The sequence below is a fragment of the Sungkyunkwania multivorans genome, assembly GCF_042675645.1.
Taxonomy (GTDB): Bacteria; Bacteroidota; Bacteroidia; order Flavobacteriales; family Flavobacteriaceae; genus Sungkyunkwania; species Sungkyunkwania multivorans.
Genome location: NZ_JBHTJH010000017.1, coordinates 628153 through 685823, shown reverse-complemented (window position 1 = coordinate 685823; position 57671 = coordinate 628153). Strand labels below are relative to the sequence as shown.

General features: G+C 42.0%; 51 protein-coding genes (1 of these 51 running past the window's edge). 30 read left to right on the top strand and 21 right to left on the bottom strand.

The genetic code is table 11. The features are described 5' to 3' along the window. The 6 genes from ACFQ1M_RS14505 to ACFQ1M_RS14480 form a co-directional block, all read left to right on the top strand. Positions 1-513: the 3' portion of a YheT family hydrolase gene (locus ACFQ1M_RS14505; protein ID WP_386409452.1), read on the top strand. It extends 465 nt beyond the left edge of the window; the window shows 513 of its 978 coding nt (coding positions 466-978); the start codon falls outside the window, past its left edge; its stop codon occupies positions 511-513. An 89-nt stretch (positions 514-602) separates the two neighbouring features. Next, complete coding sequence (locus ACFQ1M_RS14500) at positions 603-1088, top strand: c-type cytochrome (RefSeq protein WP_386409450.1); 486 nt, start codon at positions 603-605, stop codon at positions 1086-1088. A 113-nt stretch (positions 1089-1201) separates the two neighbouring features. Next, positions 1202-1438: a putative signal transducing protein gene (locus tag ACFQ1M_RS14495; protein ID WP_386409448.1), complete on the top strand. Its 237-nt coding sequence runs from the start codon at positions 1202-1204 to the stop codon at positions 1436-1438. A 12-nt stretch (positions 1439-1450) separates the two neighbouring features. Continuing rightward, positions 1451-2029 carry a hypothetical protein gene (locus ACFQ1M_RS14490; RefSeq protein WP_386409446.1) on the top strand — a complete coding sequence of 193 codons (579 nt, stop codon included), beginning with the start codon at positions 1451-1453 and terminating at the stop codon, positions 2027-2029. A 97-nt stretch (positions 2030-2126) separates the two neighbouring features. Continuing rightward, positions 2127-5558 carry a hypothetical protein gene (locus tag ACFQ1M_RS14485; protein ID WP_386409444.1) on the top strand — a complete coding sequence of 1144 codons (3432 nt, stop codon included), beginning with the start codon at positions 2127-2129 and terminating at the stop codon, positions 5556-5558. 221 nt (positions 5559-5779) lie between these two features. Next, positions 5780-6289 (top strand): DUF3575 domain-containing protein, encoded by a 510-nt coding sequence (locus ACFQ1M_RS14480; RefSeq protein ID WP_386409442.1) that lies wholly within the window; start codon positions 5780-5782, stop codon positions 6287-6289. A gap of 44 nt (positions 6290-6333) precedes the next feature. On the opposite strand, the gene ACFQ1M_RS14475 is transcribed toward ACFQ1M_RS14480, so the two are convergent. Continuing rightward, positions 6334-7878, bottom strand: a complete 1545-nt coding sequence (locus tag ACFQ1M_RS14475) for a glycine--tRNA ligase (RefSeq protein ID WP_386409440.1) — start codon at positions 7876-7878, stop codon at positions 6334-6336. A 41-nt stretch (positions 7879-7919) separates the two neighbouring features. Then, positions 7920-8768, bottom strand: a complete 849-nt coding sequence (locus tag ACFQ1M_RS14470) for a hypothetical protein (protein ID WP_386409438.1) — start codon at positions 8766-8768, stop codon at positions 7920-7922. 53 nt (positions 8769-8821) lie between these two features. Between ACFQ1M_RS14470 and ACFQ1M_RS14465 the strand changes: the two genes are divergently transcribed. Together ACFQ1M_RS14465 and ACFQ1M_RS14460 are read left to right on the top strand one after the other, a co-directional pair. After that, positions 8822-9511, top strand: a complete 690-nt coding sequence (locus ACFQ1M_RS14465; RefSeq protein WP_386409436.1) for a ComF family protein — start codon at positions 8822-8824, stop codon at positions 9509-9511. A gap of 47 nt (positions 9512-9558) precedes the next feature. Further along, positions 9559-11181, top strand: a complete 1623-nt coding sequence (locus ACFQ1M_RS14460) for an Ig-like domain-containing protein (protein ID WP_386409434.1) — start codon at positions 9559-9561, stop codon at positions 11179-11181. On the opposite strand, the gene ACFQ1M_RS14455 is transcribed toward ACFQ1M_RS14460, so the two are convergent. Next, the gene (locus ACFQ1M_RS14455) at positions 11162-11980 is read right to left on the bottom strand and encodes an amidohydrolase (RefSeq protein WP_386409432.1); all 819 of its coding nucleotides are present in this window, start codon (positions 11978-11980) and stop codon (positions 11162-11164) included. The two genes, ACFQ1M_RS14460 and ACFQ1M_RS14455, sit on opposite strands and share 20 nt — an antisense overlap. Positions 11981-12003: 23 nt before the next feature. Between ACFQ1M_RS14455 and ACFQ1M_RS14450 the strand changes: the two genes are divergently transcribed. Next, positions 12004-12519, top strand: coding sequence for a GNAT family N-acetyltransferase (locus tag ACFQ1M_RS14450; protein WP_386409430.1), 516 nt, complete (start codon positions 12004-12006; stop codon positions 12517-12519). Here ACFQ1M_RS14450 and ACFQ1M_RS14445 read toward each other — a convergent pair whose 3' ends face one another. The 10 genes from ACFQ1M_RS14445 to ACFQ1M_RS14400 form a co-directional block, all read right to left on the bottom strand. Further along, a complete protein-coding gene (locus tag ACFQ1M_RS14445; protein ID WP_386409428.1) occupies positions 12520-13011 on the bottom strand; it encodes a hypothetical protein in 492 nt (163 codons plus the stop codon). 230 nt (positions 13012-13241) lie between these two features. After that, on the bottom strand, positions 13242-15491 hold the full coding sequence (gene katG, locus ACFQ1M_RS14440; RefSeq protein ID WP_386409426.1) for a catalase/peroxidase HPI: 2250 nt from the start codon (positions 15489-15491) through the stop codon (positions 13242-13244). A gap of 142 nt (positions 15492-15633) precedes the next feature. Further along, positions 15634-16779: a methionine aminotransferase gene (locus tag ACFQ1M_RS14435; protein ID WP_386410887.1), complete on the bottom strand. Its 1146-nt coding sequence runs from the start codon at positions 16777-16779 to the stop codon at positions 15634-15636. An 87-nt stretch (positions 16780-16866) separates the two neighbouring features. Beyond that, positions 16867-17613 carry a succinate dehydrogenase/fumarate reductase iron-sulfur subunit gene (locus ACFQ1M_RS14430; protein WP_386409424.1) on the bottom strand — a complete coding sequence of 249 codons (747 nt, stop codon included), beginning with the start codon at positions 17611-17613 and terminating at the stop codon, positions 16867-16869. Positions 17614-17690: 77 nt separating this feature from the next. Beyond that, on the bottom strand, positions 17691-19691 hold the full coding sequence (locus ACFQ1M_RS14425) for a fumarate reductase/succinate dehydrogenase flavoprotein subunit (RefSeq protein ID WP_386409422.1): 2001 nt from the start codon (positions 19689-19691) through the stop codon (positions 17691-17693). Positions 19692-19707: 16 nt separating this feature from the next. Beyond that, on the bottom strand, positions 19708-20394 hold the full coding sequence (locus ACFQ1M_RS14420) for a succinate dehydrogenase cytochrome b subunit (RefSeq protein WP_386409420.1): 687 nt from the start codon (positions 20392-20394) through the stop codon (positions 19708-19710). A 264-nt stretch (positions 20395-20658) separates the two neighbouring features. Next, positions 20659-22191, bottom strand: a complete 1533-nt coding sequence (locus ACFQ1M_RS14415; RefSeq protein WP_386409418.1) for a hypothetical protein — start codon at positions 22189-22191, stop codon at positions 20659-20661. Positions 22192-22218: 27 nt separating this feature from the next. Further along, a complete protein-coding gene (locus tag ACFQ1M_RS14410) occupies positions 22219-24180 on the bottom strand; it encodes a serine hydrolase (RefSeq protein WP_386409416.1) in 1962 nt (653 codons plus the stop codon). Between the two features lie 75 nt (positions 24181-24255). Further along, positions 24256-25950, bottom strand: a complete 1695-nt coding sequence (locus ACFQ1M_RS14405) for a helix-turn-helix domain-containing protein (RefSeq protein WP_386409414.1) — start codon at positions 25948-25950, stop codon at positions 24256-24258. A 97-nt stretch (positions 25951-26047) separates the two neighbouring features. Beyond that, a complete protein-coding gene (locus ACFQ1M_RS14400; RefSeq protein WP_386409412.1) occupies positions 26048-28900 on the bottom strand; it encodes a WD40/YVTN/BNR-like repeat-containing protein in 2853 nt (950 codons plus the stop codon). Between the two features lie 133 nt (positions 28901-29033). Between ACFQ1M_RS14400 and ACFQ1M_RS14395 the strand changes: the two genes are divergently transcribed. Continuing rightward, complete coding sequence (locus ACFQ1M_RS14395) at positions 29034-30323, top strand: aminopeptidase P family protein (RefSeq protein ID WP_386409410.1); 1290 nt, start codon at positions 29034-29036, stop codon at positions 30321-30323. Positions 30324-30454: 131 nt separating this feature from the next. On the opposite strand, the gene ACFQ1M_RS14390 is transcribed toward ACFQ1M_RS14395, so the two are convergent. Further along, positions 30455-31237, bottom strand: a complete 783-nt coding sequence (locus tag ACFQ1M_RS14390; protein WP_386409408.1) for a hypothetical protein — start codon at positions 31235-31237, stop codon at positions 30455-30457. 210 nt (positions 31238-31447) lie between these two features. Next, positions 31448-32746 carry a branched-chain amino acid transport system II carrier protein gene (gene brnQ / locus ACFQ1M_RS14385; RefSeq protein ID WP_386409406.1) on the bottom strand — a complete coding sequence of 433 codons (1299 nt, stop codon included), beginning with the start codon at positions 32744-32746 and terminating at the stop codon, positions 31448-31450. Positions 32747-32782: 36 nt separating this feature from the next. On the opposite strand from brnQ, the gene ACFQ1M_RS14380 reads away from it, so the two are divergent. Together ACFQ1M_RS14380 and ACFQ1M_RS14375 are read left to right on the top strand one after the other, a co-directional pair. Further along, a complete protein-coding gene (locus ACFQ1M_RS14380; RefSeq protein WP_386409404.1) occupies positions 32783-33550 on the top strand; it encodes an alpha/beta fold hydrolase in 768 nt (255 codons plus the stop codon). Positions 33551-33641: 91 nt separating this feature from the next. After that, positions 33642-33881, top strand: coding sequence for a hypothetical protein (locus ACFQ1M_RS14375; protein WP_386409402.1), 240 nt, complete (start codon positions 33642-33644; stop codon positions 33879-33881). Here the strand turns inward: ACFQ1M_RS14375 and thiL are convergent. After that, a complete protein-coding gene (gene thiL, locus ACFQ1M_RS14370; protein ID WP_386409400.1) occupies positions 33878-34927 on the bottom strand; it encodes a thiamine-phosphate kinase in 1050 nt (349 codons plus the stop codon). The genes ACFQ1M_RS14375 and thiL overlap by 4 nt on opposite strands. A gap of 114 nt (positions 34928-35041) precedes the next feature. Between thiL and ACFQ1M_RS14365 the strand changes: the two genes are divergently transcribed. The 10 genes from ACFQ1M_RS14365 (at position 35042) to sufD (ending at position 45312) form a co-directional block, all read left to right on the top strand. After that, positions 35042-36517, top strand: a complete 1476-nt coding sequence (locus ACFQ1M_RS14365) for a choice-of-anchor B family protein (RefSeq protein ID WP_386409398.1) — start codon at positions 35042-35044, stop codon at positions 36515-36517. A 50-nt stretch (positions 36518-36567) separates the two neighbouring features. Further along, on the top strand, positions 36568-37917 hold the full coding sequence (locus ACFQ1M_RS14360; protein WP_386409396.1) for a hypothetical protein: 1350 nt from the start codon (positions 36568-36570) through the stop codon (positions 37915-37917). Between the two features lie 8 nt (positions 37918-37925). After that, complete coding sequence (locus ACFQ1M_RS14355; protein ID WP_386409394.1) at positions 37926-38699, top strand: MbnP family protein; 774 nt, start codon at positions 37926-37928, stop codon at positions 38697-38699. A gap of 2 nt (positions 38700-38701) precedes the next feature. Then, positions 38702-39778, top strand: a complete 1077-nt coding sequence (locus tag ACFQ1M_RS14350; RefSeq protein ID WP_386409392.1) for a cytochrome-c peroxidase — start codon at positions 38702-38704, stop codon at positions 39776-39778. Between the two features lie 215 nt (positions 39779-39993). After that, positions 39994-40323, top strand: coding sequence for a HesB/IscA family protein (locus ACFQ1M_RS14345; RefSeq protein WP_386409390.1), 330 nt, complete (start codon positions 39994-39996; stop codon positions 40321-40323). A gap of 58 nt (positions 40324-40381) precedes the next feature. Then, on the top strand, positions 40382-41830 hold the full coding sequence (sufB, locus tag ACFQ1M_RS14340; protein ID WP_386409388.1) for a Fe-S cluster assembly protein SufB: 1449 nt from the start codon (positions 40382-40384) through the stop codon (positions 41828-41830). 15 nt (positions 41831-41845) lie between these two features. After that, complete coding sequence (locus tag ACFQ1M_RS14335) at positions 41846-42721, top strand: N-acyl homoserine lactonase family protein (protein WP_386409386.1); 876 nt, start codon at positions 41846-41848, stop codon at positions 42719-42721. 18 nt (positions 42722-42739) lie between these two features. Continuing rightward, positions 42740-43126 (top strand): hypothetical protein, encoded by a 387-nt coding sequence (locus tag ACFQ1M_RS14330; protein ID WP_386409384.1) that lies wholly within the window; start codon positions 42740-42742, stop codon positions 43124-43126. Between the two features lie 37 nt (positions 43127-43163). Next, entirely contained in the window at positions 43164-43916 is a 753-nt protein-coding gene (gene sufC / locus ACFQ1M_RS14325; protein WP_386409382.1) for a Fe-S cluster assembly ATPase SufC, read from the top strand. A gap of 79 nt (positions 43917-43995) precedes the next feature. Continuing rightward, complete coding sequence (sufD, locus tag ACFQ1M_RS14320; protein WP_386410884.1) at positions 43996-45312, top strand: Fe-S cluster assembly protein SufD; 1317 nt, start codon at positions 43996-43998, stop codon at positions 45310-45312. Positions 45313-45380: 68 nt separating this feature from the next. Here sufD and ACFQ1M_RS14315 read toward each other — a convergent pair whose 3' ends face one another. After that, the gene (locus ACFQ1M_RS14315; protein WP_386409380.1) at positions 45381-46721 is read right to left on the bottom strand and encodes a serine hydrolase domain-containing protein; all 1341 of its coding nucleotides are present in this window, start codon (positions 46719-46721) and stop codon (positions 45381-45383) included. 130 nt (positions 46722-46851) lie between these two features. Between ACFQ1M_RS14315 and ACFQ1M_RS14310 the strand changes: the two genes are divergently transcribed. From ACFQ1M_RS14310 to ACFQ1M_RS14280, 7 genes are all read left to right on the top strand, one after another. After that, positions 46852-48066: an aminotransferase class V-fold PLP-dependent enzyme gene (locus tag ACFQ1M_RS14310; protein WP_386410881.1), complete on the top strand. Its 1215-nt coding sequence runs from the start codon at positions 46852-46854 to the stop codon at positions 48064-48066. Between the two features lie 137 nt (positions 48067-48203). Continuing rightward, the gene (locus ACFQ1M_RS14305) at positions 48204-49289 is read left to right on the top strand and encodes a zinc metalloprotease (RefSeq protein WP_386409378.1); all 1086 of its coding nucleotides are present in this window, start codon (positions 48204-48206) and stop codon (positions 49287-49289) included. 80 nt (positions 49290-49369) lie between these two features. Beyond that, on the top strand, positions 49370-49831 hold the full coding sequence (locus ACFQ1M_RS14300) for a hypothetical protein (RefSeq protein ID WP_386409376.1): 462 nt from the start codon (positions 49370-49372) through the stop codon (positions 49829-49831). Between the two features lie 34 nt (positions 49832-49865). Continuing rightward, entirely contained in the window at positions 49866-50291 is a 426-nt protein-coding gene (locus ACFQ1M_RS14295) for a SufE family protein (RefSeq protein WP_386409374.1), read from the top strand. An 87-nt stretch (positions 50292-50378) separates the two neighbouring features. Then, positions 50379-50705 (top strand): DUF59 domain-containing protein, encoded by a 327-nt coding sequence (locus ACFQ1M_RS14290; RefSeq protein ID WP_386409372.1) that lies wholly within the window; start codon positions 50379-50381, stop codon positions 50703-50705. 52 nt (positions 50706-50757) lie between these two features. Beyond that, entirely contained in the window at positions 50758-51264 is a 507-nt protein-coding gene (locus ACFQ1M_RS14285; RefSeq protein ID WP_386409370.1) for a DUF2480 family protein, read from the top strand. Between the two features lie 120 nt (positions 51265-51384). Continuing rightward, positions 51385-52305, top strand: coding sequence for a DUF3078 domain-containing protein (locus tag ACFQ1M_RS14280; protein ID WP_386409368.1), 921 nt, complete (start codon positions 51385-51387; stop codon positions 52303-52305). A 69-nt stretch (positions 52306-52374) separates the two neighbouring features. Here ACFQ1M_RS14280 and ACFQ1M_RS14275 read toward each other — a convergent pair whose 3' ends face one another. Both ACFQ1M_RS14275 and hflX read right to left on the bottom strand, forming a co-directional pair. Further along, the gene (locus tag ACFQ1M_RS14275; RefSeq protein ID WP_386409366.1) at positions 52375-53832 is read right to left on the bottom strand and encodes a putative metal-binding motif-containing protein; all 1458 of its coding nucleotides are present in this window, start codon (positions 53830-53832) and stop codon (positions 52375-52377) included. 105 nt (positions 53833-53937) lie between these two features. Beyond that, a complete protein-coding gene (hflX, locus tag ACFQ1M_RS14270) occupies positions 53938-55146 on the bottom strand; it encodes a GTPase HflX (RefSeq protein WP_386409364.1) in 1209 nt (402 codons plus the stop codon). Positions 55147-55592: 446 nt separating this feature from the next. Here hflX and ACFQ1M_RS14265 point away from each other — a divergent pair, with 446 nt between their 5' ends. Then, positions 55593-56561, top strand: coding sequence for an endonuclease/exonuclease/phosphatase family protein (locus tag ACFQ1M_RS14265; protein WP_386409363.1), 969 nt, complete (start codon positions 55593-55595; stop codon positions 56559-56561). 215 nt (positions 56562-56776) lie between these two features. Here ACFQ1M_RS14265 and ACFQ1M_RS14260 read toward each other — a convergent pair whose 3' ends face one another. Together ACFQ1M_RS14260 and ACFQ1M_RS14255 are read right to left on the bottom strand one after the other, a co-directional pair. Further along, the gene (locus ACFQ1M_RS14260; protein ID WP_386409361.1) at positions 56777-57352 is read right to left on the bottom strand and encodes a DUF4348 domain-containing protein; all 576 of its coding nucleotides are present in this window, start codon (positions 57350-57352) and stop codon (positions 56777-56779) included. Positions 57353-57435: 83 nt separating this feature from the next. After that, positions 57436-57671, bottom strand: a 236-nt coding sequence (locus ACFQ1M_RS14255) for a hypothetical protein (RefSeq protein WP_386409359.1), incomplete at its 5' end; no start/stop codon positions are given.

Genomic DNA, 57671 nt, shown 5'->3' with positions numbered 1-57671 from the left:
AATATTCCAAAGGAGATCAAAGCTGCCATTGCCGTCTCGGTTCCATGCTATCTCTATGGTTCGATGCTTGAAATTCACAAGCAAAAGAACTTCCTTTATTCGCGACGTTTCAAAAGGCATTTGCTGGAAAAGTTACGCTGGAAACAAGCACAATTTCCCGACAAGGTTTCCGATGCCGACTTCGATAAGATCAGAACCCTAAAGGACTTTGACGATCTTTATACTGCCAAAGCCCATGGTTACAAAGATGCATTGGACTATTACGAAAAGGCCAGTTGCCTTCAATATATAAGGAACATCGATATCCCTACTTTGATCATCAATGCCAAGAATGATTCTTTTCTATCTGAAGAATGTTTTCCCATTGAAGAAGCTGAAGAGAGCTCCAGTCTTTATTTGGAAATACCGAAATATGGCGGACATGTTGGATTCTACGACAAGGATAATGTCTATTATAATGAGAAACGCGCCTTAGATTTCGTAAAGGGACTCGATGCCTCAAAAAATAATTAACAAAAACGGTTTCGATTTGTTCAGGCCTTATTAAAATTATCCTGCCAGAAGCTTTATTAGTATATTTAAAGTTCCAAAACCAAAATCAGATGAGAACGCTAAAGACCATACTCACTTCTATCATTGTAGTCACCTTTATCGCCTGCGGCGGAAAGGAGGAGAAAAAGGGAAAGTTTGAATATCAGAGCAAGAAAGAAACCAAGAAGGTACCTCCGAAGGTAACAAGCACCACACCCGTCGATATGGATAACCAAGGTATTGGGCCGATCAAAGACTTTTCATTTGAAGAGCAGATCGACAAGGACTTGGCCACTAAAGGAGAAGGCATCTTCAAAGTGAAATGTATCGCCTGCCATAAGGCAGCCGAGCGGTTCATCGGACCGCCGATGAAAGATATCTACGAACGCCGGAATCCTACTTGGGTGATGAACATTATGCTCAATCCAGACGAAATGCTGGAAAAAGATCCCATTGCGGTCGCACTCTTAAAAGAGTACAATGGCGTAAAGATGATCAACCAGCAGCTTACAGAGGAAGAAGCAAGGGCGTTGGCAGAATATTTTAGAGAATTGTAGTTAGACATCCAATAATAGTATCACGCTGTAAATCCCGCTAATTTTAGTATCTTAGATAAGAGATGGTGGATGCTAGATGAAAGAAGCCGCTGTATAATCAAAACCTAATCATTATGAGTGACAGCACAGAATTTATAGATATTTATTCGGGATCTGAAGTACGCGTGATCATGTTAAAGGGATTGTTGGAAGAAGTTGGCGTTACCGCCGTTGTTCAGAATGAATTTCAATCGGGAATTTCTGCTGGGTTTGCAGGAGGTACCATTAACACAATTCGTTTAAAGGTCCATGAATCAGAATTGGAGAAAGTACGCCCAATCGTGGACAACTTTATAAAGAATCAAAAGTAGGTCAAAACTTCATTGAAAGACAGCCAAACGTATCTCAAGGGGAAGTCCATCTTCACCGTTTCATTGCTGGTGATTGGGATTACGATCCTCACAGTTTATCTAACAGGTGAAAATTATAACCGGACGGTCACATCGAACCTATATCTTTCACTGTCGATCATCGGTATGGCCCTTTTTCTGTTTATGACCTATGGGCTATACAGGGGCGTTGGACTAACAGATGATTTTCCAACATTCAAAAAATTTCAAACCAGCGATATCCTTGCCCAATCTACCGATATTCCTAATATACCGAATGTAGAGGTCGGTGACGGAATCGGTGGGTTTATCATGTCTGTGTTGCTGTGGATAGCTATGACGGTATTGATATTCGTACTTCTGATAGTGTTAGAGACCGTATTCTGGCTTTCGATATTTGTCATTTTAACGATGTTGTATTGGGTCTTCTTTAGAGCATTGAAACTGGTGTTTGCCACATCATATAAAACAAAAGGGGACATTGGAATCTCAGCAATATACTCCTTCGCTTACACCGCCTTGTATTTGGGATGGATTTTTGGGATCGTATATCTTAATGAAATATGGGGTTAGAAAGTCGAGAATGATCATTGCCACGGGTTTTCCCCCAATAAATTTATTATCTCCAACAAATAAAATAATTTAGTGCTGTTATAGTTTACAGTACTACATGAAGCAACTCGCGCCTATATTTCTCTTTCTTTTTTCCTTTGTGGGGTGGGCGCAAGACATCACTTCCAATGATCGCTCTAAAAATGTTGCAGTCAGCGATACGATCGTCATAGACAGTGTAAGTATCAATCCAGCGAGGTTCGAACTCAGATCCAATGAGATCTTGATCGACAGCATTAAATATGAGGTCGATTTTGCCAAAAGTATCTTGATGCTGAAGGACTCTACACTCTTGCGACAGGATTCACTGACCATCAATTATCTTCGATACCCAACCTTTTTGACCAAAAAGTACTTTGCCTTGGATGAGAATCTGATTCTCGACAGCAATGGCAACAGTACCAACTTATATTCGCTCCAACAAGATAAGCGCAGTCCGTTCTCGCCTTTCGCAGGGCTCGCTACCTCTGGAAGTATTTCGCGAGGGGTCACCATTGGTAACAACCAAAATGCAGTGCTCAACTCACAATTGGACCTCCAAATAGCAGGAAAGCTTTCCGACAAGATCACATTAAGAGCGTCTATCAAAGATGCGAATATCCCATTGCAAGAAAGTGGCTATTCGCAACGACTGGATGAATTTGACCAAGTATTTATCGAGCTCGAAAGTCAAAACTGGAAGGTCAGAGCTGGCGATGTCAACCTGGAGAATAGCGATTCGTACTTTATGCGCTTTACCAAAAAGGTTCAAGGTATTGCCATCACCGCCAATTTGAATCATGAGAATTCAAGGACAGAGCTTTATGGCTCCGGAGCATTGGTGCGGGGACGCTATACTCAAAGTCAGTTTCAAGGACAGGAAGGCAACCAAGGCCCTTATAAACTATTAGGTCCTAACAACGAATTGTTCATACTTATCATTTCGGGTAGCGAGCGCGTATATGTCAACGGGATTCTGTTGGAACGCGGAGAGAACAACGACTACGTGATCGATTACAATGCCGGAGAGCTTCGTTTTAACGCCACCTATCCCATCACTTCAGATATGCGCATTACTGTCGAATATCAATTCACCGACAACAATTATACGCGCTTTATCGCCTACGGTGGTACACAACATACAAATGAAAACTTTAAGATCGCCGGGTATGTCTATTCAGAAAATGATGCCAAGAACCAACCAATACAACAGAATCTATCGACAGAACAGGTGCAAATTTTAAGTGACGCCGGTGACGACCGCACCTTGATGCAAGCACCTTCGGCGGTAGAAGCAGCTTTTGATGAGAATCGTATCCAATACCGTAAAGAAATGGTCGGTGGGGAAGAGGTGTTCGTTTTTTCCAACAACCCTAACGACGAACTTTTTAATGTACGCTTTAGTCTTGTAGGTCCCAATCTTGGAAATTACATTATTGCCAATGATGTCGCCGTTGGCAATATCTTTGAATACGTTGCCCCTATTCTTGGCGTGCCGCAGGGAAACTATGAACCGATCATTCAATTGGCAGCACCGACCAAATTACAGATGGCGGTCGTCAATGGTTCCTATATGCCTTCAGAAAAGACCAACATGAACTTTGAATTGGCATTGAGCAACAATGACCTCAACTTATTTTCGACTATCGACGATGATGACAATCAAGGGCTTGCTGCCAAATTAAATGTCAGACAGCGCCTCTCCGACAAGAAATGGAAGATCGATGGTTTTGCCGATATCGACTTTGTACAGCGAGAATTTAGAAATATCGAAGGCTTATATTCCATCGAATTCAACCGGGATTGGAACTTGTCTAACGCGGCCAATTTTCTAAAACAGAATATCAATGGGACCCTTGGAGATCAACAATTGCTGAAGACCGGGCTGCATTTGCTTCATCCTAAAAAAGGAAACGCCGCCTATACGTTCGAATATTTGGACTTCAAGGACAATGTGACAGGGAATAGGCATGTGGTCACAGCAAATCTTGCTCTGGATAGCTTACGATTACGAACAAATACCAGCCTCTTAAACAACGAAACAACCGAGACCACCTCTAACTTTTTACGCTCTAGGAATAGAGCCGTACTTAAGATCAAGAAAAAATGGGTTGGTGCTGAATTCAATATCGAAGACAACCAGCAACGAGCCATCGTCAATGATTCTTTGACCCCTTTGAGTCAGCGTTTTAGCGAATACCTGGTATTTACTGGTGTTGGCGATAGTACAAAGGTATTTGTCGAGGTGGGCTACAAATACCGTCAAAATGATAGTATACAAAATAATAGGCTTCAACGTTTTAATACTTCCAACACCTATTATCTGAACAGTAGATTGCTCAACAATGAAAATTCGCAACTTTCATTATTCGCAAGTTATCGCGACTTTGATTATGAAGCTGAGAACATTGAAGATGAACGGTCCTTGAATTCGAGGATCTTGTACAATCAGATCCTCTTTAAGCAGTTGATGAAATTTAACATGGCCTACGAGACCAATGCCGGAAGCCTGCCTCGACAAGAGTTTACCTTTGTTCAGGTAGAGCCCGGACAAGGTGCTTATGTATGGATTGATTATAACAACAATGGCATCCAAGAACTCAATGAATTTGAGCTGGCACAATTCCAAGATCAGGCCGAATACATTCGGGTGTTACTGCCCAACCAAGTCTTTGTACGTACTTTCGAAAATAAGTTCAGCACAAATATCACATGGAGTCCAGCAAGGTGGAGTGGCGATAAAGGATTCAAAAAAATTATCTCGCATTTCTACAATCAAACCTCCTATCTCATCGACCGAAAGGTAGACCGCGAGGGAAATGATTTCAACCTCAACCCCTTCTCCTCCAGTGGCAATGTCTTAGGCTTGACTCAGAGTGTTAGAAACGCCATCTTCTTTAACCGAGGTAAGCAACATTACACCACCCAATATACCTTTTTAAGCACCCGAGCCAAAAATCAGCTTTCAACGGGAGCACAAGAGAACAACTTGCGCTCGCATCAGATGAGATTTACCCATAAGTTAAATGACTATTGGCTTACAAATTTGGAAACAGAGACCAATGTAAATGAAAGCATCGCGGAGAATTTTCCAACTCGGAATTTTGAGATCGATACTTATAGTATCAATCCGAAGATCTCCTATCTCTTTAATAAGAATGCTCGATTTGATGTATTCTATGAGTTTACCGACCGTAAAAATCAAATCGGAAATCTTGAAAGTTTGAAACAGCAACGTGTGGGTACTTCTTTTAGCTATGCCAATGCACAAAAGATCTCTATTATCGGAGAATTCAACTATTTCGACAATCAGTTTGAAGGGAATGCCTTTTCGCCTGTGGGCTATCAGATGCTAGAAGGATTGCAAGCAGGAACCAACTTTACATGGAGCTTATTGGCACAAAAACAATTGACCAAGTTTTTAGATCTAAATCTTAACTATCAAGGACGAAAATCCGAGACCTCGAAGATGATCCATACCGGGACAGTGCAGTTGAAGGCGTATTTCTAAAGACCTCACAGGTTTTGAAGACCTGTGAGGTCTATACATTTGATGTTAAAATAATTATAAGAAAAATCTGATTTCTTAAGGTCGTCACAAAAACGCAGATAAATACGTTTTTTCTGTTAAATACTTAAGAATTTTACTTCAAAGTTTATCTTTTCATTGAGATTCTGAGTCTCTTGTTGTGGTTAGTTTTAATTATTACTAATCAAAAACATCTCAATTAAATGAAACACTATTTTACAATTCTCGCATTCGTTTTGTCATTTTCAGCTTTTGCTCAACAGACAGAAAATTCCTCTGATCTTTTCAAACGACACGAACTAAGATTGAATACACTCTACGCACCTTTTGGGGCTGTAAATGTCGATTATGAATATCTTTTAGCCGAAAAATCAGGCTTAGGCGTTAGAGGGAACTTTTCTTTTAGGAAGGACGATGAATTCAATTGGTCGCTCTCTGCATATTATCGGCGATACTTTTTTAGTAAAAAGCCAGGAAGCGGTTTTTATATTGAAGGATTCGCCCAAGGAACAGAATACGGCTTTCAGAATTTTCGTTCTCCTACTACTACCACAGCTTATAATTTGGGTTTTGGTGTGGGGTTGGGCTACAAAGTGCTGATCGATGACAAATGGACCATTGAAGCTGGAATCGGTCTTGGCAAAAACCTTTTTGACACTGGCGATAATAAGGAAATAGCCAGAGCTGTGATCGGTATTGGCTACCGATTCTAAAAACAAAGACCTCGCAGGTTTTAAAACCTGCGAGGTTTGAGTCTTTATTTCATCTTCATCAACCAGGTGCGCATATCCACTTCCTTCTTGATGATCTCTCTAACTTCAGAGATCTTTACGCGTTGTTGTTCCATCGTATCGCGATGACGGATAGTGACGGTCTCATCCTCTAAGGTCTGGTGGTCCACAGTGATACAAAAGGGTGTTCCTGCTGCATCTTGACGGCGATATCTCCTACCAACGGCATCCTTCTCGTCATAGGCGACGTTGAAATCCCATTTCAGCTCTTCCACAAGCTTCTTGGCCACTTCTGGCAATCCGTCCCTTTTGATCAATGGAAGCACGGCTGCCTTGGTCGGTGCCAGCACCGCAGGCAATGCCAATACCGTTCGTTCTGAACCGTCTTCGAGCGTCTCTTCTTTTAACGATTTAGAGAACACCGCTAAGAACATGCGGTCCAGACCGATAGAGGTCTCTAAGACGTATGGCACATAGCTCTCATTCGTCTCTGGATCGAAATAGCGAAGTTTCTTTCCCGAGTATTCTTCGTGTTGCGAAAGATCAAAATCTGTCCGCGAGTGGATGCCTTCGAGTTCTTTGAACCCGAATGGAAATCTAAATTCTATATCGGCAGCGGCATCTGCGTAATGCGCCAGCTTTTCATGATCATGAAAACGGTAATTGTCCTCGCCCATACCAAGTGACAAATGCCACTTTAGGCGGGTCTCTTTCCAGGTCTCGTACCATTCCTTTTGGGTGCCTGGTTTAATAAAGTATTGCATCTCCATCTGCTCGAACTCTCGCATGCGGAAGATAAATTGGCGAGCGACGATCTCGTTTCGGAATGCCTTTCCTGTTTGGGCTATTCCGAAAGGGATCTTCATCCGTCCTGTCTTCTGAACATTCAAGAAATTCACGAAGATGCCTTGCGCGGTCTCTGGTCGCAAATAAAGGTCCATCGCAGAATCGGCAGAAGCCCCCAACTTGGTACCAAACATCAAATTGAATTGCTTCACATCGGTCCAGTTTCTACTTCCTGATTCTGGACAAGCAATTTCCAGTTCCTCGATCAGTGCCTTTACATCGGCCAGGTCTTCCTTTTCTAAGGATTGCCCAAGACGTTTCAGGATCGCTTCCCCTTTTTCTTTGTATCCCACAACTCGAGGGTTGGTATTTACAAATTGCTCCTTATCAAAGGCATCACCAAAGCGTTTTGCTGCTTTGGCAACTTCTTTTTCAATTTTGGCGTCTAATTTTCCTACATAATCTTCTACCAATACATCTGCGCGATATCGCTTCTTGGAATCTTTATTGTCGATTAGCGGGTCATTAAAGGCATCTACGTGGCCAGAAGCTTTCCAAGTGGTCGGATGCATAAAGATGGCAGCATCGATGCCCACAATATTATCGTGCATCTGCACCATGGCCTTCCACCAATATTCTCTGATATTATTCTTTAGCTCTACACCATTTTGGGCATAGTCATATACCGCACTTAGCCCATCATAGATCTCACTGGATTGAAATACGTACCCGTACTCCTTTGCGTGAGAAATTACCTTTTTAAATTGATCTTCGTTTTTTGCCATGGCGCAAAAATAGTGCTTTGTTTTAATTTAAAGAAGAAGAATCAGCGAAGCTCAAACCTAGTACTGCCGATAAGTTTAAAGTCGTGGAAGATATTTACGAAGTATTGTCCTTTTTCAAGGTCCTTTATGGCAAGATTGATCGCTTTTGCGCTAGACGGGTCATCCCAAACGATCTCGGAATTTTTTGTATAGAAAAGACGTTCATCCCCTCGTACAATGGCCTGCCGCTCGCCTATGACCTTATTCTTAGGGTCTAACACCTGTACGTACAAGTTGTTCAGATGTTCTTGGTCAGAGAATCCATTGGCCTTCAAATTAAAGGAGATCAGAAGCCTATTTGCCTTATCTGCCATGTCATTGGCCAGTAATTTTCCGTCTCTCAATCTCAACGTTCTCACCTGCAATTGATCGATAACAACGGAGATATCGGCTGCCTTAGGTTCCTCTTTCACGATTTTGGTCCTACCATTTAGCACCTCGTTCTGTTCTTGGATCTTACGGGTAAGTCCTTTGTTCACCACCGATAACGAATCGGCTAGTTGCAACAATCGCTTATTTTCATTTCGAAGACCTCTTAACTTCCTGCGATATTCTATGAGTAGCGAGTAGTTGGACTCACTGGTCTTCACAGAATCCAGCAGGCGATCGATACGAATCTTATTTTCGGAAAGCTGTTCGGAAAATCCAGAAGCATTTATTTTTAAACTATCATAGGCGTCGGCCATTTTTTTCAGGTCCTGTTCTAAAATTCGCCTCTCGCTTTCTAGAAAAGACTCTTTGTCATTGCTCACCCTATGATTCAAATAAGAGACAACCACCAATGATATTACCGAAATGGCAAGAATACCAATTAATATGCGCTGATTTCTATCTCGGCTGTTTGTTCTCATTCAAAACTTGTAAATTTAAGGGAGCCGTGTGGGCCTTTTCAATCATATACAACGTGATAAATATATTAAATAATATACTATCGGTCTTTTTTCCTGAGGTTTGCTTGGCTTGTAAGCATGCTTTGATTTCTAATGAAAAACATATTTGTACCACCTGTCGGCACGAGCTTCCGCAAACCGAGTATCATGCAATTAAAAACAATTCCACCGCAAAGGTATTGTATGGTAGAGTGCGTGTAGAAAATGCTACTTCATTATTTTTCTTTCAGAAAGATAGCAGGGTACAGCAACTGATGCATCTTCTTAAGTATAAAGGACATGAGGAGATCTCTTTTCTACTAGGTAAATGGCTTGGGGCACAACTAAAGGAAGTGCCATACTTCGATGAAATCGATATTGTAATTCCTGTGCCGCTACATCCAAGAAGGCAAAGAAAGCGAGGATACAATCAGGTTACCGGCTTTGGCAAGGAACTTTCGTCCATGCTGAATTCGACATTTGATGACAGTATCTTATACAGAACGCGATTTACTAAAAAGATGGTTTTCAAAAAACGTCTCGATCGTTGGCAAAGTCTAGAAAACAGCTTTCAGCTTACGGATGAATCTTCATTGGTAGGCAAGCACATACTATTGGTCGATGATGTTATTACCACTGGAGCTACGTTAGAATCTTGTGCCAATGCCTTACTCAAGGTTCCAGGTGTAAAAATTAGTGTCGCTACCATGGCAATTACTGTTTGATTGCCTCGTTATTATATCGTTACTTTGCACAAATTCTTATGCTATTGATGAAACGTCTTTCTTCGTACATTTTAGTTGTTGTCATTTTCTTTAGTATTCTCAATTGTGCAAAGCGTGGCACACCCACTGGCGGTGAAAAGGACACAACTCCCCCACAAATGGTCAAGGCAGACCCACCCATGTTTACAACGAACTATGACAACCAACGTATCAGGATCTATTTTGACGAATATATAAAACTGAGTGAGCTTCAAAAGCAACTCATTGTTTCGCCCCCCATCGATCAAGGAGGATATGTGATACGCCCTCAAGGTACGGCCAGCAAATATGTGGAAATCAATATCAAAGACACACTACAGGAAAACACCACCTATACCTTTAATTTTGGCCGAAGTATACAAGATAATAACGAAGGAAACCCGTACGAATATTTCACCTATGTATTCTCTACCGGAAACTATATCGATTCTTTAGAGGTGACTGGCGTGGTAAAGGATGCCATAAAAAAATTCCCAGACCAGTTTGTATCGGTCATGTTATACGAAAAAAACGAGCAATACGGTGATAGTACGATCTATAAGGAAAAACCGACCTATATCACCAATACCTTAGACAGCGCTGTCAGTTTCAGACTGGCCAACCTTCGTGCAGGAAAATATAAAATGATCGCTCTGAAAGATGTAGGCAACAATTATACTTTTGACCCTGCGACCGATAAGATCGCTTTTGTGAAAGAAGACATTGTCGTGCCTACAGATTCGATCTATGAATTAACGCTCTTTAAGGAGATAGAAAACTTCTCGATAGGGAGGCCCGGGATGATCTCTAGAAATCGTATTGCTTTTGCATATACAGGCTTGCCGGATAGTATGGAAATAAAGTTACTATCTTCAAAACCAGAAGGGTTCAAAGAAAAGATCACTAAGGAAAAAGATAAGGATTCATTGAATTATTGGTTCACTCCTATCGACTTAGATTCTTTGCAGTTTGAGGTCTCAAAAGGTACAGAGAAGGAAACTTTCACAGTTAGGAAACGAAAGTTGCCAAAGGATTCCTTGACGCTCAAACCCAATATTAGAGGCAGCATTGTGCCTGGAAAACGTTTTGCGATACTCAGCAATATTCCTCTTGAAGCCAAAGATGAGAGCCTGATGAGTCTCATAGACAAAGACTCGATGCCAGTCCCTTTCACTACCATGATCAAGGAAGAGGACGGGGAATTGCAATTGGAATTCGATTTTGAAACCGCCCCAAGCCAACGTTATCGATTGGCATTGTTGCCAAACGCCATCAAAGATTTTTATGGTGACACCAATGACTCTTTAGACTTTACATTAAGCACCAAGAGCTTGGCTGATTATGGCAATATTCGTGTAACCTTACAAAACGTGAAGCAATATCCCATTATTCTGCAGGTGACCGTAGAAAAGGGAGAAGTTGTAAAAGAGATCTACGCCACAGCTTCGCAACCAGAGTACAGCTTCGAGTCATTGGAGCCTGGCAAGTATTATATTCGATTGATCTATGATGAAAATAAAAACGGGCAATGGGATACTGGAAATTTTCTTGAGAAACGCCAGCCAGAAAAAGTTTACTACCTACCAGGTGACCTAAAACCCCTTAGAGCCAATTGGGATATTAACGAGACCTTCATTCTTCCTGAAGAGTAAAAAGATCTCTGTCCTTCAAGAATCCTAGTTTCTTACGATTCGTCTCGATGTGATGCTTGTTGAGTATTATTGTTTCGAGTCCTTCATTTCCGTGCTTCATATTCACCAACTCAGCTCCAAGCACATCATAGACAGATGAATGTCCAGGATACCGATGTCCATTGGGGTCTTCGCCTATGCGGTTCACACCAATACAATAACACATATTCTCGATGGCTCTGGCCTTTAGTAGGGCATCCCAAGCATTGATTCTGGGCTGTGGCCAGTTGGCAACATAGATCAGGGCATCAAAATCTTGGGTATTGCGCGACCAGACTGGAAAGCGAAGGTCATAGCATATCATAGGACACCATTTCCATCCCAAATAATCGATGACCACACGCTCTTTCCCTGCGGCGTAGGTCTTATCTTCACCTGCCAATGTAAAGGAATGCCGCTTGTCGTAGGTTACGATTTCTCCAGAAGGCATAACGAATATGAAGCGATTTCGATAAAGGTCATTCTCAACAATAATGACACTGCCCATGATCGCAACCTGCTTTTGGCGAGCCATTTCCTTCATCCATACGACCGTTTCTCCGTCCATGGTCTCTGCCACGGTGTTTGGGTTCATCGTAAAGCCAGTAGAAAACATTTCTGGAAGAACGACAACATCTGAATCAGCTTCCACACGCGCGATCATTTCTGTAAAATGAACTCGATTTGCTTCGGGCTGTTGCCAAATAAGATCGGCTTGGACAAGTGTTATTTTGAGTGCCTCTTTCATCTTATAAAAATAATCTTTTTGAACGTCATCCACTCAGTATCTATTATTTTTACATTATGGATATTCAGTATTCAAAATGCACACTTAAAGACGCTGACAAACTGGCTGCTTTAGCCAAGCAGACATTTGTCGATGCCTTTGAAAAAGATAACGATCCTGAAGATTTTTGGAGCTATACCAATACCGCCTTTTCTACAGAAACCATAGAAAGACAATTGAAAGAACCAAAGAGTCATTTTTATTTTGTGCATCACGGTAGTGCCCTTATAGGTTATTTCAAACTCAACGAGCCAGCCGCCCAGTCTGACCTAAAAGAACCTGGAACAATAGAGTTAGAGCGTATCTATATTTCGAAAGATTTTCAGGGAAAAGGCCTTGGGGCCAAAGTACTTCGTAAAGCGATAGCGATCGCTCAGAAATTCAATCCAGAGTATCTCTGGTTAGGTGTCTGGGAACATAACGGCAGTGCTATTCGGTTTTACGAAAAGCATGGTTTTGTGAAATTTGGCGAGCATCCTTATTGGTTAGGCAGCGATAAGCAAACCGATTGGTTGATGCGATTACCTTGCTGATCAATTCATGTTCTTTAGGGAGTCCAACTCAGAGAACAATTCATGTGGAAACTCGTCACTGGCTTCCATCGTTTCTTTATAGGAGACGGCGATATCCTTCAATAAGCGTACGTGCGGTAACTTATCATCGTTCTTCAATTTTATGAGTGTGTTGTTGAAACAATCGAATAGTTTCATCACTATTTCGTGATTTACCCGTTCTTTCTTAAGTCGAAACGCAAATTTTTTGCAATATGCAAGAAAGGTCTGAGGATGATTTGCCAATTGGATAAGAGTACTCTCAAATTTTCTGAGGCAGGTCGATTCCGAATTAAAAGTACTAAAGGAAAATTGCTCTTTTTCCTTGGTTGCCAATAAAAGAAAGCTATCTCTGATGAGGTCGCTGCAATCGCAGGGAGCCAAATAATAGACGTCGAGTGCAACATTGGAGTTGATCACCAAGACATTGTTTTTACATGATTCTTTCAGAAATTCTTGAAGGGATTTGGCCATTGAACCCCTGACCAACAATCTTCGCTGATTTTTGGTTCTGATCTGAAGCAATCTCAATGTCCTATCCGACTCCATGCGCTAGTGGCCCTTATATTTCCTACAACACTTAAAAATGAGCGTTCAGCGTTGTTTTTCTGCCATATTGTATAATGTGAGCAGTTGCAAGATAACAAACAAATAATTGATATCTATCTAACTCACATTATACAACATCAGCTATTATGTTGAAATTATTTTAGATCGAAGCGATCAAGATTCATCACTTTTACCCAAGCTGAAACAAAATCTTTGACAAATTTTTCTTCAGAATCATTAAACGCATACACCTCTGCAAGTGCGCGTAATTCTGAATTTGACCCAAAGATAAGGTCGACACGTGTTCCTGTCCATCTTAGATCGTTGGTCTTGCGATCGCGTCCTTCAAATACGTCCTCTTTGTCCGAAATCGCTTTCCAGACAGTTCTCATATCTAGAAGATTGATAAAGAAGTCGTTGGTCAATGCTTCGGGACGTTTTGTGAATACCCCGTGTTTTGAATGGTCAAAATTGGTGTTCAACACTCGCATTCCGCCAACTAAGACGGTCATTTCTGGGGCCGTCAACGTCAATAGCTGCGATCGATCGATCAGCATTTCCTCGGCCGTTGCATTATGCTTTGGGTTATAATAATTGCGGAATCCATCTGCACCCGGTTCTAGCGCTTCAAAGGATTCTGCATCGGTCTGTGCTTCGGTGGCATCCATACGTCCTGGGGTGAAAGGGACTTCAATAGCGTGCCCCGCATTTTTTGCCGCTTGTTCCAAGCCCGCACAACCTCCTAAGACGATCAAGTCTGCCAAAGAAACTTTTTTGTTGCCCGATTGGGTGTTGTTGAATTCACTTTGAATACTATCTAGGGTATCCAATACTTTTGATAATTGCTTTGGATCGTTTACCTCCCAAGAATTTTGTGGGTTTAGCCGAATTCGTGCACCATTGGCTCCACCGCGCTTGTCCGAGTCGCGATAGGTCGAGGCAGAGGCCCATGCGGTTGATACCAGTTGAGATACAGAGAGTCCTGCATCTAATATCTTGGCTTTAAGCTTAGCGATGTCGTTCTCGTCGATCAAGTCATGGTCCACTGCAGGAATCGGGTCTTGCCAAATCAATTCCTCGCTAGGCACCTCTGGCCCAAGATAACGTGATATAGGACCCATATCGCGATGCGTTAATTTATACCACGCCTTTTGATACGCCTCCTTGAACTCTTCAGGGTTTTCGAGGAAATGTCTTGCGATCTTCTCATAAGCTGGATCCATTCGCAATGAAAGGTCTGTAACAAGCATAAAAGGTGCGTGTTTCTTTGTTGGATCATGCGCGTCAGGAATTGTCCCAGCTCCGGCATCTCCCTTCGGTTTAAATTGATGCGCTCCTGCGGGACTTTTGGTCAATTCCCACTCATAGCCGAAGAGGTTCTCCAAATATTTGTGGCTCCACTTGGTTGGGCTGTCTGTCCAGGCGCCTTCCAGACCACTGGTAATGGTATCTGAACCAAATCCGGTTCCAAATTTATTTTTCCAACCCATACTCTGCTGCTCTATGGGAGCGCCTTCTGGTTCTACATCAACATATTCGGCGTCACTTGCTGCACCATGCGTTTTACCAAAGGTGTGTCCGCCAGCGATCAACGCTACAGTCTCGTAGTCATTCATGGCCATTCGACCAAAGGTTTCGCGAATATCATGCGCAGCTGCAACAGGATCCGGATTGGCATTCGGTCCTTCAGGATTTACATAGATCAATCCCATGTGAGCAGCTCCCAATGGATTTTCCAATTTTCCCTCCTTAGCATATCGCTCTTTATTACCAAGCCATTCGCCTTCGGAGCCCCAATAAATATCCTCTTCTGGTTGCCAAATATCTTCACGTCCACCACCAAAGCCATACATTGGCAATCCCATTGACTCATGAGCCACATTACCCGTTAATATGAGAAGGTCGGACCATGATAATTTCTTTCCGTACTTCTGTTTTATTGGCCACAATAACAAACGTGCCTTATCTAGGTTTGCGTTATCCGGCCAACTGTTGAGTGGTGCAAAACGCTGTGCGCCCGTTCCACCGCCACCACGTCCGTCTGCGATACGATAGGTCCCTGCGGCATGCCATGCCATTCGAATGAAGAAGGGTCCATAATGTCCATAATCTGCCGGCCACCAATCTTGGCTATCGGTCATTAGGTCGGTAAGGTCTTTTTTAACGGCATCCAAGTCCAGTTTTTTGAACTCTTCTGCATAATTGAAGTCTTTGTCCATTGGGTCGGCCAATTCTGAATGCTGACGAAGTATGCTCAGATTCAATGAATTTGGCCACCAGTCTCTGTTGGTAGTTCCGCCACCAGCACTTTTTGTTACAGCACCACCAGAAAAAGGGCATTTGCTTTCACTGTTTACATTATAACTACTTGTGCGATTTGGTGAGGGATGGCTATCGTTACTCATAATTTAGTGTGTTTTGGTTATTGAATTTTTTGTATTCTATAAAGTTACTTCATTATTAGTTGAAAAACAGCGATCTAAATCATTTGAGTTGATTTTACCATCGAAAATAATTATATCATTAAGAATTTATGATTGGTTTTGCTTATTGTGTAGTGTTTAAAATACGCGCTGCCTTTTGTAGGGTTTCTTCTTTTTTAGCAAAACAAAAACGCAACAAACGATTGTCTTCATTATTTACATTAAAAACCGAGATTGGAATAGAGGCTAAACCATATTCGGTGCACAATCGTTTAGCAAAATCAACATCACTTTCGTCTGTAATTGCCGAGTAATCCAATAACTGAAAATAGGTCCCCTTAGAAGGTGTAAAAGAAAACTTCGACCCGGAGATCATTTCTAAGAATGCATCCCGTTTCCTCTCATAGAAGGCAGGTAATTCTAAATAGCTGGAGGCATCCTCCAAATAGGTGGCAAAGGCTCGTTGCATAGGGTGGTTGGCACAAAACACATTGAATTGGTGTGTCTTTCTAAATTCTTCCATCAATTGTTTCGGAGCTACACAATATCCCGTCTTCCAGCCAGTGTTGTGAAACGTTTTTCCAAAGGAAGCACAAATGAAAGTTCTTTCGGCCAATCCGGGAAATCTAGAAGCGCTCTGATGCGCTTTTCCATCAAAGACAATATGCTCGTATACCTCATCGCTGAGCAAGATGATATCGGTATCCGCCAGTACCGCCTCTAGTCGAAGCATATCCTCTTTAGAAAGCACCGTTCCACTTGGATTGTGTGGTGTATTGATGATGACCATTTTGGTCTTCGAGCTGATCTTATTCTTCACCTCGCTCCAATCCACCTTGAATTCCTTTCCTTGCAATTGCACGAACACCGGAATTCCGCCGTTGACCACGATGGCAGGCTCATAACAATCGTAGGCAGGCTTAAATAGGAGCACTTCATCTCCTGGGCGTATAAAGGTTGAAATAATGGTGAAAATCGCCTGTGTGGCACCTGCAGTGATGGTGATCTCGTGTTCTGGATCATAGGTCTTTTTATGAAGACTCTCAATTTTTTCAGCGATCACCTCTCTTAGCGAATATATTCCTGGCATAGGTGCGTACTGATTATATCCAGCTTTCATCGCTTTGGTCACCAATTCGATCAGTTTTGGGTCCGTGGGAAAATCGGGGAAGCCTTGCGATAAGTTGATGGCTTTATGCTGGTGAGCAAGGCGACTCATTACGGTAAAGATGGTGGTCTCTACTTTTGGAAGTTTGGACAGATGGTTGATCATTTAATAAAGCTAACAAAAAATCCCAAACCTATTCGGAATGGGATTTGGATTCCTGCTTCCACAGGAATGACAATGAATATATGATTAACCTTTCAGGCTAGCTTTGAGATATTCGCGATTCATACGGGCGATGTTCTCTAGTGAAATGCCTTTAGGGCATTCTACCTCGCAAGCGCCAGTATTGGTACAGTTACCAAAACCTTCTTCGTCCATTTGCTTGACCATGTTCAAAACACGATCGGTAGCTTCGACCTGTCCTTGTGGAAGTAAAGCGAATTGCGATACTTTAGCCGACACGAACAACATGGCCGACGAATTCTTACAACTCGCTACACAAGCCCCGCAACCGATACATGTAGCTGCGTCAAAAGCTTTGTCTGCATGCTCCTTTTCAATTGGAATGGCATTCGCATCTTGGGTATTTCCAGAAGTATTTACCGAAATGAATCCACCAGCTTGCTGGATGCGGTCAAAGGACGATCGATCCACGATGAGATCCTTTACTACTGGAAACGCTTTTGCTCTCCAAGGTTCGATATAAATGGTGTCTCCATCATTAAAACTACGCATGTGCAATTGGCATGCGGTTATTTGGGTTTGAGGTCCGTGCGCCCTTCCGTTGATGAATAGCGAACACGTACCACAAATTCCTTCTCTACAATCATGATCAAAGGCTATCGGAGATTCCCCTTTATCTATTAAATCTTGATTAAGAACATCCAACATCTCCAAAAATGACATGTCTGGTGATACATTATCGAGTTGATAATCTACCATTTTTCCTTTATCCTGAGCGTTTTTCTGACGCCAAATTTTTAGTGTTAATTTCATCTTTTATTAGATTTTAGTATTGAGTATTGAGTATTGAGCAGTTATACGTCTAACATCTCATATCTCAACACTGACATCTATTTATAGCTTCTTTCTTTTACTTCAATATTCTCGTACTCAAGTGCTTCCTTGTGATGCACTGCCTCACTTGGTTGTCCTTTATATTCCCAAGCTGAGACATATTGATATTCTGGTCTTCGTAACGCTTCGCCATTATCGGTTTGGTACTCTTCTCTGAAATGGCCACCAGCAGATTCTTCACGCTCCAAGGCGTCTTTTGCAAATAATTCACCAAGCTCTAAGAAATCGGCAACTCGACCCGCCTTTGCCAATTCTTCATTGTATTCGTTATCTGTACCTGGAACCAAAACATCCTTGTGGAATTCCTCGCGAAGTGCTGCGATCTCGGTGATCGCTTCCTTAAGATCTTTCGCGTTACGGGCCATGCCACATTTATTCCACATAATTTTACCCAAACGCTTATGGAAATGATCCACAGATTTTGTTCCTTGGTTGTTGATGAGCTTCTCAATATTGGATCGAACATTCTTTTCGGCCTCATCAAACTCAGGTAACTCAGTCGAAATCGGACCAGTTCGAATATCATCAGCGAGATAGTCTCCAATGGTGTAAGGCAATACAAAGTAACCATCTGCCAATCCTTGCATCAATGCAGAGGCTCCCAATCTGTTGGCTCCGTGATCCGAGAAATTGGCCTCCCCGATCGCATATAGACCAGGAACGGTGGTCATTAGGTTATAGTCTACCCAAAGTCCGCCCATGGTATAATGCACAGCAGGATAGATCATCATTGGGGTTTCGTATGGATTTTGGTCTACGATCTTCTCATACATCTGGAACAAGTTTCCGTACTTATTCTCTATGACCTCTTTTCCAAGTTTTTGAACTAATGCGGTGTCATCTTCATTTAAACCTTTGACGTGCGCTTGTTCTTTACCATAGCGCTCAATAGCAGCCGAAAAGTCGAGATAAACAGCTTCGCCCGTTTGGTTAACGCCGTAACCTGCATCGCATCGTTCTTTTGCCGCTCTCGAGGCAACATCCCTTGGCACTAGATTACCAAAGGCCGGGTAGCGACGTTCCAAATAGTAATCTCTATTTTCTTCGGCAATCTCAGTAGGTTTCAGTTTACCTTCTCTGATAGCCTTTACATCTTCTAAATTTTTAGGCACCCAAATACGGCCATCATTTCTGAGGGATTCGGACATCAGTGTCAATTTGGACTGATGGTCTCCCGAAACTGGTATACATGTCGGATGAATCTGCGTGTAGCATGGATTGGCAAAGAATGCACCTCGCTTATGGGCTTTCCATGCCGCGGTCACATTACTTCCCATGGCGTAGGTGGAAAGATAGAAGGCATTGCCATAACCGCCAGAACCAATCACAACGGCATGTGCCGAATGGCGCTCAATTTCACCGGTGACTAAGTTACGTGCTATGATCCCTCTGGCTTTGCCATCGACAACCACAACATCTAACATCTCATGTCGGGTGTACATTTTTATCTTACCTCGACCTATTTGACGGTTCATGGCCGCATAAGCGCCCAATAACAATTGTTGTCCCGTTTGTCCTTTCGCATAGAAGGTTCTGGACACCAAAACCCCGCCAAAAGAGCGGTTGTCCAACAGGCCTCCGTACTCTCGCGCAAAAGGAACGCCTTGGGCTACACACTGGTCGATGATATTGGTAGACACTTCGGCCAAACGATATACGTTTGCTTCACGAGAGCGATAATCACCCCCTTTTACGGTATCGTAGAAAAGTCGATAGGTAGAATCCCCATCTCCTTGGTAATTCTTCGCTGCGTTGATCCCTCCTTGTGCGGCGATCGAGTGTGCTCGTCTTGGAGAATCTTGAAAACAGAATGCCTTCACATTATATCCAAGCTCGGCCAGAGTGGCTGCGGCAGAACCTCCTGCTAGACCAGTACCGACAACAATGATATCGATAAGTCGTTTGTTAGCCGGGTTTACAAGGTTGATATTATTTTTATGATTTGTCCACTTGTCTGCTAATGGACCTGCTGGTATTTTTGAATCTAATATTGCCATATCTCAGAAAGTGCTTTTAGTGTGTTAAATGATGAAAGAGCGCGATGAATATAAAGAGCGCAGGTACTCCGATCGAGTAAACTTTTCCAAATCCCTTTAAACTACGTGTATATTTATTGTTGGCGCCCATCGATTGAAAGGCCGAATTGAAACCGTGTAATAAATGCAGCGCTAGCAGCACAAATGCTACCGAATAAATTGCAACTCTGATAGGACTTACGAACTTCTCTCTTAGCTCTTCGTAGTATCGAAATCCAGAATCGGCATTGTTTGGGTCTATTAGTCCTGACATATCACCTTCAATATACTTTACGGTCATCTCATGTACCCAGAAATCATAGAAGTGCAACCCAAGAAAAGCAAGGATCACCACTCCAGAAAGTAGCATGTTTCGGGACATCCAGCTAGAATTTTCAGCTCCTTTATTTTTTGCATAGCTCACATTTCGCGAAGCTCGATTTCTTGCCTCCAAGACAAAGCCCATCACAAAGTGGAAAATAACTCCGAATATTAAAATTGGTTGCATCAATCCTTGAATTACAGGATTGGTTCCCATGAAATGTGAGAGCTCGTTGAAAAGTTCGGGGCTAAACACAGAAGTAAAATTGATTGAAACATGCATTATCAGAAAAATCATTAGGAAGAGAGCTGATAACGCCATGGCTATTTTTCTTCCAATCGAAGATTTTAAAAATCCACTCATTCTTGTAGAAGTTAGTTTAAAATTGCTAACAAAATTACTGCACAGCCATGGTTTTAACAAACTTTGCGCATCGTTTTAAAGACTATTTAGAACAGATTTAATTAAATAGTAAGAATTGTTGAAGCCTCCATGCGAAAACGATTGAAAAATGATACCATATCTTAAACAAGATGACCTGATCTTTAACTGTTTTTAACGTAAAAAAAAAACGTCAGCTTTTACAGCTGACGCTTGATTTCATCATCCTAAAGAACCTCATCAACGTTAATTGCTCTGGTCTTTGCCATCTTTCTTCTCTGGACATTCTTTTGGGTTTTCTTTACACACCGCTTTTATCCATTTTTCCAGACTCCCCAAAAGTGTTTTCTCATAATATTTCAGCAGTTTTTCTGCACTTGTTGGTTTAAACAATTTAAGTGCACTCAGCGGTTTCCCCTGAACGATCTTATAGTTTAAGAATTTTACTTCAGAGTCACTATTCAATTCGATGATCAACTTAAGTGGTTGCGGAAACGAAGTGGACTGCTTCATAAAGGGTTGTTCAAATACCCAATCCTTCGCTGAAGTTGCACATTTCCCCATAGGGCCTGTAAAGTTGATGCCATATCTATAAAAATACTCTCCTTCTCCAGAATCCGAATATTCTTTTAAAATTGAAGAACTTTCGGGAATATAATTAAAAGGGAATTTCTTATAAACGCCGTCGTTCTGCGTATGCCACATAAACCGCTGGGCTTTTATGATGTTGAGCCCGCAAAAATTATCTGGAAAGATGATCTTCCCGTTGTAGGAAGGAAGGTCCTTTAAGAATTGTGTGGGAATTGTGATCTGTGGTTTACCGTCTACCAGCTTGGTAAAATCTACGACGACTCGATATTTGTCACTCCCCTGAGTGCCATTTAACAATTTCACATGACTCGGCACTTTTGGAAAGTCCGCTGGATCGGGTAATACATCAGGACCCGTATTCGTGTTCTGAACTGGTGATTTAGGTGTTGTGAAAATTTCAAAATCAGCCAATCGCAAACCTTGTCCCGTAAGTTGTTTACCCTTATTTAAGAAGGTATTCCATTTCAATCCCTTGGTCACAATATTACTACCGCTACTATTTTTCCACGCTCCAACATATCGCTGCTGAGACCCTATCTTAACAATTTCTAGATCGTATAAACGCAGCCCTTTGGCGGTAAGCTCTTTGCCCTTATCCAAAAAACTCTTCCATTTTAGTCCCTTGGTAATGATATTGGAACCAGACCCAGATCGCCAGTTACCCACATATCGGTATTTGCCCCCAACCTTGTAAGTTTCGAAATCTGCCAGTCGGAAACCTTTGGAAGTCATTTCTTTTCCTTTGTCTAAAAAGTCTTTCCATCGGAGTCCTTTAGTGATGATGTTATTTCCAGAACCTTTCTTCCAAAAGCCGACATATTTTCTTTTGCCTGCTGCCATAAAGATCTCGAAATCGATCAGACGATATCCGTTTTGGGTGAGTTGCTTTCCTTTATCGAGAAAGTCCTTCCATTCCAGAGGTTTTGAAAATTGGGTCTTTCCTTGTCCCTTTTTCCATGACCCAACATACTTCGCCCTTATTCCGCTTTTGATGATCTCAAAGTCGTCCAATCGAAGCCCTTTGCCTTTCATTTCCTTGTCTTTTTCGAGGAAAGCATTCCAAGGAAGTGCTTTGTGAATTAAATTTCCACCATGGCCACTCTCCCATACACCCACGTATTTCTTTTGTGCCATACCGGAAATGCACCACACAAATAGGCCAATTGTTATTAATATTGAAGTTTTCATCTTTTTGTTTTTAGTAGTTCATCTTTTTTAAAATAGGTCCAGGTTTGGCCATGATTTTACACCATTGATTCCCTGTTCGATGGCCGTTGCCAAAGCACCGCCTTGCCCGTCGCCATTGCCCGACGAATTGGACAAGATCACATAGCTGATGCTATTGTTCATTTTTTTCAATACGGTACTCGTGCCGCTCATTCCTCCGCTGTGAGACATTCTTGATCCCGAGCTATTTACTCCCCATCCCTTTGCGTAGCCAGAATTGGCCGAAGAACCGGTGGTCATTACATCGAAGGTCGATTTCTTAAGGATATCCTTTTTAGAAGGTTGTCCATCGACACGCACTATAAATCTCATAAGGTCGACAGATGAGGCGATCCATCCGCCATGGGCATCCATTTTGAGCATTTTTAAATTATATGCCCCGTTTCCACTACCTGCATAATAGGCAACTTCTTTATACTTGCGACCTTTCTTTGAGCTGCTTCCGATGTACATGTATTTAATACCGCATTTCTTCAAAACCTTATCTCGTAGATACTTCTCATAGGTCATTCCGGTCTTTTTCTCGATCACTCTTCCTAGCACACAAAAACCGAAATTGGAATACTCATACAAACTCCCGGGAGTATGCGTAGGATTGCGGTCGTCCAACACACGTGCGATGGTCGCAGCATGTGTTTCGCTTGTGGTAATTTTCATGGCGCCACCCCATTTATCCACTGTGGCATTTGGCTTTTGATTATTGTCCCAAGAATGACCTCCAGCTGTATGCTCTAATAGCTGCCCCACGGTGATCACTTTTTCTCTATTTCCGTAAGATTTACTGCCGTATTTGGTTCCGAGAATTTGTCCCTTTCCAAATACCTTGTCGGACAATTTCAATTTACCTTGTTCCACGAGTTGCATCACTGCCACCCCTGTGATCGGTTTTGAAACACTTGCCAATCGAAATAGGCTGGTAGCTGCTGCAATTTCTTTCTTGTCTTTCTCACCATAGCCATAGCCTTTTGCAAGTACCAATTTGCCATCTTTTACGATTCCTATAGATACGCCAGGGATCTTATAGTCTTTCATTACCTTTTTTATCTTGGCATCCAGTTGACCTAGGTCGCTACTGTTCCATCCGCCAACACTTTTAAAGGCGGCTGCATAACCAGCACCTTTGCCCGCATCGTGGCCACTAACACTTATGGGTCTAAACCCTTGGTAGTAATAGTTATCAAAATACAATTGATAATTTTTGCTGTTCATGCCATGTCTGGCGCTGTATCGGCCATTGACCTTTTCGAAGATGCAAGCATAGTACACTTTTCCGCCTACGTCATAACTGTCAACATGGGTTAGCTTATAGCCATTCTTCACATTTTTATTGAATTCCGCTTGATACTGACTGCTCGTTAATCCATGTCTGGCCTTATAGCCCGAAGTGGATCCTTTTTTCCAAATTGCGGCATAATAGGCTTTTCCTTTGATGCCATAGCCACTTACATGTACTAGGCGATAGCCTTTCTTATGGTTGTTGGTAAATTCTTTCTGGTATTGCGCGCCAGTCAAACCATGTCTAGCGATAAGACCCGAAGTATGCTGCTTTCTCCAAATCGCTGCATATCTTGCCTGTTTTCCATCGTAGTAACCATCCACATGTACCAAGCGATAGCCTGCCTTATGATTTTTTGTAAACTCGGCCTGATACTGTTTACCCGAGAGACCATGCCTGGCCTTATAGTTTAAACTACCCGATTTTTCCCATAAGCCTGCAAAATAGACCTTGCCGTTTACATAGTAGCCATCTACGGCCGTGAGTCTATATCCCTTCTTATGAAGGTTATTGAACTCACTTTGGTATTTTTGAGGAGTCATCCCGTGTTTCGCCGACCAATTCTTCATGGCCGTTGTGTTCATTGCTCCAGATGGAGTTGAGTTTGCACATACAAGCATGCCTGTTAGCATGCTTGCGCAAAAACAAATTGTTGATTTTAATAGATTCTTCATCACGAATACATTTTTGATTATTGATGATGCAAACCTATATATAGCAGGGAGTTGGAGTGTCCCAAATGATTGAATCTAAAGGATTTTGGACTCGATAGGGTGATTTTCCTTGTAGTCTGAAGGGGACATTCCCGTATGCTTTTTGAAAGCATTGTAGAAGGTAGATTTTGAGTTGAATCCTGCCTCAAGACCAATGGCTAGCATGGTGTAGCTTGAAAATTCAGGGTTGGCAAGTTTCGATTTGGCATCTTCTACGCGATATTTATTCACAAAATCTGAGAAATTACAGTCAGCAATTTTATTTACAAGTTGTGAGAGGTAGTTGCTACTGATGTTCAATTTTTCTGATGCTTTGGTGAGGTTCAACTCAGTACTTCTATAAATATGCTCATTTTCCAACAGATAGCATAATTCCTTGAAATAAGCATTGTCATTGGTAATGGTCATGGTACTCTTCTTTGATACCTGTTGAAGTTTGGTAGCGGTCAACTTCGCGATCAATTGAAAAAGAAATACATGACGCTCATTGAAGAAGGCCTTTTGAGAATGCTCGGAATCCAAAACACCCAGCAGTTCATCTTCAAAGGCAATGGGGACTGCCAATTCTGACATTCGTTGTTGATCATCCAAAATGTAGCGTTCTTCCGTATTGACATCTTGGACCAATTGCCATTCTCTGGTTTTCGCGGCGGCCCCCACAACACCTTTCCCAACGGGGATTTCTATTGGACTGAGTATCTTTCGCTGCCCTTTGTCCTTATTTCCATAGGCCGCTTTTTGAACGAGCATTTGTCGTTCTTTATCCAACAAATAAATGACACAATCCTCAAGGTCTAGCTTTGCAATACAATTTTTGGTAATGTCCCAGAGCACGTCTTCTTCCTTTTGTTTATCAAATAGGGAAGTGGCGAAATAACTGAGTATCGCCGTCACATCGTATTGCTGTCCCTCTAAAATCTGGAGTTCGTCTGAGGCGAATACCTTGTTAAGGCCTAAGAGTTGAAAGTTTGTGGTGATCTCTTCTAGCGATTGTAGTTCGCCCGCTTTAGCCATTTCAACTTTGTCCAAATGCTTTTCCCCAACAAAAAGAAATACATAGTAGAATCCTAAAAAGAGTAACCATAATGGATAGTATGGCCCATGTCCCCTAAGATCATCATCAAGTTTCATTGCTATTATGATCGCTCCCCACAGAACGGTGAGTATGATCAATATCGTATACATAATTCTCAGCCATCTGGTCCTCTTTGTGACCACTTTATACGAAAGATTACCGAAGCCAATTTCATAGTCTTTAATGATCTTGTAGTTCCAGATCCCTAAGATCAATGATAACATTACGGCTGAATTTTCGTCCCACTCAGCGCTTATCTGAGCTGCCGTTTGACTGGAAACGAGGTCAAAATCGAGCACTACGTTCACCTTCAAAAAGGTATAGAGAATGAAAAAAATAACAAAAGGCATTAGTAATAGGTAGCGATATTTCTTAAACAGCGCCATCCTATCCAAATAAGTGCATGTAAGTGCCGTGAACAATACTGGCGATAAAAACTGAAATGGTAGGTATAGCACCAATAGCCACTGATTCTCTTTGGTGATGCCAATATCAATGGCCAATACTTGAAGAATAACAATGCTACTTGTAATAAGAAACCAATAAAGATAGGGCGCTGACTTGCTCTTCCAAGCACTAAAAAGTTTAATGACACAGATCAGCACTACTATGGCGGCGGCTGATGCTATAATAATATTGAAGGTGTTCCAGTTCAAAGTATAATGACGGCTTTTGTATAAATTTACGATGAAACACCTTAAAAAAATAAAGACCCCGTAATATCGCGAGGTCTTTCTTATACTGTTTTCGGTATTATTTCACTTCAAATTCTTGTGTCTCGGTCTTTCCAATGCCCGAAATTTCTACTTTATAGTTCCCTTTTACCAAATAATACTGGTCATTTTTTGCCTTTTTCACCTCGGCGTTCTTTTTCTTCTTAAGATAGGCTTTTCGGCCTTTTTCCGAGAAGGTAACATCAAAGGGAACGTAGTTGAATCCTTTATCTACCTCAACATCAAAAGCATTGACCTCGACCCCATTCGATGCCAAAATCTTTAGGTCGACCTTTCCTGAAAAGTTGGTATATACTTTAAAGTCCATGGATGGTATTCGCGGCTCTAACCATTTGCTCCAACTGCTTCCCCAATTCCCTGAATGACGAATGCTCTCTACCGCAAAAAGGTGTAGCGTCTTATTTCTTAGATCAACATTCAATTCTTGAAGTGGAGCGATATTGGCTTTAAAGATACTCCGCCCATGAGTACCCACTAACAAATCTTTTGCTTCGGGTTGAATCACAATATCGTGAACTGCAGCCGGTGTTAGACCTTTGCTAAATGCTTCCCACGAATTACCTCTATCAAAAGAAACATACGTGCCGTTGTCTGTGCCCACAAAAAGCAGGTCTTCATTCTCTGGATCTTCCTTGATAACATTTACTGGAGACAACGGAAGATTACTACTGATATTCTTCCATGTTTTTCCATAGTTGTCACTCATATACACATAAGGCGTAAAATCATCCCAGCGATAGCCGTTCAAGCTTACATATACACGTTCTTTCTTATGGCTTGAAGCGACCACTCTGCTCACCCAGAGGTCTTGGGGAAAACTGTTGGAAACGCGTTCCCAACTACCACCGGCATTTTTTGTAGCATGGACCAATCCGTCATCACTTCCAACATAGATCAACCCGAACTTGAACGGGGATTCAGAGATCGTAGTAAGTGTCCCGTATGCAACATTACCTTCTTTTGCACCCTTCGTAAGATCATCCGATATCGCTTCCCAATCATCACCTTGATTGAGACTTCTATGTAATTTATTTCCACCAAGATATAGAATGTCTTGATTGTGAGGTGAAAGCAGAATCGGTGTTTGCCAATTAAAACGATAGGGCGCTTCCCCAAGTTCATGCTTTGGCTGAATATAGACGCGATCTCCATCTTTCCTATTCAATCTAAAATAATTTCCAAACTGATATCCCGTGTACACGATATCTGGATTGCGACTGTCGATCTCGATCTGCATCCCATCACCACCCATGATACTTTTCCAAGGATATTGGCCGCTCTGATGCCAGCTACGATCTTCGCGAGCATTATGAGCGCCAACCCAAACACCATTGTCTTGAAGTCCGCCGTAAACATGATACGGTTGTTGATTGTCAACATTGATCGCATAGAATTGACCTACGGATGGCGAATTGTTCTTGACCCAGGTCTCACCGTCGTCATAGCTGATATTGACGCCCCCATCGTTTCCATTGATCAAATGAGAGGGCATCTTTGGGTTTATCCACAAAGCATGATGATCGGCATGTACATTTTCGCGATTGATACTTTCCCATGTCTTTCCACCATTTTCAGATTTTAGAATGGGCACACCAGCGATGTACACTTTTTCTTTATTTTTTGGATTTACCCTTATTTGGGCAAAATAGTATCCATAACTGTAGAACACATCATCGATATATTCCTCATTCATTATTTTCCAGCTCTTACCGCCATCCTCACTGCGATACACTTCGGCACCGATCACTGGCGTGTCAAAAAGATTGGTATTCGCTGATTCGAGGTATTTGGCGATATCTGCAGGTTTTACCACTCCGCTTCGGATCATTTGCTTTACGTTTTCGGCTCTGTATTTTTCTTGAAAGCCATTGGTCTTCAAAAATTTATTCAACTTTTTATCCTCCAAGGCCAAAAAATCCTGAACACTCATCGACTTAAAATCCTCTTTCTCTAAATCGGACTTTTTCTTTTCTTCTTTTTCTGGCGCTCTTCGAAATTGATTGTCGTGAACGGCATATATGATATTATCATCAAAAACGGCAAGTCCAATACGGCCAACTCCCTCACCTGTTGGAAAACCACTTCTTTTGGTCGTGACTTTGCTCCAGGTTTCTCCGGCATCTGTGCTTTTGTAGATTGCAGACGCATCACCATTTCCAAGAAAATTCCATGCTTTTCGATCTTTTTCCCAAGAAGCTGCAAATTGAATGTCAAAATTATTCGGAGAAACGGCCAGATCTATGATTCCTGCTTCAGGAGAGACAAACAAGGTCTTTTTCCACGTCTTACCTCCGTCGGTAGTTTTAAAAACGCCCCTTTCTTGATTGGGAGAGTACAAATGTCCAACAACAGCCACAACCACCTCATCAGGGTTCTTGGGATTGATTACAATGCGCCCGATATGATGACTATCATGCAACCCCATATTTTGCCAGGTCTTTCCTTTATCTGTAGATTTTAGGATTCCTATACCTGCGTATGAGGAGCGAGAGGAATTATTCTCTCCTGTCCCAACCCAGATAGTGCCACGCGTCCAATCGACTGCGATATCTCCAACGTTGTTGGTCGGTGAACTGTCTAAAACAGGCTCGAAAGAAGTCCCATTGTTTTTAGTATACCACAATCCGCCAGACGCATAGGCCGCATAAAACTCAACTGGATTATCTGGGTTTACGGCAAGGTCTACGATACGTCCGCTCATCACCGTTGGCCCAATATTTTCGAAAGGTATATTCTTCACTATTGAGGAGGCCTCTAACTGTGCTTTTTGTTCTAAGGCTTTCTGAACATCGGATGCGGGGGTAGCTGGTGACTGTGCTTTAAGATTGACGAAGGAAAACAATATCAAAGCAACGAGAGAAAGTCGTTTCATTCTTAACAATAATTGGTAGTTAGTACTAGTTTGAAATTAATTATTGATAAAGTTAAACCAAAACTTTTAAACGAAGTTTAATGGGGAAACTTCATCATGTTGTATTTTTGAGAATCCAATAAATTTTTTACGAATGAAGTACCTTCCAATTGAGCGTGACCTCTTTATCAAGAACCGTAAGAATTTCATGGCGCAAATGAAGCCAAAAAGCCTTGCGGTGTTCAATAGCAATGATATTTATCCAATAAGTGCAGATAGTACCATGCCCTTCGAGCAGCATCGCGACATTTTTTATTTGAGCGGTGTGGATCAAGAAGAGAGTATCTTAGTGCTTTTTCCCGATGCTCCAGAAGAAAAACATCGAGAGATCCTGTTCTTGAAAGAGACCAGCGAGCTTATTGCCATTTGGGAAGGGGAAAAGCTGACCAAAGAACGCGCCTTCGAAGTGTCGGGCGTAAAGACCGTTTATTGGCTGCAGGAATTGGAAAAGGTGTTTTTTGAATTGATGACACAATGTGACACCGTCTATGTAAATACCAATGAACACTATCGTGCCAATGTAGAGACCGAAACTCGTGAGGACCGCTTTACAAAATGGTGGAAAGAAAAATATCCTGCCCATAGCGTAGCCAAGAGCAATCCCATTTTGCAGCGCCTGCGATCGGTAAAAGATAAAATTGAGATCGACTTGATCCAGAAAGCTTGTGACATCACAGAAAAGGGATTTCGACGCATCTTAGGTTTTGTAAAACCAGGAGTGTGGGAATATGAGGTCGAAGCAGAATATATGCACGAGTTTCTTCGAAATCGATCTAAAAAATTTGCCTATACCCCAATTATCGCCTCAGGGAACAATGCCAATGTGCTTCACTACATAGAAAACAATCAGCAATGTAAAGATGGTGATCTTCTATTGATGGATGTTGGGGCCGAGTATGCCAATTACAGCAGTGATATGACCAGGACCATTCCTGTATCGGGACGGTTCACCAAAAGACAGCGCGAGGTTTACGATGCCGTTTTGCGCGTAAAGAATGAAGCGACAAAAATGCTGGTGCCGGGAGAACTTTGGAAACCATTTCATATTGAAGTTGGCAAGATCATGACCTCAGAACTATTAGGCCTTGGGCTTCTAGACAAGGCGGATGTGCAGAATGAAGATAAGGATTGGCCAGCCTACAAAAAATACTTTATGCATGGCACAAGTCATCATATGGGTCTGGACACGCATGACTATGGTTTGCTTCACGAACCAATGCAAGCGGGGAATGTGTTTACAGTAGAGCCAGCGATCTATATACCCGATGAAGGCTTTGGTATTCGTCTTGAAGACGATGTGGTGATCCAAGAACATGGCGCCCCTTTTAACCTGATGCGCAGTATTCCTATCGAAGCGGAGGAGATAGAAGCGTTGATGAATTAGTTTCTTCAGGTTTCAAACGAAGTTCGAAGTCACCTTCCTTTAACTTGAAAAGAATCTTTAATCGTTAAGAAAAATACATAATATAAAAGGCTGCCTTAATGGGCAGCCTTTTGTATTCCTTTGTAGTTGTTTTATAAGGTAATGTCTTGAGATACCTCAGAGATCGTTAGTACCGCTTGGTTATCACAGGTACCATCTCCAAAGTCGATGCTGGCCGATGTATCATTATATGCGACGTTGAGAACACCGCTAACGATATACTCGCAATCAATATTTCCTTCTAGGACCGAAGAGGTAAAGAATTCATATGCGTCGCCATTGAGGGTCGTTGTCCACTCGCCTTCGAACGAGAAGCTAAAGTCTGTAAAATCTTGACCGAAGCTATAGGTATAATTTCTGGTGCCAGTATCTGTCACAGTATCTCCATCCGGTGTTGAGACAGTAAGATCTGAAGTCGTGGATACTACAAAATTACCAGTATCATATTCGGCCGCAAAAACAACTTGATTGCTTCCATTAAAGGTATATCCCGCAACTGAAAAATTCGTGTAGGTCGAAGTCATATCGATGTTTTCTCCGTCAACTACATAGCTCACTGAGGTTGTTCCATTCAATGTTTGACCTCCAAAGTCACAATTGTCATAGGTGACCGTATAACTGTTTTGCGAAGTGATAAAAGAAAAACAATCAGTTCTGCTACTTCTAGTTACGCCGGCTCCAATATAAGCTTGAAACGACTGCTGATTGGTAAACGCCATAGCCTCATTGAAGGTCATCATTCTTTGAATATTATCTTCTGTGATACCAGCCTCATACTTGTTGCCATCTGAATCTTCACTGCTACAGGCTGTAAAAAATACCGTCGCTGCAATCGCTGCAAAAGTGCAGGTCGCTTTAAAAAAATGTTTCTTCAAAATAAATGATTTGGGTTGTAATTGTTCTACTAATAACTCGAAATGAACAAACTTTATTTTAATGTCAAATAAAAATATTTCTTGTTCAATAAGTGTTCTTTATTTACGTGAAGATGCCCCCCGTGGGATTACTTGCTGGTTCTCAATAGAGTCTCTCATTGTAGAAGCTGAAAAAGGATTGCTCACTTAATCTTTTACATTTGTCGTAAATCAACGATTGGATATGGTCAAAGACAACATATTTGAAAAAATAAAAACCAGTATCGAAGGTATGACCCACCCAAAATGTTGGTTGGCCAATGGTATCACCTCTTTGATCGCTTTGATGGTTAGATCTTCACTCCAAAAGAATCCAAGTACATCAGGGATGCTAAATAAAATGGCGACAATCACCACCGCCCTAAAAACAAGAACGGAAGCCCACTTTTGAGGAAGCACATTAAGAAAGATCAATACGATCGTTACGGGATACACCAAAAACAATGCGGGTATCGCAATTATAAGGATAGAATAAAAATCGAGCTGCCCAACAACTACTCCAGCGACACAGGCCAGAATGGCGGTGATAACATACACTCTTTGTGAATCTTTAAAGAGACCTTTGAAATAATCTGAAGTTCCGGTGACGATTCCGACGGCCGTCGTAAAACATGCCAAGGAGATCAATACATTCAGAAAAGCACTTCCTATATTGCCTAATGCGGATCCCGAAATATAATTAAGTAATTGTGCACGTTGAAGATCGCTACTCAGGGTTTCACTTATAGCCACTTCTGATCTAAAAAAAGCTCCTACAGCCACCAAACCTGCATACATGATCATCAAACCAAGCCCTGCTATAAATCCAGCACGTGATATCAAGTACTTTTTGGCCTCAAACGATTTGTGTCCTTTCAAATTTAGTGAGATGATCACCACACCACCTATCACCACGGCCCCGATGGCGTCAAAGGTTTGATAGCCCTCCAACAAACCTGTTGCAATGGGCGAAGCTGCAAGGCCCGTCTGCAAGGACCCTTCAGCAGAAAATAGGCCAATTCCTATGACCATCAATAAAATGACAACTATAATGGGAGTTAAATACTTGCCGATAAACGAAAGAATTTTAGAGCGATTCATCACAAAAATGAAAACTAGCATAAAGTACACACTACTCGTGACCAAAGAACTGATCTGAAAATTAGGTGCGACCGCTATCTCGTGCGTTGCCGCTGCCGTTCTAGGTGAAGGAATCCCGGCTGAGATCAGATATACCAATACACAATAGACTGTGCTGAAAATCGGAGACACCTTTTTTGCAAAGTCATACATCGTACCTTGCAACCGAGCGTGTGCCAAAATTCCGAACAAGGGGATGACAACGGCTGTTATTGCAAACCCAAATACTATTAGAGGCCAATCGGATCCAGCATTGTAACCCAACATTGGTGGGAGCAATAAATTTCCCGCGCCAAAAAACATAGCAAAGAGTGCAAAGCCGGTGACAAAGGTTTCGTTCGTTTTGTTCATTTAGGTTGAATTATCTTCGCAATATAAAATTTTGTCATGACTCTTTTTTACAAAAGCATCAATATTAATTACACTATCGCGGGGCAAGGTGACACGCTTGTTTTGCTTCACGGCTTTTTAGAAAATCAATCCATGTGGGATGCTTTTATTCCAACCCTATCTCAAAACAGAAAAGTGATCACCGTGGATCTTTTGGGGCACGGTAAAACGCCCTGCATCGGATATGTGCATACCATGGAAATGATGGCCGATGCTGTCTTTGCAGTCCTTCGACATGAAGGCGTTGAGACATTTTCTGTCGTTGGTCATTCTATGGGAGGTTATGTGGCATTGGCTTTGGCGAAAAAGATTCCCAATATGATCGAAACACTATGCCTATTGAATTCTACCCCTTATACGGATTCTGAAGAGCGAATAAAGATTCGGAAGCGTGGAATCGAAGCCGCAAAAAAGAATTACGGCCAGGTGGTTCGTATATCTGTTCGAAATTTATTTGCCAAGAAATCAAAGATACTCTTTCCTGGAGAGATCGAGATCGTTGTTAATGATGCCCTAAAAACCCCATTGCAGGGATATATTGCAGCCCAGGAAGGAATGATGAAACGATCGGACCAAGATTTATTTTTAAGAGAATCAAGATTTAATAAAAAGTTGATTTTGGCAAAGGATGACCCTGTTCTCGACAGTGATCTTTTACAAAGGGATTTCCAAGATTCTGATCTAGAATTAGTTATCATTCCCGATGGTCACATGTCTCATATTGAGCAGTTTTTCGAGGTTTTGAACCGTTTATCTAAAATATAGTGCAATAACTACATGATTGTTTGGTGGTTATAAATTTTGTTCTATATTTACTGTACCCAAATGTAAGTTTAACCTATTTATCTCAATCGTTATGGAAAGAGCTTCCTCCAAAAACAGCTTCACCATCTCTGGACTGTTTTGCTCCCTATTCGGACATCGTTTCAAAGTAACTAAGAAAGTAACTCGTCACATCCACGAGTATGAGTGTGTTCATTGCAAAAAACAAGGAACTACAGATGTAAGTGGTAACATCGCTACATTAACTCCACAGCGAAAAGAAATCAACGAAACTTTATCAATGCTTTACAAGAAGAAAAGAGCCGTAGCTTAATCTTCTCGCATTGCATTCCAGCCCTGAGCCTTCAGCGGTATCTTGGTATTTGCCCTTGTAATGAGGTGCATCCCTTCTTTGGCCTCGGTCATGTGACCGATCACGGTCAAATTCGGATTCGCCTTTATTTTGGGATAATCTGCTTGGTCTATGGTGAATAGAAGCTCATAGTCCTCACCTCCGCTCAATGCGACCATTGTGCTATCAATTTTGAACTCCTCACAGGTAGCAATGACCTGTGGGTCCAAAGGGATCTTATCTTCGAAAAGATTAACTCCAACCTCAGATTGTTTGGAGATGTGAATGATCTCGGAAGAAAGTCCATCGCTTATATCGATCATCGCTGTTGGCTTAACGCCCAGTTGATCTAATAAGGGCGGAATGTCTTTACGAGCTTCGGGTTTTAATTGTCGTTCAATGATGTAAGTGTACTGATCTAGGTCAGGTTGATTGTTGGGATTTACCTTGAAGACCTCTTTCTCACGTTCTAAAACTTGAAGTCCCATATAAGCTCCTCCGAGATCTCCTGTGACCACTAAAAGGTCGTTGGGCTTTGCACCATTCCGATATGCAATATTTTGCTCCTCTACCTCACCAATGGAGGTAACGGATATCAATAATCCTTTGTTTGACGAAGTAGTGTCTCCCCCAACAACATCGACATTATAGATCTTAGCTGCCAGATGAATCCCTGCGTAAAGCTCTTCTAAGGCCTCAAGAGGAAAACGATTAGAAACCGCTATCGAAACGGTGATTTGGGTGGCAGCTGCATTCATCGCATAGATATCGGATAGATTGACCATAACAGCCTTATAGCCCAAATGCTTTAAGGGCATATAAGACAAGTCGAAATGGACGCCTTCCACCAACAGGTCGGTAGAGATCACTGCCTTTTTTTCTTTGAAATCTATGATGGCGGCATCGTCCCCGATAGCTTTGATGGTCGAGGGGTTCACAACTTTGAAATCTTTGGTCAAATGCGCTATCAAACCAAATTCCCCCAATTCGGAAAGTGCCGTTCGTTTTGGTGTTTTATCTTCGATCATGCTGCAAAAATAAGAAGCTGTGATGACACTTTAACATTCCCAACCTTTAATAACTATTTAATTTGTAGAAAAATCCCTTACTTTTGTTTTGATAATTAATCATTTATCCTACTTATGAGAAGACTACTAGTTTTATTGATTTTCAGTATCGCAGTCACCCTTAATGCACAAACGCCCTGCAGTGGTGGATTGGCCGGAATATATCCTTGTAATGATTATGATCTGTTATCCTCAATAGACCTTAATACGCTGGCTGGCGCTTCTGGTGGCAGTATCATCGCAAATGATAATTGGGGTTGGGTAGACCCTTTGGATGGAAAAGAATATGCCATCATGGGAACGTCCACACGGACGGCATTTGTCGACATTTCAGATCCTTTGAATCCCGTGTTCTTGGGACATTTGCAAAGAACCAGTGGTTCTTCTGCCAATTTCTGGAGAGATATCAAAGTATATAATAATCACGCCTTTATTGTGGCCGATAATGCCGGCGCACATGGGATGCAGGTATTTGATCTTACCAATCTTAGAAATGTGACCAATCCTCCGGTAACCTTTACAGCAGTGACTACCTACACCGGAGTGAACAGCTGTCATAATATCGCGATCAACGAAGGGACTGGTTATGCTTATTTGGTAGGTTGTGGCGGAGTTGGAAACAATGGTGCAATTTTTATTGATCTGACGGATCCTGCGAACCCCATAGACGTTGGCGGTTATAATGCTGATGGATATACGCATGATGCCCAAGTGATCACCTATGCTGGGCCAGACATAGCTTACATTGGAAGAGAGATCATGGTCGCCAGCAATGGTGTCGGTGGGTCTAGTGACGATAAGATCATTTTTGTGAATGTGTCGGACAAAGCAAATCCAATAAAAATATCGGAAGCGACCTATCCACTTCCTGGATATGCGCACCAAGGATGGTTTACACCAGACTTTAGATACTTCATCGTAGGTGATGAGACTGATGAACCCTCCATTGGAAACACACGGACCTTGGTATTCGACGTTACGGACCTTGATAATCCCGTGCTACATACCACTTATTTTGGCCCTACGACCTCTACAGATCATAATTTATATATCATTGGAGATACTTTGTACGAGGCTAATTATACTTCTGGTATGCGAGTCATAGATATTTCCGATATCGATAATAGCACCACCACGACCAATACATTTACAGAGGTGGGTTATTTCGATAGCTTTCCAGCTAACGACAATGCAACCACGAGTAACGGCGCGTGGAATGTATATCCATTTTTTCCAAGTGGAAATATCGTAATAAGCGATCAAGACGCTGGTATGCTTATTGTAAGAAAAAGCGGCACTTTGAGTACTCCAAAATTTGATCGCAATTCCTTTAGCATGTATCCAAATCCAGCCTCAGAAAACGTCACAATTGAAGTTTCACAAACGAAACGAATAAATACGATCTCACTATCTAACCTATTAGGCCAAACGATTCTCTCATTCGATAAATTAGAGAGCAGTAGCTTCGTTATACCTACTAATACGCTTGCCAAAGGAGTCTACTTAGTAAAGGTGGACAATGCCTTAGCGAAAAAATTGGTCATCGATTAGGCTGGCACCCTTATTAAAGGGTGCACGCAATAGGTGAAATGAATAATGCTATGAAAAATTACACCTTATATAGTTTTCTATTTTTGATCTCAGCGGCTTGCTTACTTAGCTGTTCATCCGATAGTTCGGATGACACTCCTACATCGGCTGTTTTTATTGGCGAATTGGATTGGGCAAAGACCATTGGTGGCACAAGAGAAGATGTCGCCGAAGATGTGCTGATCACCTCTGACAGTGGAATTGCGATCTTTGGTACCACAAAAAGTATCGACGGAGATATCATTGATCACCAAAGCGAAGATAACGACTTTTGGTTGGCCAAATTTTCGGCAGATGGATCACTCCTTTGGAATAAAACTTATGGCGGCTCCTCGGAAGATAGCGGAAAGGCAGTGATTCAAACCAGCGATGGCGGATTTGCCGCTGTTGGATTCAGTCGCAGCACCGACGGCGATGTCGCTGGCAACAATGGCTTTTACGATAAATGGGTGATCAAAGTTGATGCTAGTGGTGAACTTCAATGGCAGAAGAACTTCGGTTTCACCGGACTTGATCAGGCGTTCTCCATTGTACAAACTACTGATGGCGGCTATTTTGTTGGTGGTTTTTTGGATGTCACCGCTTCTGGAGGTCTTGGAAACGAAGGCACCGCTACGCGCAATTTACACGGAGTAGGTGATTTTTGGATTCACAAATTAGATGCCAACGGAAATCTTATATGGCGAAATTATTTCGGAGGCTCCAACAATGATCGTTGTTATGATATCATTCAGACCGATGATGGTGGCGTCATAATGATGGGCTCATCAGAGAGCAATGATGTACAAGTGTCCAATTCCAAAGGAAGCTACGATTTCTGGATCGTTAAAGTAAGTAGCGCGGGTCAGATACAATGGGAAAGATCATATGGCGGAAGTGATGCCGACAATGGCTTCGCCATTGCCAAATCAAGCGATGGAGGATATCTTTTGGTAGGAGATACACAAAGTACGGATGGCGATGTAACCGACACAAAAGGTTCTTTCGACTTCTGGGCAGTGAAAATCAATGCTACGGGAAACATACAATGGCAAAAAACATATGGTGGTACCGGTTTTGAATCTGCCACAGATGTGGTTGCCCTGCAAGACGGAGGCTATGCCATAGCAGGAAGCTCTCGCAGTAGTGATGGAGATGTATCTGGCAATTACGCAGAAACTGACTTTTGGGTAATAAAGATCTCTGATTCTGGAACACTTCTATGGGAAAAGAATTTTGGCGGTAGCAATTTTGATTTCGCCCATGGAATCGTAGAAACCGATGATAAAAAATTAATCGTGGTAGGCGATACTTACAGTACGGACAATGACGTTACTTTAAACAAGGGGCAACAAGACCTACTCGTCATTCAAATCAAATAGTCAAAATCATGAAGACCTTCAACAAAATAGCGTTATTATCTCTAGTCATTCTTTCTTTTGTGAGCTTAAGCTGTAACAATGACGACTCGTCAGGTAGTGGGAGCGTTACCCTAGAATTCAATAACACCGTTGGAATTCAGCCGCTATCATTAAATATTGGAGCCTACGTTAATGGCAGCGATGAAACCTATACAATAAGCGAACTCAAATATATCCTAAGTGACGTGGTATTGGTTAAAGAAAATGGGGGCGAATTCGTCTATCCAAAAGCAGCTAGTTACTTTCTAGTAAATGAAGAAGACTCAAATTCAAAATCATTTACCTTAGAAAATGTACCTGCGGGAAATTACACCGCTATCAAATTTGGCTTTGGTGTGGATCAAAGTAATTATCCGCTGAATGGTATTGCTAACTTTGTACCAAAAGCAGAGGAGGCCGGGATGCTTTGGTCTTGGTCCGCAGGTTACAAATTCATCAAATTCGAAGGCAGTTACACCCCTGAAGGAGGAACGCAAGACACCTTCCTGTATCATGTAGGCAGTCATGGAGCCACCTTAGACAATTATAAGACCATCACATTGGATCTTTCCTCCGCCAATGTTTCTGATGGAGGCAACACTACCATCGGTATCGAAGTTGATATTTCGAAGATCTTTGATGGCACCCACACGATGTCGCTTGCCAATAAGGATGATATTCAAGTGGATCCTGTGAATGCCCCCTTGATCGCTGAAAATATCACAACCATGTTTAGTGCAATTACGATATTAGAAATTAATTAGGAATGAAGTATCTCTATCACATAGCATTCCTGCTGTTCTTGGTGAGTTGTAATAACGAAACGTATCAAGATATCCCCGAGGAGACCAATGATCTGCTTCAGTTAGACATTCCCTCCAATATGCCAGAAGTGGTATACCCATTAGAAAGTAATCGACCAACAGAAAAGGGTTTTGAGTTAGGAAAGAAACTCTTCTTTGACGGTCGCTTGGCATCAGATGGCGTGGTTTCGTGTGGTTTCTGCCATATTCAAGAGTTTTCTTTTACCCATCATACGCACATTGTAAGCCACGGAGTAGATGGTGCTATCGGCACTAGGAACGCCCAACCACTGCAGAATCTCATCTTCTTTAATGAATTTACTTGGGACGGTGCTGCGCAGCATTTGGACATGCAGCCGATCATCCCCATTACGTCAGCGGTGGAAATGAATGAGACCTTTACCAGCGTTTTGGCCAAATTGGAAGCCGACGAAGAATATGTACAACTATTTTCTCAAGCCTTTGAAAATGGACAGATCGACACCGAGAATATGCTAAAGGCACTCTCGCAATTTATGATCATGATGGTTTCTGCCAACTCCAAATACGATAAATTTACTCGTGGCGAGGGCAATGTGACACTAAATCCCAATGAGGCCGAAGGGCTTGCATTATTCAATCAGAAATGCGCCACCTGCCATGCGGGAGCACTATTTACCGATCAAAGTTATCGGAACAATGGTTTGGCGATCGACCCTACCTATAATGACATCGGGAGAGCACGCGTTACCGGTTTGACCGAGGATAACAGAAAATTTCGTGTGCCGAGTTTAAAGAATATCGATGCCACTTTCCCATATATGCACGATGGTCGTCTGGCAACACTTACAGATGTATTGGATTTTTATAGCGGTCAAGGAATGGTAGATTCTCCCACCTTGGATCCCATCTTCAAGCAGCCAGATGGTAGTATAGGCATTCCTCTCACTGAAGATGAAAAGACAAAGATCATCAGTTTTCTTAGAACGCTTACAGACGACGAGTTTTTGGATGATAACCGTTTTAAGGAGTTTACGCATACGGTTTCCAGAATTCCGTAGTCTCAATACTTGACCCGCTAGGCTTGTCGATTCTCTAGTATTGATTTTTTGTCGTCGAATGAATGGCGAATAACCACTGCGCTAATATCGTTTCAAGTCTATTTTAATATAACAAAAGACTATATATCGATTTGTTATACTAATGTTAGGATTTGGCGATATCAATAGCAAAAGCATTATCTTTGCATTCATTTAGAAATAATCTAATTAAAGATATGATCAAAGTTTCAGATTCAGCCAAGCAAAAGGTCGTCCAGTTGATGACCGAGGAGGGTTTTGATGCCACCAAAGACTATGTACGCGTCGGCGTAAAAAGTGGTGGATGCTCTGGCTTGTCATACGACTTGGATTTTGATAATAATCAAAATGAAGACGATAAGGTCTTCGAAGATAATTCCGTGCGAATTATAGTCGACAAGAAAAGTTTTCTGTACCTCGTGGGTACCACACTCGAATATTCGGGCGGATTGAATGGTAAAGGCTTTGTTTTTAATAATCCCAACGCCCAACGTACCTGCGGTTGCGGCGAGAGCTTTTCACTATAATTTATTGCGAATTTGAAAGAACTGTTAACTAACAACTGTTAACGAGTAACTGTAGAAGATGAACAAATATACCGAAGAGGATTTAGAGAAAGACTTGGCTACCAAGGAATATGAATACGGTTTCTATACCGATATAGAGAGCGAAACTTTTCCTGTTGGTCTCAATGAAGACATCGTTAAGGCCATCTCTAAGAAGAAGAACGAACCCAAGTGGATGACCGATTGGCGCCTTGAAGCGTTTCGAGCATGGAAAACAATGGAAGAGCCAGAATGGGCGAATGTTCATTATACAAAGCCAGACTTTCAGGCCATCTCCTATTATTCCGCTCCCAATAGCAAAGCAAAGTACGACAGTATCGATGAAGTGGATCCAGAACTATTGGCCACTTTTGAAAAACTTGGTATTTCCTTAGATGAACAAAAGAAGCTGGCGGGAGTTGCCATGGACGTAGTTGTAGATTCTGTTTCTGTTGCGACCACCTTTAAGAAAACCCTAGCCGAGAAAGGCATTATCTTTTGTTCGATCTCTGAAGCGATTCAAGAACATCCCGAACTGGTAAAGAAATACATCGGCACAGTCGTTCCGCAAAGAGATAATTTTTACGCAGCATTAAACTCAGCCGTCTTCTCGGATGGGTCCTTTTGCTATATCCCAAAAGGTGTACGCTGCCCGATGGAACTTTCCACCTATTTTCGAATCAACCAAGCAGGAACGGGTCAATTTGAAAGAACTTTGGTCATTGCCGATAAGGGTAGCTATGTAAGCTATTTGGAAGGTTGTACGGCGCCCTCTAGGGACGAGAACCAATTGCATGCTGCAGTCGTAGAATTGATTGCATTGGATGATGCCGAGATCAAGTATTCTACAGTGCAAAATTGGTTTCCTGGCGATAAGGAAGGAAAAGGAGGCGTATTTAACTTTGTGACCAAACGTGGATTGTGTGAGACCAATGCCAAGATCTCATGGACGCAGGTAGAGACAGGCTCTGCTGTAACGTGGAAATATCCTTCATGCATACTGAAAGGAGATAACTCTACAGGAGAATTCTATTCGATTGCGGTTACAAACAATTACCAACAGGCAGATACCGGCACTAAGATGATTCATCTAGGGAAGAACACCAAGAGTACGATCATATCCAAAGGTATCTCAGCTGGAAAATCACAGAACAGCTATCGCGGATTGGTGCAGATCGGTTCTAGAGCTGATAATGCCAGAAATTTTAGCCAATGTGATTCCTTATTGATGGGGAATGAGTGTGGCGCTCATACCTTCCCGTACATAGAAGCAAAAAACAAATCCGCTCAAATAGAGCACGAGGCCACAACGAGTAAGATCGGTGAAGACCAAATATTCTATTGCAACCAAAGAGGTATCGATACCGAAAAGGCCATCGCTCTTATCGTGAATGGTTTTAGCAAAGAAGTGTTGAACAAGCTACCGATGGAATTTGCAGTAGAGGCTCAAAAATTATTGGAGATATCCTTAGAAGGCTCTGTTGGATAGATAAAAACATCAACAATGAAAAGATTCTTAGCGATTATTTTGATAATGAGTGCGGTGGCTTGCAAAGAAAATAAGAAAGAGGCTCCCGAAGTTTTGACCAAAGAAGAAACGCCTGCAAAACCGCAGCTAAAGCTTTATACCTTCGACGGTGGAACGATAGTGGCAAACAATTTACAATTGTTTTCACAAGACACCACCTATCAAGGCCAGGCCAAAGAGTTCGCCAATGCCTTTTATGTGATCTCTCATCCTAATGGAAATCTAATTTGGGATGCTGGGCTGCCAGAATCTCTCGTCAGTCTGCCCGAACCATTTACCATTCCTAGTGGAAACTTTACAGTTTCGAGAAACGATTCTGTACAATCACAGCTGGCCAGCATTGGTCTAACCCCAAGCGACTTTAAATATATCGCATTGTCCCATACGCATTTTGATCATAGCGGAACGGCCAACACCTTTAAGGATGCGACCTGGTTGGTTCAAGAAACGGAATATGACTATATCACCAGCGAAGAATCGCAGAAGAACAATACCGATAACTATAATGCCATTAAAGAATTGACCAAGGTCCAGAAACTCAAAGGGGATTTTGATGTATTCGGCGATGGTACGGTGATCATAAAATCGATGCCAGGGCATACCCCCGGACATCAGGTGCTTTTTCTAGATCTGGCAGAACATGGCCCACTTTTACTCACTGGTGATCTTTATCACTTTTATGAGAATAGAGAGCATCGAAGAGTTCCCATTTTTAATTCTGATGTCGAACAGACCAAAGCGAGTATGGAAGCTTTTGAAGCCTTCGCAAAGGAGAAGGATGCTAAAGTATATCTTCAACATCAAAAAGAGGATTTTAAAAAAATGCCGAAAGCACCATCTTATCTGTATTAAAACCTAAATCGATTGAATATGAAAAATACCCTTTTGATCTTGACCATGCTGCTTTCTGTTGTGAGCTGCAAGAACGAAGCTAAACAGGACAGAGTTGAAGAGAGCATTGAAGAAAACCTGACGACCATCTCTGGAGAATTCTTATATATGGGAGAGTCGGCTGTATTAAGTACTGGGAAAGAGGTCTACAAAGTGACCATCGACGAAAAAATGAAGGAGTTGGATGCATCGGTAAAAACGTTTAAGAAAAGTGAGATTGATTTTGTCCCTGTTACGATCAAAGGGATAATAACACCAAAAGAAAAAGATGCAGAAGGCTGGCCATTTGAGGTGACCATAAAAGAAGTGGTTTCTGTGAGTCCACCTTCTGAAGAGAACAATACGATAACGATTAAAAGTGAATAACCCAACCCGTCAAAGGGAGAGCATATATAGATAGAGCATGTTAACAATAAAGAATTTACACGCAGGCGTAGAGGACAAGGAAATCCTTAAAGGTATTGATCTTGAAGTGAAAGCGGGCGAGGTACACGCCATCATGGGACCCAATGGATCGGGTAAGAGCACCCTATCGTCAGTGATCGCTGGAAAAGAGGAGTACGAAGTGACCCAAGGCGAGATTTATCTAGAAGGAGAAGATATTAGTGAATTGGAGGCTGATGAACGCGCTCATAAAGGAGTGTTCATGTCCTTCCAGTATCCTGTAGAAATCCCTGGAGTGAGCGTCACCAACTTCATCAAAACGGCTATCAACGAAACTCGCAAGGCAAAGGGAGAAGACGAAATGCCTGCGAGCGAGATGCTGAAGAAGATCCGAGAGAAGGCAGAATTGCTTGAGATCGACAGAAAATTTCTATCGCGATCCCTAAATGAAGGATTCTCTGGTGGCGAAAAGAAACGTAATGAGATCTTTCAAATGGCAATGTTAGAGCCTAAATTGGCCATTTTGGATGAGACTGACTCTGGACTAGATATCGATGCGCTTCGTATTGTTGCCAATGGTGTGAACAAATTACGCAGTAAAGATAACGCCGTTGTGGTGATCACCCACTATCAGCGTTTGCTAGACTATATCGTACCAGATTACGTGCATGTTTTGCACAATGGAAGAATCGTAAAATCTGGGAGCAAAGAATTGGCGCTAGAGCTTGAAGAAAAAGGATACGACTGGATCAAACAAGAGGTTGTAAATTAAATTGGATTCCTGCCTTCTTGCCCGTCCGGCAGGCGGGCGCAGGAAATCGAGGATTCGACTGAGTCAATGACAAATTATGATAGCATTAAAAGAAAAATTGATCTCTTCATTCATGGCCTTTGAAAATAAGGTGGATGTGGATGCTCCTGTGCATGATGTTCGTTCAGAAGCGATGAAGATGTTCGAAGAGAAAGGCTTCCCAACAAAAAAAGAGGAGGCTTGGAAATACACTTCGCTGAACGCGATATTAAAACATGATTATAGTGTATTCCCCAAGGAAGAAACCGCTTTGGAGTATTCCGATGTAAAAAGATTTTTTATCCATGACATCGACAGCTATAAGATTGTCTTTATCGATGGCGTCTATAGTTCTCATTTGTCGCAAACAACGCACGATGGTATCGACGTTTGCCTAATGTCTGCGGCACTTAGCAAACCTAAGTATAGAATCCTTATCGACAATTACTTCAATCAGGTTGCTAAAAAAGACGATAGCCTTACGGCGTTGAATACGGCATTCTCCAATGAAGGTGCCTATATCCACATCACGAAAGGGAAAGTTGTTGAGAAACCCATTCAAATAGTTCATTTCGCCACAGGAAAGGAATCTTCGTTGATGCTGCAACCACGTAACCTTATCGTAGTAGATGAGAACAGCCATGTACAGATCATTGAAAGGCATCAAAGTTTGACGGAAAATCCGGTTCTAACCAACTCTGTCACAGAGATCTTTGCCAATAAGCGCGCCATAGTGGATTACTACAAGATCCAGAACGATAAACTAACTGCTTCGTTGATCGATAATACCTATGTTTCTCAGAAAAGAGATAGCCGAGTATCGGTGCACACCTTTTCTTTCGGAGGCAAATTGACGAGAAATAACCTCAACTTTTACCAAAAGGGAGAACATATCGATTCTACCTTGAACGGTATTACCATTATCGAGGATAAACAGCATGTGGACCATTATACCTTGGTCCATCATGCCGAACCAAATTGTGAGAGTCACCAAGATTATAAAGGTATCTACGCGGACAAAAGTACCGGTGTCTTTAATGGGAAGGTATTAGTGGAAAAAGAAGCACAGAAGACAGATGCCTTTCAGCAGAACAACAATATTTTGTTGAGTGACAAGGCGACGATCAATACCAAGCCGCAGTTAGAGATCTTTGCTGATGATGTAAAATGCTCGCATGGTTGTACGATCGGTCAGCTGGATACCGACGCGCTTTTCTATTTGCGTACACGAGGAATTCCTGAGAAAGAAGCCAAAGGATTACTTACCTATGCCTTTGCGAACAATGTTTTGGAGAGTGTTAAGATACCAGCAGTGAAGACGCGCATCAACAAGTTGATCGCCAATAAGCTTGGTGTTAATCTCGGGTTTGACTTATAGGGATTAAGCCCGTTCTTAAAAATAAATTCCTCCCCTTTTTCATGGGGAGGTGCCGTAAGGCGGAGGGGTTATTGAACCGCCTTCACTACACCGCCTAAAAACATATTAAAGTCAAAATCTGGCCATTCTGCCAATCCTAAGCGGACGATGACCATATCCTTGGAAGGAATGATAGTAACACGTTGGCCTTGGAATCCATTGGCCATAAAGGCGTCTTCAGGTACATCGGGCATATAATTATCAGGGCCTCTGTTCAACCAAAAGTGACCTCCATACTGGCCACCGCTATTTGGTGCAGGTGTTGAAACAAAATCCACCCAGTCTTCATTGAAGATCCGTTCGCCATTCCAATTACCTCGGTGCAGATACAGCAACCCAAACTTCGCCCAGTCTCTGGTCGTTGCCCAAGAGTAGGAAGACCCTACATAATTCCCTTCCATATCTGCTTCTAGCAGCATCGAATGCATTCCTATCCTATCTATGAAGGCCTTATATGGAAAATCTAAGTATTCTTGATGCGTATCGAACTGTTTTCGGACGATTCCAGATAGTAAATTTGAAGTTCCAGAGGAGTAGTTCCAATGAGAACCGGGCTTATAAACCAATTCTTTCGCCGCTTGCTTTTTGGTCATATCACTATCTAGAAAAAGCATCTCGGTCACATCGGAGATCGATCCGTAATCCTCATTCCATTCCAAGCCACTATTCATTTGTAGTAGATGTTGTATAGTAATGTCTTTTCTTTCATCATCTTGCCATTCGATGATCGGTGCAGCTTGGTCCAACTGAATCTTTCCTTGTTTCGCTAACACTCCAAACATAGTGCTGGTAATGCTCTTTGTCATTGACCAACCTAAAAATCTCGAGTTTTTATCAAAGCCCTCTTCATATTTCTCAGCAATGATATGATCCTTATAGATCACAAGTACTGCCCTGGTCTTTCTGATCTTATTATTTGAGAACGCAGAATCCACAGCAGCTACTAGGGTTTTGTAATCAATTTCAGGGAACACCGTATCTTTCTGCGGTAGATCTCCATAGGGAAAAGGCAAATCAGAAAGAAGTCGTTGACGGTTTGGTTTTAGATAAGCGGTTGCAGCATCGTATTCATCATTTACCAATACACTTCCCAGGCCTTCTCGGTAAACCGCTTTTCGTTCCATTAGACCAAATACACTTGCCGTGGCATAGCCTTCGCTTAAAAAAACCTCATCATCTGCATGGGCTACAAGGTCAAAATTATTATCGTGAGTATCCGTATATTCAAAACCCCGATCTGCAACAAAAACAGAAGAACTCATCATCTTTGCCGAATATCCGGAGACGATGTTCAATTTTGGATAGTTAAAGTATACCAGCACAATCAGAAACAGCAGCAATGCTAAAAAAACAAACTTTAATTTTCTCATTTCAAAAATTTTATATCCCTACATAAAATTATCAAACTATAACGAATCTCACTAGCTTTATAAGAATTATAACTTTTGTCTAAAAACACCCGAACCAAATAGTCGCTATCTTTGCATTATGATTAAAGAAATGATCGACATCCAGCAGATCCGGAAGGACTTCCCAATACTCCATAGAACCGTTAACGGCAAACTACTCGTGTATTTTGACAATGCCGCAACCTCACAAACACCAAAGCAGGTCATCGATGTCATTGTTGATTACTACAGTAACTATAATGCCAATATTCATCGCGGGGTTCATACACTAAGCCAAGAGGCCACCGACAAATACGAGCAAGCACGCCAAAAGATCCAAAAGCATTTTAATGCGGCACAGGCGCATGAGATCATTTTTACTTCGGGGACAACACACGGTATTAACTTGGTGGCGCACGGATTTTCTTCCATCTTAAAAAAAGGAGACGAGGTAATGGTCTCTGCATTGGAACATCACTCTAATATTGTGCCTTGGCAAATGCTCTGTGAAAAAACAGGCGCCCAGTTAAAGGTGATACCCATGAACGACGAAGGGGAATTGATCCTATCTTCCTTTGAAGAATTGCTTTCTGAAAATACCAAATTGGTCTTTGTAAATCATATCTCCAATGCCTTAGGAACGATCAATCCCATTGAAATCATTATCGAAAAAGCCCATGCAGTGGGAGCTGCCATACTGATCGATGGCGCTCAGGCATGTCCACATCTCAAAGCAGATGTGCAGGCCTTAGATGTTGATTTCTATGTGACCTCCGCACATAAAATGTGTGGTCCAACGGGTGTTGGAATGTTGTATGGTAAAGAAGCGTGGTTACAAAAATTGCCTCCCTATCAAGGTGGTGGCGAAATGATCGCTACGGTAACCTTCGAAAAGACCACCTACGCCGATCTTCCACACAAGTTTGAGGCAGGTACCCCCAACATTTGTGGAGGTATCGCCTTTGGTGCTGCCATTGATTATATGAACAGCATCGGTTTCGACAATATTGCTGCCTACGAGGCTGATCTCCTCGAATACGCGACGGAGAAGCTTTTAGAGATCGATGGGTTAAAGATTTACGGAACTTCAAAAAATAAAACTTCAGTGATCTCCTTTAATATTGAAGGGATTCACCCATACGACATTGGCACCATCGTAGATAAGCTTGGCATCGCTGTAAGAACGGGACACCATTGCGCCCAACCGATCATGGACTACTATAAGATTCCGGGTACGGTCCGCGCTTCCTTTGCATTCTACAATACGAAGGCCGAAATTGATATACTGGTAGAAGCCGTTAAAAGAGCGAAGATGATGCTCTCATAGGTACGGGAATTCCTTACCTTAATTATGTTATATTCTCAACAGTAAAACGATTTTTTTAAATTTTGGGTCAAAATGTTGCGTTATTGTTAGATTTTTATATCTTCGGCAGCTGAGTTTTTAATCCAAACCTAAAATTTATGAAGAAAATGTTTTTAAGCATGGCTGCTTTGGCCATGATGTTCACTTCTTGTGAAAAAGACCAAACGACTACTCAAGAGCAAGCGATCGATCAAGAGGTAGACATGAGTGATTTTTATCTTTACACTGAGGATGTTAGTACTTCCAATAGAGGAAACGAGGGTAAGACCTGTCACTCAATGACTGTTTTGAATCGTCAGTTAGATGAAGATCCAGGCCTTTGGCAGAAGATGTATAACGCAGAGTTGCATGCCCGTAAATTCATGGCCACCCATAAACCAAAAGGTGGCAATGGTGGCGGAAACGGAAACGGTGGCGGTGGAAACGGCGGTGACGGTGGAGGCGATCCAGTTGATGATGGCCTTGGAGTGATCAACATTCCTGTCGTTGTACACGTTATCTACAGCAATAGCAACGAAAATATCAGTGATGCACAGATCAATTCGCAGATCGCTGTTTTAAACAAAGACTTCAATGCTACCAATAGCGACGTAAATCAAGTTCCTGCAGAATTCGCTGGGCGCGTTGCTGATTCCGATATCAACTTTACCTTGTCTCAGGTGATCAGAGTTTCTTCTACACGAACTTCTTGGGGAACTAACGATGCGATGAAATCTTCTGCAAACGGAGGTTCTGATGTCGTTAGTCCTGATACGCACCTCAATATTTGGGTTTGTAATATCGGCGGAGGAATCCTAGGATATGCGCAATTCCCAGGAGGAGCTGCCGCGACGGATGGTGTTGTAGTCTCTCCACAGTATTTTGGCACCACTGGTTTTGTTCAAGCGCCATTTGACGGTGGAAGAACCACTACTCACGAAGTAGGACACTATCTAAACCTACGTCACATTTGGGGTGACGGAAGATGTCGTCAAGATGATTTTGTAGCTGATACACCTTCATCGGACCGTCCAAATTACGGGTGCCCATCATATCCAACAGCACACTGTCGTTCTAACGACATGACCATGAACTATATGGATTATGTGGACGATGCTTGTATGTATATGTTCTCTGAAGGACAGAAGACGCGCATGAGAGCTCTTTTTGCTCCAGGTGGAACAAGAGATGGTTTCGTCAATTAAGACAAAAATGTTATTACAATCACAAAAAGACGCCAACTTTGGCGTCTTTTTTGTATCATACACTATAAAAATAACATCCCATGAAAATAATCCTTGCCCTACTATTTAGTACGATAGGCCTAAAAGGTTGTAGTCAAACGACCAGAGCCGAAGCTGTAAAAGCAAAAGAACAACAGTCGGAGATGCAGATCGAGTATCAAGCGATCACCCGAGGTAGTTTTTATAAGACCGCTGTGGATAAAAATACCATTAGTCTTCAAAAAACAAGAGACGAAAGCGCCGTTGAGAAAGCGCCCTGTTCCAAAAGTGATTGGCAAAGCATCAAAGAAATAACCGAAGAGATCAACTTAGAAACGATTCATGATCTAGAAGCTCCTTCGACCAAAAGCCATTATGATGGGGCCGCTTCGGCAACTATCAGTATCACTATCGGTGATAAGACCTACACTTCTTCGAGCTTTGACCATGGCAATCCTCCAACAGAACTACAACCATTGGTAGCTAAAATACTGGCATTGGCAGAAACTGTTGAAAACCCATAATACTTATCGTATTTTTGCAACCTAAATGCATGGAATGAGTACTATAAAGGAAATACAGGAAGAGATCATTGACGAATTTTCGATGTTCGATGATTGGATGCAGCGTTATGAATACATGATCGAGTTGGGAAAGTCACTTCCATTGATCGACGAAAGTCATAAAATAGATGAGAACCTTATTAAAGGATGTCAGAGCAAAGTCTGGGTCCATGCCGAATTGGATGATGACAAACTTAAGTTCACCGCAGATAGTGATGCGATCATCACCAAAGGTATCATCGCCATTTTAATACGAGCATTTTCTGACCAACATCCACGAGACATCATCGAAGCAGACACCGCTTTTATCGATGAGATCGGACTAAAAGAGCATTTATCGCCTACGAGGGCGAATGGCTTGGTTTCGATGATCAAGCAATTAAAGATGTACGCGATAGCCTATCAAACACAATTGAATTGATATTAAGTGTAGTTGTTGAGGAGTTTAGAAGTTTATTTACGGATTTTACTACACTCATAAACGAATCAACTTATAAACAAAAAGAACATGAGTGAGACAACAATAGATACCAATGCCTTGGGCGAAAAGATCGTAAGAGTCTTGAAGACCATCTACGATCCTGAAATTCCAGTCGATATTTACGAATTGGGATTGATATATGATGTATTTGTCAATGAGGACCATGAAGTGAAAGTCCTGATGACATTGACCACACCCAATTGTCCAGTTGCCGAAACCTTACCGGTAGAGGTGCAGGAAAAGGTAAAATCACTCAACGAGGTAAAAGATGCCGAGGTAGAGCTGACCTTCGATCCTCCATGGAGTCAGGACCTTATGAGTGAGGAGGCGAAGTTGGAATTGGGTTTGTTGTAGGCCCTCACCCCCAGCCCCACTCCCAAAAGGAGAGGGTAGTAAATAATCATCAATGGCAGAAGAAATCGTAAACAGAGTAGCGCAAAGCGCCTTAAAGACCTTTGATCTAGAAGATCACTATCCTTCGGGAGAACGGCTGGTGCTCGATATCAAGGATTGGCTTTATGAAGGATTCATACTTCGCGAAAAAGAATTCCGTGCTTTTGTCAAAGAACACGATTGGGCACATTATAAAGACGCCTACCTTGCTTTACAATGCTCATCGGATGCCATCATTCCTGGATGGGCGTATATGCTGATCATGACCCATGCTTCTCCTTTTGCCAAAAAAGTGGTCGTCGGAAATTTGGAACAGCTAGAAACGGCCATCTATCAAGACATCCTCTCAAAATTAGACTTCTCAGAATATGAGGACAAGCCAGTGATCATCAAAGGATGCAGTAATAAGCCTGTTCCACAAAATGCCTATCTCATGGCCACCGAGAGGCTACAAGCCGTTGCCAAGAGCGTGATGTACGGAGAGGCATGCTCGTCCGTTCCGTTATTTAAAAGAAAATAATCGCCTTTTATCGAAAAGTCCGTACAGGTGGTATCAACGTATCTCTGTTGACGACAAATTTCCTAATTTCGTATTATCCTATAAGATTTTTTAACTCAACATACTGATAACCTTATTATTATGAAAAAAATTGCTTTATTGATCGCCTTCCTTATGGCAAGTATTACCGTAAATGCGCAGACAGTAGAAGAACTAAAAGCTTCCAAAGCCGCAAAGAAAGACTCTGTAGCTGCCATCCAAGGTAGGATCAGTGCTATTCAAGCCAAATTAGATGCCATTCCCGGTTGGAAATATGGTGCCTTTGGAACCATCGGATTTAGTCTATCTGGTTTTAACAACTGGTACGCTCAAGGCACTCCCAACGTAAATTCAGGAAACATTGGATTTACTGTAAATGGTTTTGCAAACTTGAAAAGAGAAAAATTCTTTTGGAGAAACGCAGCGAATGTAAATCTAACTTGGGTAAAATTTGATGACAAGGATGATCCGACAGACGATGATGGCTTTAGAGAAGCGACCGACGTGTTCAATATTACTTCTCTTTACGGAAGGAATATAAGTAAAACATGGGCGGTCTCTGGTTTGGCAGAATATAGAACTACCATTCTTAACAACTTCAACGACCCTGGCTATCTCGATCTAGGTGTGGGGATGACATGGACACCGATCAATGATCTGGTGGTCGTCATTCATCCGCTTAACTACAATTTTGTGTTTAGCGATAACGATGTGGTCTTCGAATCCTCTCTCGGTGCTAAAATTGTCGCCGATTATACCCGAAAGATCGGAAACATTAACTTCAAATCGAATCTTTCCATGTTCCAATCATACAATAATAGCGATCTAAGCAACTGGACATGGATCAACTCTTTTGGTTACACGCTATGGAAAAAGATCGGGGTTGGTTTTGACTTTGGTTTGCGTAGCAATAAGCAAGAAGCGGTCAATTTTGCTTTGGCTACCGACCCATCCGCAAATTTCGATAATGTGGATAACGATTTGCAGTCCTATTGGTTATTAGGACTTAATTATGCGTTTTAAATAATGCTACAGTAAAAAAGAAACCCCGATATGAGTTCATCTCAGGGTTTCTTTTTATGATCAGCATCTTTATTTATTGTTGCCCTTTTTTTGAGGTGTATCGCAATCGCCATCATCAATGATACCGCTGCAGTCATTGTCAATACCATCACAAAGTTCGGTAGCGGCAGGAGATATTAAAGGGTTCGCATCATTGCAATCCAGACCATTATTCACAAATCCACCTGGTGGACTGCACGCCACGATGGTAACACTTGGATTCCCAAAACCATCTCCGTCGGCATCTCTAAAAAAGACAGTTCCATTGATTGGATTATTATCGGTCATGCCATCGCAATTATCGTCAATACCATTACACACCTCTTGAGCGCCGGGAAATGCGGATGCATTGCTATCATTGCAGTCCATGTTATTGGTGACATATCCACTAGGTTGGGTACACGATATAATGGTTTGACCATTTGAACCAAAACCATCACCATCGGCATCCCTATAATAGACGGTACCGTCAATGGGGTCGTTATCCGTCATTGCATCACAATTGTCGTCAATACCGTTACAAACTTCTTGTGCGTCGGGTCTTATTAATGGATTGGTGTCATCACAATCCAAATCGTTGGAAACATAACCGCTTGGTGCAGTACACGCGAATAAGGTTTGGGTTGAGTCACCGAAACCATCACCATCCGCATCTAAGAAGTAGGTGTTTTGAACACCTTCGTCCATGACGCCATTGCAATCATTGTCCTTCCCGTCGCAAATTTCGGGAGCGCCGGGATAACTACTGGCATCGGTATCATCACAGTCGGTGTCATTTTCAACATATCCGTTTGGTCTACTGCATGCCATGATGGTATCAAATGGAATCCCAAAACCATCTGAGTCTGCATCTCTAAAGAAAGTGGACAGAACACCTTCGTCTACGTTTCCATCACAATTATTGTCGATTCCATCACAGATCTCAACCGCGTTTATGTTAACAGTATCTTCGAAATCATTGCAATCCTGATTATCCGTAATATATCCCGTAGGGGGCTCTAACGAGAACACCACATTAAAAGGGTCTCCAAAACCATCTGCATCTCTATCGGCATAGTAGTACATAAATTTTTCTTGGATACTTGTTATATCTACATCCTTTGCATGTAATGCATATGGCACACTTAGCAGCTCACTTGTTCCTACGAGGGTATAGTTGGTTCCTCCAGCGAGATCCACTTCAATTTGAAGATAATGTGTGGCAGCCGACCAATCTATGGATGTAAAATCACCTGCGGTTGGTGTTCCCATTCCTATTGCAAAGGAAACGACTCCTTTATCATTTGTCTCAATGTTGTGTGTTTCTATATAGATTGAAGGGCCGCTCGTATCTCCTTGGAGAATGGAAACTCGCAGGCTTATTTGTGAATTTACCACCGCCGTGCCACTAACGTCTGAGAGAAGGGCACTATAGTTGATCTTTTCTGGAGTTTGGGCAAAGGTTATCATCGTTAGGAAAAACCCAACGAGAAGGTAGCAGTTTCTCATTTTATTACAGGTTACGGTTATTCTCTATGAAAATAGGTCAAACTTTTTAATAAACCTATTACACACAGCTCTTTAGTGATACGCCTGTATATGAAATGTACCTAATTACTCCTCGATATATTCGGGATATAAAAAGTTGTTGTATGGAAAGCGCGAAACATGTATTTCGCGTACCTTTTCGTAGACCTTTTTTCTAAATTCTTCCAAATTCTCCTTGTTCAAAGCAGAAATAAAAAGCACATCACTCCCCAATTTGGCCATCCAGGTCTGCTTCCATTCCTCTAAGGAATAGTGGCTGCTGTTTCTTTCGATCATCAGGTCTTCTTCGTCAAAAGCTTCTGGCGTGTAGGCATCAATTTTATTGAAGACCATGATTGTAGGCTTTTCTGCACTTTTGATCTCATCCAAGATTTGATTTACGGAATCGATATGCTCTTCAAAATTGGGATGTGAAATGTCCACCACATGAAGGAGCAGGTCTGCCTCTCTTACTTCATCCAAGGTACTCTTGAAGCTTTCAACCAACTGTGTAGGTAACTTTCTGATAAATCCTACGGTGTCGCTCAGGAGAAAAGGCAAATTACCGATGACCACCTTACGTACGGTTGTATCTAAGGTAGCGAAGAGCTTATTTTCTGCGAACACCTCGCTTTTGCTGATCACGTTCATCAAGGTAGATTTCCCAACATTGGTATATCCTACAAGGGCAACTCTTACCAATTTTCCACGATTGCCGCGTTGGGTTTCCATCTGCCGGTCAATCTTCTCCAACTTCTTTTTCAATAAAGAAATTCGGTCTCTTACGATACGACGGTCGGTCTCTATTTCCGTTTCACCTGGGCCTCGCATACCGATACCACCACGTTGTCTTTCCAAGTGCGTCCAAAGCCCCACCAGTCGTGGCAGCAAATATTCGTACTGGGCCAATTCTACCTGAGTACGGGCATAGCTGGTCTGTGCGCGTTGTGCAAAAATATCGAGGATGAGTCCTGTTCTATCCAAGATCTTGCACTTTAGTTCGCGCTCCAAGTTCTTTTGCTGCGCAGGTGTGAGCTCATCATCAAAGATGATGGACCCGATCTCGTGCTCTGTGGCAAATTGGGCGATCTCTTCCAACTTTCCTGTGCCGACAAAGGTCTTTGGGTTGGGAACATCCAATCGCTGGGTAAAACGCTTTACCACCTCGCCACCGGCAGTGTAGGTAAGAAACTCCAATTCGTCCATATATTCTTTAAGTTTCTCTTCGTCTTGCTCCTTACTGATCCTACCAACGAGTACTGTTTTTTCGTAATCTAATGTCTTCTTTTCTAGCATACTTCTGGTTGAAAGTGCAAAGGTAGGAAGTTCAGGTTAAAGTTATTGATAATAAGTATTCATGATTTTCATTTCTTTTGCTCGTCCAAAAGAAACGAAACAAAGAAAAAGACGCCCTTTACGAGGAATTTTTCAATCTCTGATTGAAAACCACACACAAAACTCCGCGTCACTCCATTCTGTCGTTCCTGGATTTCGGAGCTTTTGAGCGTATATTCTGCGTATAAGGTTAGAAGAAAGTCAAACGACAGTTTCTCTCATTGAGTTTGTCGCAAGTCTAATTTCAATGAAGAGCGAGCCGTCTTAAACCAAAACTAACAATTAAAAGACGACCCTTCTTTGAATAATAAATTCGCAAGCATATAAAATCTGTTATCTGACTTCTTACATCTTGATTTGTGTTTTTGTTCAATTAATAGGATATTGTAAAACTTTAAAAAGAAAGTATGGGTCTATTCAGCAAGAAAACAGGCAACAGCGACCTGCATACGGTTGCATTCTACAATCTGGAGAATCTTTTTGATATTGTGGATAACCCGCATACTTTCGATGATGATTTTACCAAGTATGGTAAAAAGCGATGGAACAAAAAGCGCTACGAAAAAAAGCTCTTCAAACTAGGTACGGCGATTTCCAATGTTGGTTTTGACCAAGCCAAAAAGGCTCCGGCCATCGTAGGAGTTGCCGAAGTGGAGAATCAGAGGGTATTGGAGGATCTGGTCGCCACCAAGCATCTGAAGAACAAAGACTACGGAGTGGTTCATTACGACTCGCCTGACGAGCGGGGCATCGATACCGGCCTACTCTATCAAAAGCGCTTTTTTGAGGTAGACCAGAGTGAGGTCTTCCCATTACAATTGGTCGATGAAGAAGGCAGACCCGACCATACGCGCGATATTCTAAAGGTATCGGGGGTGCTCAATGGAGAATATGTCCATGTGTTGGTGAATCACTGGCCGTCTCGAAGAGCAGGAGCCAACGAAACTCAACACAAACGCATACTGGCTGCTCAAAATGCCCAGAAGGTGGTACAAAGTATCCGCTCACAGGAAGAGAATCCAAAGATCATCATCATGGGCGATTTTAATGATGATCCGCATAGTACAAGTATCAAAGAGCATTTGGTGACAGATGAGCTCTATAATCCCATGGAGACGCTTTTATCCTATACGAAGGGCAGTCTGAGCCACAAGGGCAGCTGGAATCTCTTTGACCAGATCATCTTTACACACAACTTCTTTGAGACCAAAGAAGGCGGACATAAGTTTGCCCATGCCGATGTCTTCAACCCGCGTTTCTTAGCGGAATATGACGGTAGATATAAGGGCAATCCTTTTAGAACCTACTTTGGTAGAAAGTATTTGGGTGGGTATAGCGATCACTTTCCGGTGTATGTGCATTTGAGGAAGCAGTGATTCTTATGGGAAAAGAGAAAAGACTGCTTTGCTAAAAGAACATAGAGAAAAGACCGTTTTGCTTTTAGACGACCGATAAAAGAATCGTTTAGAAAGAAAGATCGGTAATTGACTTTATTGAGGGAATTAATAAAATGACTGTTCAATATTCCTCCCTCCGATCCCTCCAATGGAGGGAAGCTTCGTTCTAAGCTAATTACGGCGTTATTCAACACCTAGGTAGAAAGATCTAAAATATTGGTTAGATACCACTTATCACCTATCTTTTTAAACACGTACTCACAGTAGATACCGTTGTCGTATCCCATATTTTTATAGACAACCCTATTGTCCGTGCATTCCTTTTCAATATAGTATTTATCTACCTCCTTGAACATCGCCTCTTTATCTTGGCTGAAATCCATATAGTTGGGTAGTTTATTTTCATAAATATATGCTGTGATGATCTCTACACTCTCATAAGGATCATCGTAATATTTCTTTTCTAGCGGGATATGGATGTGATCCTTTTGAAAAACACTATCGCTAGCAAAACGTTCGAAGAATTTTTCAAAATCGTCAATACAAGGCGCTGGAGTTAGTAATATCGAATCTTTTAAGGCGATATGCTTGCTACGCAGTAATGCTTCGAACTCTGTTTCTTTTTTTGGATCTGCGATAGCGGGCTTAACGATACGCTCTTCTTCTTTAGCATCTTCTGTCTGGGTGATGGTGGCCTCCGGCGCTTTTGAGTCTTTGCACGAGATGATCGCGACTAGAACGAATAGGATATATAAAAACTTGGAATTCATCGGGTATGTTATTTTTCAGTAAAGTAACTAAAATAAAAAACCACGACTGTCGCCGTGGTTTTTCGATATCTGGTCTCTTTCGATTAGTTTGCAAAAACGCTCACTTTTCCGATATCGGTAGTAGTAGAGATCGTTCCACCATTACTGTCATAGACAAATGCCAAATAGGCATTGCCAGTAACCGTAGAAAGGTCGATCGCACCTGATTGCTCGTAGGAGTTATCGAAGAATCCACCGTTGTTGATCAATGCAGCAACTTCGTCGACACCAATGGTTGTCCATGTTGCTGCTGTCGGGTCTCCCGAACCTGTATAATCGA

Excerpts from the sequence above, each read along its gene's own strand:
- ACFQ1M_RS14500 (WP_386409450.1), top strand. The coding sequence starts at position 603 with ATGAGAACGCTAAAGACCATACTCACTTCTATCATTGTAGTCACCTTT.
- ACFQ1M_RS14495 (WP_386409448.1), top strand. The coding sequence starts at position 1,202 with ATGAGTGACAGCACAGAATTTATAGATATTTATTCGGGATCTGAAGTA.
- ACFQ1M_RS14485 (WP_386409444.1), top strand. The coding sequence starts at position 2,127 with ATGAAGCAACTCGCGCCTATATTTCTCTTTCTTTTTTCCTTTGTGGGG.
- ACFQ1M_RS14480 (WP_386409442.1), top strand. The coding sequence starts at position 5,780 with ATGAAACACTATTTTACAATTCTCGCATTCGTTTTGTCATTTTCAGCT.
- ACFQ1M_RS14475 (WP_386409440.1), bottom strand. The coding sequence starts at position 7,878 with ATGGCAAAAAACGAAGATCAATTTAAAAAGGTAATTTCTCACGCAAAG.
- ACFQ1M_RS14470 (WP_386409438.1), bottom strand. The coding sequence starts at position 8,768 with ATGAGAACAAACAGCCGAGATAGAAATCAGCGCATATTAATTGGTATT.
- ACFQ1M_RS14460 (WP_386409434.1), top strand. The coding sequence starts at position 9,559 with ATGAAACGTCTTTCTTCGTACATTTTAGTTGTTGTCATTTTCTTTAGT.
- ACFQ1M_RS14450 (WP_386409430.1), top strand. The coding sequence starts at position 12,004 with ATGGATATTCAGTATTCAAAATGCACACTTAAAGACGCTGACAAACTG.
- ACFQ1M_RS14445 (WP_386409428.1), bottom strand. The coding sequence starts at position 13,011 with ATGGCCAAATCCCTTCAAGAATTTCTGAAAGAATCATGTAAAAACAAT.
- katG (WP_386409426.1), bottom strand. The coding sequence starts at position 15,491 with ATGAGTAACGATAGCCATCCCTCACCAAATCGCACAAGTAGTTATAAT.
- ACFQ1M_RS14430 (WP_386409424.1), bottom strand. The coding sequence starts at position 17,613 with ATGAAATTAACACTAAAAATTTGGCGTCAGAAAAACGCTCAGGATAAA.
- ACFQ1M_RS14425 (WP_386409422.1), bottom strand. The coding sequence starts at position 19,691 with ATGGCAATATTAGATTCAAAAATACCAGCAGGTCCATTAGCAGACAAG.
- ACFQ1M_RS14420 (WP_386409420.1), bottom strand. The coding sequence starts at position 20,394 with ATGAGTGGATTTTTAAAATCTTCGATTGGAAGAAAAATAGCCATGGCG.
- ACFQ1M_RS14415 (WP_386409418.1), bottom strand. The coding sequence starts at position 22,191 with ATGAAAACTTCAATATTAATAACAATTGGCCTATTTGTGTGGTGCATT.
- ACFQ1M_RS14410 (WP_386409416.1), bottom strand. The coding sequence starts at position 24,180 with ATGAAGAATCTATTAAAATCAACAATTTGTTTTTGCGCAAGCATGCTA.
- ACFQ1M_RS14400 (WP_386409412.1), bottom strand. The coding sequence starts at position 28,900 with ATGAAACGACTTTCTCTCGTTGCTTTGATATTGTTTTCCTTCGTCAAT.
- ACFQ1M_RS14395 (WP_386409410.1), top strand. The coding sequence starts at position 29,034 with ATGAAGTACCTTCCAATTGAGCGTGACCTCTTTATCAAGAACCGTAAG.
- brnQ (WP_386409406.1), bottom strand. The coding sequence starts at position 32,746 with ATGAACAAAACGAACGAAACCTTTGTCACCGGCTTTGCACTCTTTGCT.
- ACFQ1M_RS14380 (WP_386409404.1), top strand. The coding sequence starts at position 32,783 with ATGACTCTTTTTTACAAAAGCATCAATATTAATTACACTATCGCGGGG.
- ACFQ1M_RS14375 (WP_386409402.1), top strand. The coding sequence starts at position 33,642 with ATGGAAAGAGCTTCCTCCAAAAACAGCTTCACCATCTCTGGACTGTTT.
- thiL (WP_386409400.1), bottom strand. The coding sequence starts at position 34,927 with ATGATCGAAGATAAAACACCAAAACGAACGGCACTTTCCGAATTGGGG.
- ACFQ1M_RS14365 (WP_386409398.1), top strand. The coding sequence starts at position 35,042 with ATGAGAAGACTACTAGTTTTATTGATTTTCAGTATCGCAGTCACCCTT.
- ACFQ1M_RS14360 (WP_386409396.1), top strand. The coding sequence starts at position 36,568 with ATGAAAAATTACACCTTATATAGTTTTCTATTTTTGATCTCAGCGGCT.
- ACFQ1M_RS14355 (WP_386409394.1), top strand. The coding sequence starts at position 37,926 with ATGAAGACCTTCAACAAAATAGCGTTATTATCTCTAGTCATTCTTTCT.
- ACFQ1M_RS14350 (WP_386409392.1), top strand. The coding sequence starts at position 38,702 with ATGAAGTATCTCTATCACATAGCATTCCTGCTGTTCTTGGTGAGTTGT.
- ACFQ1M_RS14345 (WP_386409390.1), top strand. The coding sequence starts at position 39,994 with ATGATCAAAGTTTCAGATTCAGCCAAGCAAAAGGTCGTCCAGTTGATG.
- sufB (WP_386409388.1), top strand. The coding sequence starts at position 40,382 with ATGAACAAATATACCGAAGAGGATTTAGAGAAAGACTTGGCTACCAAG.
- ACFQ1M_RS14335 (WP_386409386.1), top strand. The coding sequence starts at position 41,846 with ATGAAAAGATTCTTAGCGATTATTTTGATAATGAGTGCGGTGGCTTGC.
- ACFQ1M_RS14330 (WP_386409384.1), top strand. The coding sequence starts at position 42,740 with ATGAAAAATACCCTTTTGATCTTGACCATGCTGCTTTCTGTTGTGAGC.
- sufC (WP_386409382.1), top strand. The coding sequence starts at position 43,164 with ATGTTAACAATAAAGAATTTACACGCAGGCGTAGAGGACAAGGAAATC.
- ACFQ1M_RS14315 (WP_386409380.1), bottom strand. The coding sequence starts at position 46,721 with ATGAGAAAATTAAAGTTTGTTTTTTTAGCATTGCTGCTGTTTCTGATT.
- ACFQ1M_RS14310 (WP_386410881.1), top strand. The coding sequence starts at position 46,852 with ATGATCGACATCCAGCAGATCCGGAAGGACTTCCCAATACTCCATAGA.
- ACFQ1M_RS14305 (WP_386409378.1), top strand. The coding sequence starts at position 48,204 with ATGAAGAAAATGTTTTTAAGCATGGCTGCTTTGGCCATGATGTTCACT.
- ACFQ1M_RS14300 (WP_386409376.1), top strand. The coding sequence starts at position 49,370 with ATGAAAATAATCCTTGCCCTACTATTTAGTACGATAGGCCTAAAAGGT.
- ACFQ1M_RS14295 (WP_386409374.1), top strand. The coding sequence starts at position 49,866 with ATGAGTACTATAAAGGAAATACAGGAAGAGATCATTGACGAATTTTCG.
- ACFQ1M_RS14290 (WP_386409372.1), top strand. The coding sequence starts at position 50,379 with ATGAGTGAGACAACAATAGATACCAATGCCTTGGGCGAAAAGATCGTA.
- ACFQ1M_RS14285 (WP_386409370.1), top strand. The coding sequence starts at position 50,758 with ATGGCAGAAGAAATCGTAAACAGAGTAGCGCAAAGCGCCTTAAAGACC.
- ACFQ1M_RS14280 (WP_386409368.1), top strand. The coding sequence starts at position 51,385 with ATGAAAAAAATTGCTTTATTGATCGCCTTCCTTATGGCAAGTATTACC.
- ACFQ1M_RS14275 (WP_386409366.1), bottom strand. The coding sequence starts at position 53,832 with ATGAGAAACTGCTACCTTCTCGTTGGGTTTTTCCTAACGATGATAACC.
- hflX (WP_386409364.1), bottom strand. The coding sequence starts at position 55,146 with ATGCTAGAAAAGAAGACATTAGATTACGAAAAAACAGTACTCGTTGGT.
- ACFQ1M_RS14265 (WP_386409363.1), top strand. The coding sequence starts at position 55,593 with ATGGGTCTATTCAGCAAGAAAACAGGCAACAGCGACCTGCATACGGTT.
- ACFQ1M_RS14260 (WP_386409361.1), bottom strand. The coding sequence starts at position 57,352 with ATGAATTCCAAGTTTTTATATATCCTATTCGTTCTAGTCGCGATCATC.